Origin of the sequence: Paraburkholderia bengalensis (genome assembly GCF_037126505.1) — a bacterium.
In the GTDB taxonomy this organism is placed as follows: domain Bacteria; phylum Pseudomonadota; class Gammaproteobacteria; order Burkholderiales; family Burkholderiaceae; genus Paraburkholderia; species Paraburkholderia bengalensis.
This window is the reverse complement of record NZ_JACFYJ010000066.1, coordinates 1-47161: the sequence shown is the minus strand read 5'-3', so window position 1 is coordinate 47161 and position 47161 is coordinate 1. Positions and strand designations below refer to the sequence as shown.

General features: G+C 63.1%; 45 protein-coding genes, 1 tRNA gene and 1 pseudogene. 26 read left to right on the top strand and 21 right to left on the bottom strand.

All coding sequences use genetic code 11. The annotated features are described in order from the left end of the window. Positions 1–133 precede the first annotated feature (133 nt). Positions 134–856, bottom strand: a pseudogene (locus tag H3V53_RS29985) (AzlC family ABC transporter permease); the annotation flags it as partial. A 309-nt stretch (positions 857–1165) separates the two neighbouring features. Here H3V53_RS29985 and H3V53_RS29980 point away from each other — a divergent pair. After that, positions 1166–2089, top strand: coding sequence for a branched-chain amino acid transaminase (locus tag H3V53_RS29980; protein WP_336600964.1), 924 nt, complete (start codon positions 1166–1168; stop codon positions 2087–2089). Between the two features lie 71 nt (positions 2090–2160). Beyond that, a complete protein-coding gene (locus tag H3V53_RS29975) occupies positions 2161–2355 on the top strand; it encodes a zinc-finger domain-containing protein (RefSeq protein ID WP_054917107.1) in 195 nt (64 codons plus the stop codon). Here H3V53_RS29975 and H3V53_RS29970 read toward each other — a convergent pair. Next, positions 2349–2561: a hypothetical protein gene (locus tag H3V53_RS29970; protein ID WP_336600963.1), complete on the bottom strand. Its 213-nt coding sequence runs from the start codon at positions 2559–2561 to the stop codon at positions 2349–2351. The two genes, H3V53_RS29975 and H3V53_RS29970, sit on opposite strands and share 7 nt — an antisense overlap. A gap of 36 nt (positions 2562–2597) precedes the next feature. Here H3V53_RS29970 and waaF point away from each other — a divergent pair, with 36 nt between their 5' ends. From waaF to H3V53_RS29950, 4 genes are all read left to right on the top strand, one after another. Further along, positions 2598–3623: a lipopolysaccharide heptosyltransferase II gene (gene waaF, locus H3V53_RS29965; RefSeq protein WP_336600962.1), complete on the top strand. Its 1026-nt coding sequence runs from the start codon at positions 2598–2600 to the stop codon at positions 3621–3623. Between the two features lie 210 nt (positions 3624–3833). Next, positions 3834–4280 carry a nuclear transport factor 2 family protein gene (locus tag H3V53_RS29960; protein ID WP_054917112.1) on the top strand — a complete coding sequence of 149 codons (447 nt, stop codon included), beginning with the start codon at positions 3834–3836 and terminating at the stop codon, positions 4278–4280. Between the two features lie 66 nt (positions 4281–4346). Next, the gene (locus tag H3V53_RS29955; protein ID WP_336600961.1) at positions 4347–5438 is read left to right on the top strand and encodes a hydrolase; all 1092 of its coding nucleotides are present in this window, start codon (positions 4347–4349) and stop codon (positions 5436–5438) included. Next, complete coding sequence (locus tag H3V53_RS29950; RefSeq protein WP_336600960.1) at positions 5431–6018, top strand: DUF2946 family protein; 588 nt, start codon at positions 5431–5433, stop codon at positions 6016–6018. The genes H3V53_RS29955 and H3V53_RS29950 overlap by 8 nt, the downstream gene beginning before the upstream one ends. Before the next feature lie 42 nt (positions 6019–6060). Here H3V53_RS29950 and H3V53_RS29945 read toward each other — a convergent pair whose 3' ends face one another. Next, positions 6061–7749 carry a M48 family metalloprotease gene (locus H3V53_RS29945; RefSeq protein ID WP_336600959.1) on the bottom strand — a complete coding sequence of 563 codons (1689 nt, stop codon included), beginning with the start codon at positions 7747–7749 and terminating at the stop codon, positions 6061–6063. A gap of 262 nt (positions 7750–8011) precedes the next feature. On the opposite strand from H3V53_RS29945, the gene moaC reads away from it, so the two are divergent. Then, a complete protein-coding gene (gene moaC, locus H3V53_RS29940) occupies positions 8012–8488 on the top strand; it encodes a cyclic pyranopterin monophosphate synthase MoaC (protein ID WP_054917121.1) in 477 nt (158 codons plus the stop codon). A 90-nt stretch (positions 8489–8578) separates the two neighbouring features. Here moaC and H3V53_RS29935 read toward each other — a convergent pair whose 3' ends face one another. From H3V53_RS29935 to recA, 8 genes are all read right to left on the bottom strand, one after another. Then, positions 8579–10369 (bottom strand): PglL family O-oligosaccharyltransferase, encoded by a 1791-nt coding sequence (locus H3V53_RS29935; RefSeq protein WP_336600958.1) that lies wholly within the window; start codon positions 10367–10369, stop codon positions 8579–8581. Between the two features lie 194 nt (positions 10370–10563). Continuing rightward, positions 10564–11181: a pilin gene (locus tag H3V53_RS29930; protein ID WP_054917125.1), complete on the bottom strand. Its 618-nt coding sequence runs from the start codon at positions 11179–11181 to the stop codon at positions 10564–10566. 139 nt (positions 11182–11320) lie between these two features. Next, entirely contained in the window at positions 11321–12046 is a 726-nt protein-coding gene (locus H3V53_RS29925; protein WP_054917127.1) for a YjbE family putative metal transport protein, read from the bottom strand. 160 nt (positions 12047–12206) lie between these two features. Continuing rightward, positions 12207–13088, bottom strand: coding sequence for a succinate--CoA ligase subunit alpha (gene sucD, locus H3V53_RS29920; protein ID WP_054917129.1), 882 nt, complete (start codon positions 13086–13088; stop codon positions 12207–12209). Between the two features lie 115 nt (positions 13089–13203). Next, positions 13204–14373 (bottom strand): ADP-forming succinate--CoA ligase subunit beta, encoded by a 1170-nt coding sequence (gene sucC / locus H3V53_RS29915; protein WP_054917130.1) that lies wholly within the window; start codon positions 14371–14373, stop codon positions 13204–13206. A 55-nt stretch (positions 14374–14428) separates the two neighbouring features. Beyond that, entirely contained in the window at positions 14429–15178 is a 750-nt protein-coding gene (locus tag H3V53_RS29910; RefSeq protein WP_336600957.1) for a DUF2889 domain-containing protein, read from the bottom strand. A gap of 182 nt (positions 15179–15360) precedes the next feature. After that, a complete protein-coding gene (recX, locus tag H3V53_RS29905; RefSeq protein ID WP_336600956.1) occupies positions 15361–16134 on the bottom strand; it encodes a recombination regulator RecX in 774 nt (257 codons plus the stop codon). A 7-nt stretch (positions 16135–16141) separates the two neighbouring features. After that, complete coding sequence (gene recA, locus H3V53_RS29900) at positions 16142–17218, bottom strand: recombinase RecA (RefSeq protein ID WP_054917137.1); 1077 nt, start codon at positions 17216–17218, stop codon at positions 16142–16144. Between the two features lie 246 nt (positions 17219–17464). On the opposite strand from recA, the gene H3V53_RS29895 reads away from it, so the two are divergent. From H3V53_RS29895 to H3V53_RS29870, 6 genes are all read left to right on the top strand, one after another. After that, positions 17465–18211, top strand: coding sequence for a response regulator transcription factor (locus H3V53_RS29895; protein ID WP_336600955.1), 747 nt, complete (start codon positions 17465–17467; stop codon positions 18209–18211). Positions 18212–18220: 9 nt separating this feature from the next. Continuing rightward, a complete protein-coding gene (locus H3V53_RS29890; RefSeq protein WP_336600954.1) occupies positions 18221–19768 on the top strand; it encodes a sensor histidine kinase in 1548 nt (515 codons plus the stop codon). 227 nt (positions 19769–19995) lie between these two features. Further along, entirely contained in the window at positions 19996–21654 is a 1659-nt protein-coding gene (locus H3V53_RS29885) for an MFS transporter (protein WP_336600953.1), read from the top strand. Positions 21655–21744: 90 nt separating this feature from the next. Then, a tRNA-Met gene (locus H3V53_RS29880) sits at positions 21745–21821 on the top strand. Between the two features lie 403 nt (positions 21822–22224). After that, positions 22225–22548 carry a DUF4148 domain-containing protein gene (locus H3V53_RS29875; RefSeq protein ID WP_336600952.1) on the top strand — a complete coding sequence of 108 codons (324 nt, stop codon included), beginning with the start codon at positions 22225–22227 and terminating at the stop codon, positions 22546–22548. A gap of 282 nt (positions 22549–22830) precedes the next feature. Continuing rightward, a complete protein-coding gene (locus H3V53_RS29870) occupies positions 22831–23109 on the top strand; it encodes a DinB family protein (protein ID WP_336600951.1) in 279 nt (92 codons plus the stop codon). On the opposite strand, the gene H3V53_RS29865 is transcribed toward H3V53_RS29870, so the two are convergent. Both H3V53_RS29865 and H3V53_RS29860 read right to left on the bottom strand, forming a co-directional pair. Further along, complete coding sequence (locus H3V53_RS29865) at positions 23094–23720, bottom strand: glutathione S-transferase family protein (protein WP_336600950.1); 627 nt, start codon at positions 23718–23720, stop codon at positions 23094–23096. The genes H3V53_RS29870 and H3V53_RS29865 overlap by 16 nt on opposite strands. 501 nt (positions 23721–24221) lie before the next feature. Further along, a complete protein-coding gene (locus tag H3V53_RS29860) occupies positions 24222–25067 on the bottom strand; it encodes an AraC family transcriptional regulator (protein ID WP_336600949.1) in 846 nt (281 codons plus the stop codon). Between the two features lie 214 nt (positions 25068–25281). Between H3V53_RS29860 and H3V53_RS29855 the strand changes: the two genes are divergently transcribed. After that, positions 25282–25785 carry a GNAT family N-acetyltransferase gene (locus H3V53_RS29855; protein ID WP_336600948.1) on the top strand — a complete coding sequence of 168 codons (504 nt, stop codon included), beginning with the start codon at positions 25282–25284 and terminating at the stop codon, positions 25783–25785. A gap of 523 nt (positions 25786–26308) precedes the next feature. Here H3V53_RS29855 and H3V53_RS29850 read toward each other — a convergent pair. After that, positions 26309–27058 (bottom strand): SDR family NAD(P)-dependent oxidoreductase, encoded by a 750-nt coding sequence (locus H3V53_RS29850; protein ID WP_336600967.1) that lies wholly within the window; start codon positions 27056–27058, stop codon positions 26309–26311. A gap of 92 nt (positions 27059–27150) precedes the next feature. Here H3V53_RS29850 and H3V53_RS29845 point away from each other — a divergent pair, with 92 nt between their 5' ends. Next, complete coding sequence (locus H3V53_RS29845) at positions 27151–27504, top strand: winged helix-turn-helix transcriptional regulator (RefSeq protein WP_336600947.1); 354 nt, start codon at positions 27151–27153, stop codon at positions 27502–27504. A gap of 79 nt (positions 27505–27583) precedes the next feature. Here H3V53_RS29845 and H3V53_RS29840 read toward each other — a convergent pair whose 3' ends face one another. Next, on the bottom strand, positions 27584–28027 hold the full coding sequence (locus H3V53_RS29840) for a MarR family winged helix-turn-helix transcriptional regulator (RefSeq protein ID WP_336600946.1): 444 nt from the start codon (positions 28025–28027) through the stop codon (positions 27584–27586). Positions 28028–28162: 135 nt separating this feature from the next. Here H3V53_RS29840 and H3V53_RS29835 point away from each other — a divergent pair, with 135 nt between their 5' ends. Continuing rightward, positions 28163–29704, top strand: coding sequence for a DHA2 family efflux MFS transporter permease subunit (locus tag H3V53_RS29835; protein WP_336600945.1), 1542 nt, complete (start codon positions 28163–28165; stop codon positions 29702–29704). A gap of 13 nt (positions 29705–29717) precedes the next feature. Here the strand turns inward: H3V53_RS29835 and H3V53_RS29830 are convergent, their stop codons facing one another. Continuing rightward, positions 29718–30410 carry a FadR/GntR family transcriptional regulator gene (locus tag H3V53_RS29830; RefSeq protein WP_336600966.1) on the bottom strand — a complete coding sequence of 231 codons (693 nt, stop codon included), beginning with the start codon at positions 30408–30410 and terminating at the stop codon, positions 29718–29720. 219 nt (positions 30411–30629) lie between these two features. Here H3V53_RS29830 and dgoD point away from each other — a divergent pair, with 219 nt between their 5' ends. Then, positions 30630–31778, top strand: coding sequence for a galactonate dehydratase (dgoD, locus tag H3V53_RS29825; RefSeq protein WP_336600944.1), 1149 nt, complete (start codon positions 30630–30632; stop codon positions 31776–31778). A 246-nt stretch (positions 31779–32024) separates the two neighbouring features. Here dgoD and H3V53_RS29820 read toward each other — a convergent pair whose 3' ends face one another. Next, positions 32025–32954, bottom strand: a complete 930-nt coding sequence (locus H3V53_RS29820) for a CopD family protein (protein ID WP_336600943.1) — start codon at positions 32952–32954, stop codon at positions 32025–32027. Next, positions 32951–33328 carry a copper homeostasis periplasmic binding protein CopC gene (gene copC, locus H3V53_RS29815; protein WP_336600942.1) on the bottom strand — a complete coding sequence of 126 codons (378 nt, stop codon included), beginning with the start codon at positions 33326–33328 and terminating at the stop codon, positions 32951–32953. Before copC ends, H3V53_RS29820 begins: the two co-directional genes overlap by 4 nt. 485 nt (positions 33329–33813) lie before the next feature. Between copC and H3V53_RS29810 the strand changes: the two genes are divergently transcribed. The 4 genes from H3V53_RS29810 (at position 33814) to H3V53_RS29795 (ending at position 38381) form a co-directional block, all read left to right on the top strand. Next, a complete protein-coding gene (locus tag H3V53_RS29810; protein WP_054917182.1) occupies positions 33814–34545 on the top strand; it encodes a c-type cytochrome in 732 nt (243 codons plus the stop codon). Positions 34546–34565: 20 nt separating this feature from the next. Then, positions 34566–35864, top strand: coding sequence for a cytochrome c (locus H3V53_RS29805; RefSeq protein ID WP_336600941.1), 1299 nt, complete (start codon positions 34566–34568; stop codon positions 35862–35864). 173 nt (positions 35865–36037) lie between these two features. After that, on the top strand, positions 36038–36658 hold the full coding sequence (trhA, locus tag H3V53_RS29800; protein ID WP_336600940.1) for a PAQR family membrane homeostasis protein TrhA: 621 nt from the start codon (positions 36038–36040) through the stop codon (positions 36656–36658). A gap of 196 nt (positions 36659–36854) precedes the next feature. Continuing rightward, entirely contained in the window at positions 36855–38381 is a 1527-nt protein-coding gene (locus H3V53_RS29795) for a DEAD/DEAH box helicase (RefSeq protein ID WP_336600939.1), read from the top strand. A gap of 58 nt (positions 38382–38439) precedes the next feature. Here H3V53_RS29795 and H3V53_RS29790 read toward each other — a convergent pair whose 3' ends face one another. Both H3V53_RS29790 and H3V53_RS29785 read right to left on the bottom strand, forming a co-directional pair. Next, entirely contained in the window at positions 38440–38964 is a 525-nt protein-coding gene (locus H3V53_RS29790; RefSeq protein ID WP_336600938.1) for a hypothetical protein, read from the bottom strand. A 104-nt stretch (positions 38965–39068) separates the two neighbouring features. Next, a complete protein-coding gene (locus H3V53_RS29785; protein ID WP_054917195.1) occupies positions 39069–39896 on the bottom strand; it encodes an acyl-ACP desaturase in 828 nt (275 codons plus the stop codon). A gap of 403 nt (positions 39897–40299) precedes the next feature. Here H3V53_RS29785 and H3V53_RS29780 point away from each other — a divergent pair, with 403 nt between their 5' ends. Continuing rightward, positions 40300–41079, top strand: coding sequence for a DeoR family transcriptional regulator (locus tag H3V53_RS29780; RefSeq protein ID WP_054917201.1), 780 nt, complete (start codon positions 40300–40302; stop codon positions 41077–41079). A gap of 367 nt (positions 41080–41446) precedes the next feature. Next, a complete protein-coding gene (locus H3V53_RS29775) occupies positions 41447–41644 on the top strand; it encodes a hypothetical protein (protein ID WP_054917204.1) in 198 nt (65 codons plus the stop codon). Between the two features lie 171 nt (positions 41645–41815). Here the strand turns inward: H3V53_RS29775 and H3V53_RS29770 are convergent, their stop codons facing one another. Continuing rightward, entirely contained in the window at positions 41816–42205 is a 390-nt protein-coding gene (locus H3V53_RS29770) for a hypothetical protein (protein WP_336600937.1), read from the bottom strand. A 258-nt stretch (positions 42206–42463) separates the two neighbouring features. On the opposite strand from H3V53_RS29770, the gene glpD reads away from it, so the two are divergent. The 3 genes from glpD to H3V53_RS29755 all read left to right on the top strand — a co-directional run bounded on the left by glpD (position 42464) and on the right by H3V53_RS29755 (position 46478). Next, positions 42464–43999, top strand: a complete 1536-nt coding sequence (gene glpD, locus H3V53_RS29765) for a glycerol-3-phosphate dehydrogenase (protein ID WP_336600936.1) — start codon at positions 42464–42466, stop codon at positions 43997–43999. 153 nt (positions 44000–44152) lie between these two features. Continuing rightward, entirely contained in the window at positions 44153–45652 is a 1500-nt protein-coding gene (gene glpK, locus H3V53_RS29760) for a glycerol kinase GlpK (RefSeq protein ID WP_336600935.1), read from the top strand. A gap of 139 nt (positions 45653–45791) precedes the next feature. Next, on the top strand, positions 45792–46478 hold the full coding sequence (locus tag H3V53_RS29755; RefSeq protein WP_336600934.1) for an HAD family hydrolase: 687 nt from the start codon (positions 45792–45794) through the stop codon (positions 46476–46478). The last annotated feature ends 683 nt before the right edge of the window (positions 46479–47161 follow it).

Sequence of the window (47161 nt, the reverse complement as noted above, 5' to 3'; positions counted from 1 at the left end):
TGCTTTGCGTGCTTTGCGTGCTTTGCGTGCTTTGCGTGCTTTGCGTGCTTTGCGTGCTTTGCGTGCTTTGCGTGCTTTGCGTGCTTTGCGTGCTTTGCGTGCTTTGCGCGCTTTGCATGCCTTGCGTGCTGTTGCGGATGCGGCGCAGGTCGGCGCGCTCGACGAGCGCGTCGGCCGCACTGCCCGCGATGATCGCCGCGACGACCGCGACTGGCAGCGCGAGGCGATACGGCAGATCGAATGCGATCAGCGCCACGATGCCCGCGACGCTCACGGCGGCCAGCGTGGAGCGCGACGAGATCGCCGACACCATCACGGGAATCAGCGCGAGCGTGCCCGCGAGCGACAAGCCCCAGTTATCGGGGAAAAGGCTGGCGAGCAGAATGCCGACAATCGACGACACCTGCCACGACAGCCAGCTCGAGACGGCCATGCCCCAGAAATACGCTTCCTTGCCGGGCACATAGCCGGGCTGGAAGCCTTTTTTCTGAAACAGCAGATAGATCACGTCGCCGTTGAAGTAGCCGACGAGCAGCCGCCGGTGCAGCGGCAAATACGAAAAGTGTGGCGCGAGACCCGCGCTGAAGATCACGAAGCGCGTGTTGACCATCGCGGCCGTCAGCAGGATCGTCCAGATGGGCAGCTTGGCCAGCATCAGCGGCAGCACGGCGAGTTGCGACGAACCCGCGTAGACCAGCAGCGACATGCCGAGCGACTGCGGCACGGTCATCACCGACTTGCTCATTGCGATGCCCGTCACGAGGCCCCAGGAGAAGATCGCCATCAAGGTGGGCGAATAGGCGCGCGCGCCATCACGGAAGGCACGGCGATCGAGGTCGGACAAGCGAGCAGGCATGAGGCGAATGCGGCGCGGCGCGACAGATGCCGCGATGGCTGGAGGTCAGCGCCAAGATCATGAAGCAGCCGCTGGCGCATCCGGTTTTGTTTTCAGCGACTGCCGGATTATAGCGTCCGGGGTGCCCGCGAATGCCCGTTGCTTGTGCAAATGACGGTAAAATATCGCTTTTCGCCCGCGTGTCCCGGTGTTGTATGTAGTCGCCGCGCCACGCTTGCAGCACCTCGTTGCAGCACCCCGTGCAGCAGACCACAAACGGGCGTCGTCAACCGGCGCCGCAATCCGAACCCGCACTGCCTGGAGAATCGTATGTCAATGGCCGACCGCGACGGCAAGATCTGGATGGATGGCAAGCTCATCGACTGGCGCGACGCCAAGATCCACGTCCTCACCCATACGCTGCACTACGGCATGGGCGTCTTCGAGGGCGTGCGCGCCTACAAGACGGTCGATGGCGGCACGTCGATCTTCCGCCTGAAGGAGCACACCAGGCGTCTGCTGAACTCGGCCAAGATCTTCCAGATGGATGTCCCGTTCGACCACGAGACGCTCGCCGCCGCGCAGCGCGAGGTCGTGCGCGAGAACAAGCTGGAGTCGTGCTATCTGCGCCCGATCATCTGGGTCGGCTCGGAAAAGCTGGGCGTGTCGGCGAAGGGCAACACCATTCACGTCGCGATCGCCGCGTGGCCGTGGGGCGCCTATCTCGGCGAAGACGGCATCAAGAAGGGCATTCGCGTAAAAACGTCGTCGTTCACGCGCCATCACGTGAACGTGTCGATGGTCCGCGCGAAGGCCTCGGGCTGGTACGTGAACTCCATTCTGGCCAACCAGGAAGCCACCGCCGACGGCTACGACGAAGCGCTGCTGCTCGACGTCGACGGCTATGTGTCGGAAGGCTCGGGCGAGAACTTCTTTCTCGTGAACAACGGCAAGCTGTACACGCCTGACCTGTCGTCGTGCCTCGACGGCATCACGCGCGATACCGTCATCACGCTGGCGAAAGACGCGGGCATCGAAGTGATCGAAAAACGCATCACGCGCGACGAGGTCTATACGGCAGACGAAGCCTTCTTCACAGGCACGGCCGCCGAAGTCACGCCCATCCGTGAGCTCGACAACCGTACGATCGGCTCCGGCACGCGCGGCCCGATCACGGAAAAGCTGCAATCGGGCTTCTTCGACATCGTCAATGGCAAGAGCGAGAAGTACGCGCACTGGCTGACGAAGATCTGATTCCAGCGGGCGCGGCATAGGCGAATCCGAGCCAACCGCGCCCGCTTTTTGTACACAACGAGAAAGTCCCTATGAGCGAAATCAAGGAAATGCCGCTGGTCGAACTGACGGCGAAAGATCTTCCCGCGTATTGCCCGAACCCGTCGATGCCGCGCTGGAGCAATCATCCGCGCGTCTTTATCGACGTGACGCATGGCGAGGCGCGTTGCCCGTACTGCAGCACGCGCTACAAGCTGCGCGACGGCGAAGTGATCCGAGGTCACTGACCCGCGCTCTTTTTGCTGGCCATGCGGCGGCGCAACGTGCTGTGCGGCTTGCCGTCCGGCTCGCCGTCCGGCTTGCCGTCCGACCCGACGTCGGGCTGCAAACGCGCTGGAAATCTGGCTGCTCGCTGAATTTCCGGCCGCGCGCCGATATCGCCTGACAGCAGTTCACCTTTTCCTGACAACCCGGCACCGCGCGCCTCGGGCACGCGGCGCCTTATTTTCGACATCGGAAACTCACCCTGATGCGTCGCGCGTTGGTTATCGCACCGAACTGGATCGGTGACGCATTGATGGCGCAGCCTTTGTTTGCGCGCCTCGTGAAATTGCATCCGCGCATCGCAATCGATGCCGTCGCGCCCACCTGGGTTGCGCCCGTGCTCGAACGGATGCCTGAAATCCGCGATGTCTATGCGACGGATCTCGCACACGGCAAGCTGCAGATGCTGCGCCGCTGGCAACTGGCGAGCGATTTGCGCGAAGTCGGCTACGACGCCGCCTACGTGCTGCCCAATTCGCTGAAATCCGCACTGATCCCGTGGATGGCGGGCATCCGGCTGCGCATCGGCTATACGGGCGAGAGCCGCTACGGCCTGCTGAACGTGCGGCACGCCAATCCGCGCAAGGACGAGCGTCCGCCGATGGTCCCGCACTACGCGGCCCTCGCCTACGCGCCGGGCGCAAAAGTCCCCGACGACCTGCCGCCGCCACGCCTCGACGCCGATCTGAACGAGGCCGCGCGCGTGTCGACGCGCTTCAATCTGGACACCCGCGTGCCGCTGCTGGTGTTCTGCCCCGGCGCCGAATACGGCCCCGCCAAGCGCTGGCCGCCCGAACACTTCGCGGCGCTCGCGCAAATGGTCGGCCAGTCGTTTCCGTACACGAAGATCATTGCGCTCGGTTCGCCGAAAGACGCGCCCATTGCCCAGGCGATCGCCGACCGCGCGCCGAACGTGCGCAACCTGTGCGGCCAGACGGCGCTCGGCGAAGCCTGCGCGCTGATTTCGCGGGCAAGCGCCGTGGTCACCAACGACTCCGGGCTGATGCACGTCGCGGCCGCGTTGCGCCGGCCGCTCGTCGCCGTGTACGGATCGACCGATCCGCGCCACACGCCGCCCTTGTCGGACCTCGCAAAGGTACAATGGCTGCATCTTGAGTGCAGTCCGTGCTTCGAGCGCGAATGTCCACTGGGTCATCTGAATTGCCTGCGGCAACTCAGCGCCGAGCAGGTATTCGACGATCTGCGCGGAATGTTGCTCGCGCAACGCTGAACGGGCGCGCTGCCTAAAAATTGTCGTGCGCGCCTTCGGACGAAGGCGCAGCCAGCTTCGTCCGCTGTACAGGCCTGGCCTCGCGTGCGAGCCGTCCACGCTCATGTCGGCGTCATGCTTGCGTCTTGCGGCGCGGGCATGCTCGCGGATGGCCTGCTGAACATCACTGACCCGCAACCGCGCGCCGTGCGCGCAAGAGACTGACGAGCCATGCCACGTTTTGCCCACATCTTCGAAGCCGCCGCGGACACGCTGAACGCCTACTACCAGGCTGTCGCGGAGGTCAATATCGACAGCTTGATGGGCTTGTGGATCGACGAGGAATTCGTCAGCTGTATCTGCGCAGACGGCTCGCATCTGCACGGTCTCGACGCGATCCGCGCGGGGCTGAGCAGCCAGATCGAGGCGCAGCCCGTGTCGATCGAGCCGCTCGACATACGCGTCTACGACAGCCTCGGCACGGTCGTCTACGCGATTGCCGAAGCGCACCGCCCGGCCGACCCTGCCGCCATTCCGTCGATGGTGTTCACAACGTACGTGATGGTCCACGAGCGCGGCGAATGGAAGATCGCGCATATCCACGCGAGTGCGATGCCGAACGAAACCGCCTCGCAATTTGCTGCCAAAATGAGACATGGTCAGGGCGCGCTGCACTGAAGCGCCCCGCGAGAACCGCATGACAGAAGCCTCGGCGCGAGGCTTCACTCGAATACCGGTGTTGGCATGAGCACGACGCACGACAACAAAGCTTCCTCCAGACCGGCCCTTGATGGGACAACGGCGGTGGCGGCTGTCGGGGCCGCCGTGGAAGCGTCGCTCGAGGCGACCGTCGACATGCTCTACCGCGCGCCGCTCTGGCTGCCCAACAGCCATATCCAGACCATCGTTCCCGCGCTGTTCGGCCGCCGTCCCGCCGTCGCCTACCGGCGCGAGCGCTGGGATACGCCCGATGGCGATTTCATCGATCTCGACTGGCTCGCGCCCGATCCCCTGGCCCATCCGCGCGCGGCCGCCGACGCGCCGCTCTTCGTGCTGTTCCACGGGCTCGAAGGCAGTTCGGATTCGCACTACGCCCGCTCGCTGATGGCGGCCGCCCATGCCCGCGGCTGGCTCGGCGTCGTGCCGCACTTTCGCAGCTGCAGCGGTCCGATGAACCTGTTGCCGCGCTTCTATCACCTCGCCGACAGCAACGAGGTCGACTGGGTGCTGCGGCGTCTGCGCAAACGGCACGCGGGACCGATTGTCGCGGCGGGCGTGTCGCTGGGCGGCAACGTGTTGCTGCGCTGGCTGGGCGAGCGTCGCGAGGACGCGTCGATCATCGCGGCGGCCGCCGCGATCTCCGCGCCGCTCGACGTCCACGCAGGCGGCCGGGCACTGTCGCAGGGCTTCGGCATGATCTACACCCGCAGCTTCCTGAAGACCCTCAAGCTGAAGGCGCAGCAAAAACTCGCGCAATACCCCGGCCTCTACGACATGCGCGACGTGCTCGCAAGCCGCACGATGTACGAGTTCGACAACGTGGTGACCGCGCCGCTGCACGGCTTTCGCAACGCCGACGACTATTGGACGCGCTCGACCACCCGCCCGCTGCTGCCCGACATCACCGTCCCCACCCTCGTACTGAACGCGCGCAACGACCCGTTCCTGCCGTGCGCCGTGTTGCCGTCGCGCAGCGAGGTATCATCGATGGTGGAACTCGATCAACCGGAGCACGGCGGACACGTCGGCTTCATGACGGGTCCGTTCCCCGGCCGGATCGACTGGCTTTCGCGCCGGGTCTTCGGCTACTTCGACCCGTTCACGCGACATGGATGACATCGTCAAGCAGGCTCTCGCCAAATGGCCGAATGTGCCGCACTGCACCGGCTGGCTGCTGTTCGACCGGCGCGGCAACTGGCGTATGCGTGATGAGGCCGCGCAAGCCGCGGGTGCGCCCGGCGAGCCTATCCGGCATGCCGCTCTGCTCGGCTTCATCAACCGCAACTACGAAGCCGACGAGACGGGCCAATGGTTCTTCCAGAACGGCCCGCAGCGCGTGTATGTGGAGCTCGGCTACACACCGTTCGTCGTGCGGCTTGCCCGCGACTACGCGACCGGCCTCCTCACACTGACGGATCAGGCGGGCAACGCGTTCGAGCCCGCCGCCGTCTACCTCGACGATGACGGCGGCATCCTCTTTTCGGACAGCGCCCGGCCCGCGCGCGTAGCGCTGCTGCACGACCACGATCTCGACCTGTTCTCCGAGCACGCCGATCTCGCCGCCGACGGTCAAGGCGGCCAGTTCCACTGGCGCGACGATGCCGGCCTGACGCTCGAACCCGTACGCAAGGCCGAGGTTGAGAAGCGCTTCGGATTCGTCGCAAGTCCGGCGGCGCGTGCTGCCGCGTCCTCCTAACTCTTAAGTTTCAGGTTTTAAGTTTTAGGTCAGATTGCGCGGCTAGCTGCTGTTCTTCTCGTCCTCGCGCTCTTCCTTGTAGCGCGCCTCGAACTCGTGCAGGCGCGCGTCGATCGTCGCCAGGTCGTAGTAGCCGACGGATTTGATGTCGCGCGCCTCCTTCAGTTGCCGGATCGCCGACGGCCACGCACCTTCCAGCGCGAACTTCTCCGCCAGCGCGCGATGCTGCGTCAGCGCATCGCCCGTGCCCACGCTCGCCTGCGCCAGATAGCGCCACCACACGGGCTGCTGCGGGTCAGCGCGCGTCTCCCGCTGGGCCTGCGCTTGCGCTTCGGTGAAAAGGCGCGCGGTGAGCAGCGTCTGCAGACGCATGTCGATCGCGGCGTGCGACTGGGGCCAGCGCTTTTGCGCGATTTCCGCGAGACGCACCGCGTCGCCGTTGCGACCGGCACGTCGCGCGATGTCGACCGCGAGCACGTCGAGGCTCGGCGAGCTGCGCGGCGCCTCGCCTTGCGCACGCCCGCTGGCGTCGAACGCAGCGCGCGCGTTGGCGAGCGAGGCGCTCGCGTCGTCGTAGCGGTCGAGCAGCATCTGCGCAAAGGCGATGCCGTACCAGTTGCCCGCGACGTTCAACGCGGTTTTGTCTTCGATCTCCGAGCGCATCCGGGAAATGTCGTCGGCGTATTCGCTGCGCGAGCGGTCCTGCAGCACGCGCGCCCGTGCGCGCACGAATGCATATTCCGACGACTGGCGCGGCTGCCGGTACGGCGAGCGGCGCGCGCGGTCGGACATGTCGGCGATACGCTCGCCCGTCAGCGGGTGCGTGCGCGCGTAGGCGGGCACGCCGGCGTCGCTCATCGACGCGCGGTCGAGCCGCTCGAAAAACGACACCATCCCGTACGGGTCGTAGCCCGCGCCCGCGAGCATCTGAAAGCCGACGCGGTCGGCTTCGTGCTCGGCCGCGCGCGAGAAGCGCAACTGGTTGTCGACGGCATAGGCCTGGCCGCCGACGGCGATCGCGCTGCCCAGATCGCCGCTATGCGCGAGCACGCCCGCCAGCACGCCGAGCAGCATGCCCGCGAGCGCCGCGTAGCCGCTGTGCTCGCCCGCCGTGATCATCCGCGCGATGTGCCGCTGCAGCACGTGCCCCATTTCGTGGCCAACCACCGACGCGAGTTCCGATTCCGTCTGCGTCGCGACGATGAGGCCGGTGTTCACGCCGATGAAGCCGCCCGGCAGCGAAAACGCGTTGACCTGCGCATCGCGCATCGCGAACAGATCGAAGTCCGGCCGGTAGCCGCCGATGAACTGCGCGCTCGCCGCGGCCGCGAGCCGCTCCGAAATCGCGTTCAGGTAGTCGCGTACGAGCCAGTCGTCGAGATAGTCGGGATCTCGGCGCACTTCGCGCATCACGCGCTCGCCGAGCTTGCGCTCGGCCTGAGGCGTCAGCGATCCGCCCGAGCCGTCGCCGAGATCGGGCAGCTGCTGCGTCGACATCGGCGCGCGCAGGCTCGCGTTGCCGCCGGGGTTGCCCGAGAAGCGCGTCTGCGCGCCGCCATACATGCCGAACACGCCCTGCGCGATGTCGGGCGGCACGGCGGCGCCGTCGTACGTGTCGAGCGGCCCCGTAACGAGCGGCAACTCCGACAGGTTCGACGGCTGCGCGACGATCGCGGGCGGGACGGCCAGCGTGACGGACAGCCATGCAGCGATAAACCGTTTCAGACGCATTGCGGACGATGGGCGGAATCGAAAGCGGCGTAAGGTGCCGAAGGGGCGTACCTTTTGCGATTGTACCCAGTGGCGTGCGCGCGTCGACCGGTTAAGCGTGCCTGGCGCCCGGCCCACGGGCCGACAGTCTGACGGATTAGTGTGCGGCCCGGCCGGGCCGCATGCACGCGCGTCGTGGGTCAGGGTGAGCGTTCGACCGCCCGCGCCCTCTGCCCGGCGACGCGCGCACTGCTAAGATAGGCGCCCTCTGATGGAGTCAACCATGCCCGAACTCACTCATTTCGACGCAGCCGGCCAGGCGCATATGGTGGACGTCGGCGGCAAAGAGCAAACGAAGCGCGTCGCTGTCGCGCGCGGCACGATCCGCATGCTGCCTGATACGTTCGCGCTGATTCGCGACGGTCACGCAAAGAAAGGCGACGTGATTGGCGTCGCGCGTATTGCCGCGATCCAGGGCGCGAAGCGCACCGCCGATCTGATCCCGCTGTGCCATCCGCTCGCGCTGACGCGTGTCACGGTGGATTTCGAACTCGACGAGGCGGGCTCGGCCGTGCATTGCCGCGCGCAGGTGGAGACGCTCGGCAGAACGGGCGTCGAAATGGAAGCGTTGACGGCCGTGCAGGTGGGGCTCCTGACCGTCTACGACATGTGCAAGGCGGTCGATCGCGGCATGACCATCACCGACGTGAAGGTGATGGAAAAGCACGGCGGGAAGTCGGGGGATTGGGTGGCGCCGTGATGGGAGCGCGCTCGTGGCGCGCGCTCCCTGACGGCAGAGCGGCGCATTCTTCGCGCCGCTCGCGGTTTTTACGACGCTCGAACGCGCTCGTTAGCTGTCGTCGCCATCATCGTCGTCGCTGTCTTCGCTGCCCTTGGGCGGCGTGCCGTACTTTTTCACCAGCTCAGCCTTGAACGCGCCGAGCGTTTTCTGCTGATCGCACAGGTCGTACAGCGCCGAGAGTTGCGAAGGCCAATCGTGCAATTCCTCGGCGAAGATTTTCAGACGCTCGACGGTATCGAACGCGCCATGGGTGTCGCCGCTCAAGGCCTGTAGCACGGCGTAACGACGCAGCACCGTTTCGCCCGGCAACAGCGCGATCGCCTGACGATGCGCCGCGAGCTTGTGCGGCAGGTCTTGTGCGTTCATCGGCAGCAGCGTCGCCATGCCGTACTCGCCCCACGCGCCGAACAGGAACGAAGGGTCCTCGCGATACTGATCGAACGGACGCGAGCCGTAGTACAACACCTCGGCACGCGCGTAATCGCGATACACGGGATACAGCGCCGCCAGCCCGCCGAACACGATTACGACGAACGCGCCAAACGACACGCCGCCCGGAATGAGACGCAGCGGCTTGGTGTCGAGCAGACCGAACACGAACATCGCCGGCAGCAGGAAGAACATGTACTGCTGCGGATACTCGACGAGCGCGTGCATCACCAGCACGCCGATCAGCGCAAGACCGAACACGCGCGCGGCCGTATGCGGCGCGCGCACCACACGCACGAACCATGCGGCGAGCCCGAGCAGCACGATGCCAAGGCCGATCAGCCCCGTTTTCGCGAGCAGATCGATGAAGATGTCATGCGAATTGTTCGCGATCTCGACACCGCCCAGCGTCCGGACGAGATCGAACTGGAAACGCGGAAACTCGCCCCAGCCGACGCCCAGCAGCGGATGTGTGCGGAACATCGTCCAGCCGTACTTCCAAAGCGCCAGACGCGGCGCGATCTGGCTCGCGTCCTGCATACGTTCGGCCGCCGACTGGGCAAGACCCAGGTCGTAGCGCAAGTTCGCCCAGCGCACGGCCGCGTTCACCGCAAAAAACAGCGCGACCAGCAGAAGGGGAATCAGCCACTCGCGATTGCTGCGTCGGCGCGAATCATTGCGGTGCTGCTCGGCGAACGCCATCCAGAAACCCGCGACGACGATCACGCCCATCTGCAGCCACGGACCGCGCGACACCGTCAGCGCGAGGCCGCCGGAGAAAATCGCCGACACGAGCAGCCAGATGAACACGTTGATGCGCCGCGTCTGCACGAGGTACATCGCGCCCGCTGTCGCGAACGCGATATAGGTTGCGAGGTGATTGGCCTGCGCCATATTGCCGAACGGGCGGCGTTCGGCCGCCACGCTGTAGGCCACCACGAGCGGCGTTACCTTCACTTCGAGGTGGAACAACTGGATCACCTGGCAGAACACCGCAAACAATCCGCCGACGACGAGCGCAAACGCCGCCACCGTCAGCACGTTTTCGGTCAGGTTCGCACGGGTGAAGCCGAAACCCGCGTGCACGGCCATGAATGCCGCCAGCAGGAATCCGGCGCCGAGCCAGTTCATCGACGGCTGCTCGACGGGCAGCACGACGGACTGCGCGATCAGCACGAGTCCGAAGCCGAGCGGCACCAGCGCGACGACGGGTGACGCAAACGGCACCCGCGGCCGTGCCGTCGATACCAGCAGGGCGACGCTCGCCCCGACCAGCAGATAGAGCGACAGCGCCGTAAACTCGGCGTAGAAGGTCGGAATCGGATAGGTGTGGTTGACGACTGCGTACGGCAGGATCAACGCACACGCCAATAAAAACAGCGAAAGATGGCGCGCAAAAGGGTTGGGCATGAGTAACCGGGGACGTCAGCAACCGGCGCACTATACAAAAAAATCCTTACGCTGTGCGCCGGATGGACCGAAATAACCCCAAATCGCGCCCTGGCACGGAAACTTTTGCCACGGCATATGACACAGGTTCATTTCATGCCGGCATCAGGCCGCGCTCACGCTCATGTGAGCTTTCACGCAGCATCGTCCCGGCGTCAGGCGCGGCACTCAGGCGGCGCGAGGTTCGACGGCAGCGTCGGCGCGTCGACGGGCAACGGTCCTGCGCCTGGCGCCGGCAGCGACGAAGCCGCCTTGCCGCCTGCGAAGCATTCCCACGTGATGGCCCCCTTCTGCACCGAGCCCTTCGCGAGCGCCACACGCGCGGTCGGCGTGTCGGCGTTGTCGGGAGCGGACGGCACGTACACGAGCGTATTCGCGCCATCGTCGGCGACGCGGGCCGTGAACGTGACGGTGATCTGGCCCGTGTCGTCGTCGATGTGGATTGACTGCACGTTGCGCGTGGCGGGCGGCGACGCGTAGCCGCTACCGAAGGCATTGCCGCTTCCGGCGTTCTCGCCGACGGTCAATTGCGCGGCCGCTGCGAGCGACATGCCCTCGCCGACGCGGCTGCGCGCGAGATAGTCTTGGTAAGCGGGAATGGCATAGGCGGCGATCACACCGACGATCGCCAGTACGATCATCAGTTCGATCAACGTGAAGCCACAGATACGCCCGAGACGGGCCAACACGGTGGGCCAGCGGCGCGGGACGCCTGCGCGCCGCCTTTTGGCAGCACGCGTGGACAACATGGCAACGGCAACAGTAGCGATCATCAGCAAACTCCTCGAAAACGAAAACGCCTGCCCCGGGAATCAGGACAGGCGCTTCGATCGTAGCGAGCCGCGAATGTCGCCGGCAGTCGGCCGAACGGCTAATGGTGCAGGCGCAGAGGCGTCGGTAAAGTAGGTGCGGTCAATGCGTTTCCGGCGGCGTGGAGCCCGCGAGGCGGCTTGCATTGCGCCTCTTCAGCGCGTAGCCGAGGATCACGACCAGCAGCGCGCAGCCAATGCTCATGCCGTACTCGGCAACAGGCGTATCGAGCACTGGCCAGCGGTCGCCGGCAGGATCGTTGACGATGAGGCCGCCCGCTATCCAGCCGAGGAGCGCGCCGCCGAACGTGACGACGATCGGGTAACGGTCCAGCAGCCTCAGCACGATCTGGCTGCCCCAGACAATCAGCGGAATGCTGACAATCAGCCCGAACACGACGAGCGCAATGCGGTGATGCGGCTCGGCGGCCTCGGCGGCGCCAGCAATGGCGATCACGTTGTCGAGGCTCATCACGGCGTCGGCGACGATGATTGTCTTGATGGCCGTGACCAGCTTGTCGGCGGGCTTCACGTTGGCGTGCACGTCCGGCGCTGGCGCGAGCAGGCGCACCCCGATCCACAGCAGCAGCAGGCCGCCCGCGAACTTGAGCAGTGGCACGTCGAGCAGCGCGACAGCGAACGCAATCAGCGCGACGCGCAGCACGATTGCGCCCAGCGTTCCCCACAGCACGCCCTTGGTGCGCTGCTCGGGCGGCAGGTTGCGGCAGGCAAGCGCGATCACGACAGCGTTATCGCCACCCAACAGGATGTCGATGACGATGATCTGAAAGACGGCGCCCCAATGGAGCGTAGTGAGGAATTCGAGCATGGAAAGCAGAATAGAAGGTAGCGAAAGCGACCGGCAACAAAAAAGCGAGGAAGCAATTGCTCGCTCCCTCGCTTCAAGTCGCGTCTTACGAAAGGCGTTCGTAAGAGTATCAAAAAACGCCGGCATGAACCGGCGTTTCTTGCAGTTATCGCAACACGTCTTACAGCACCGACTTCAGCAGGCGGGCCATTTCCGACGGGTTCTTCGTGACCTTGATACCGCAGGCATCCATGATTTCCAGCTTGGCGTCGGCGGTATCCGCACCGCCCGAGATCAGCGCGCCGGCGTGGCCCATGCGCTTGCCCGGAGGCGCCGTGACGCCCGCGATGAAGCCAACCACCGGCTTCTTCATGTTGTCCTTGATCCAGTACGCAGCGTTTGCTTCGTCCGGACCACCGATTTCACCGATCATGATCACGGCGTCCGTATCGGGATCGTCGTTGAACATCTTCATCACGTCGATGTGCTTCAGACCGTTGATCGGGTCGCCTCCGATACCGACTGCCGACGACTGGCCCAGGCCCAGCGCCGTCAATTGACCGACTGCTTCATACGTCAGCGTGCCCGAACGCGACACGACGCCGATACGGCCCTTGCGGTGGATGTGACCCGGCATGATGCCGATCTTCAGTTCGTCCGGCGTGATCGTGCCCGGGCAGTTCGGTCCGAGCAGGAGCGTCTTGCGGCCTTCGCGGCGCATGCGGTCCTTGACTTCGATCATGTCGCGAACGGGGATGCCTTCCGTGATGCAGATCGCGAGATCGAGATCGGCTTCGACGGCTTCCCAGATTGCAGCAGCAGCGCCTGCGGGCGGCACATAGATGACCGAGACGGTCGCGCCCGTTTCTTCCTTCGCTTCCTTGACGCTCGCGTAGATAGGAATGCCTTCGAAGTCTTCGCCGGCCTTCTTCGGGTTCACGCCCGCGACGAAAGCTTCACGGCCGTTTGCGTATTCGCGGCATGCGCGCGTGTGGAACTGACCGGTCTTGCCGGTGATGCCCTGCGTGATGACCTTGGTGTCTTTGTTGATCAGAATCGACATGTATTGACCTCTGTTCGTTTGGTGGCGCGCTCAACGCGTCTCGCGCGGCAAATAGCGCTTTGCCCGCGACGCTCGCGCGCCGCCATTCGTAATCCGGTGATAAGCGCCGGGGCGATCAGGCCTTGCCTGCGGCAGCCGCGACGACCTTCTGCGCAGCTTCTTCCATGCTGTCTGCCGAGATGATCGGCAGGCCGGAGTCGGCCAGCATCTTCTTGCCGAGGTCTTCGTTCGTGCCCTTCATGCGCACGACGAGCGGCACTTGCAGATCGACCGCCTTCGAAGCCGCGATCACGCCTTCCGCAATCACGTCGCAACGCATGATGCCGCCGAAGATGTTGACGAGAATCGCCGTCAGGTTCGGGTTCTTCAGCATCAGCTTGAACGCTTCCGTGACCTTCTCGGTCGTCGCACCGCCGCCGACGTCGAGGAAGTTCGCCGGTTCGCCGCCGAACAGCTTGATCGTGTCCATCGTCGCCATGGCCAGACCGGCGCCGTTCACGAGGCAGCCGATGTTGCCGTCGAGCGAGATGTACGCGAGGTCGAACTTCGATGCTTCGACTTCAGCGGGATCTTCTTCGTCCAGATCGCGGTACGCGACGATTTCCGGATGACGGAACAGTGCGTTCGAGTCGAAGTTGAACTTGGCGTCCAGCGCGATCACCTTGCCTTCGCCCGTCAGGATCAGCGGGTTGATTTCGGCCAGCGATGCGTCCGTTTCCCAGAATGCCTTGTACAGGCCTTGCAGGATCGCGCGCGCTTGCGGGATCGATGCGTCGGGCACGCCGATCTTCTTCGCGAGATCGTCGGCTTCGGAATCGAGCAGACCCTTCGACGGATCGACCGCGACCTTGTGGATCGCTTCCGGCGTCTTTTCAGCGACTTCTTCGATGTCCATGCCGCCTTCGCTCGAGGCCATCACGACGACCTTTTGCGTCACGCGATCGATTACCAGACCGACATACAGTTCCTTCTTGATGTCCGCGCCTTCTTCGATCAGCAGACGATTCACCTTCTGGCCTTCCGGGCCCGTCTGGTGCGTCACCAGCTGCATGCCGAGGATCTGGTTCGAGAATTCGCGGACCTGGTCCAGCGATTTCGCGACCTTCACGCCGCCACCCTTGCCACGGCCACCCGCGTGGATCTGAGCCTTAACGACCCACACCGGGCCGCCCAGCTCTTCAGCGGCCTTGACCGCATCGTCCACCGAGAAGACCGGCTTGCCGCGCGGTACCGCGACTCCGAATTTCCGCAGGATTTCCTTACCCTGGTACTCGTGAATCTTCATGCGTGATTCCCTTCAGTCTGAGAGTTGGATTGAACTTCGCTTCCGGCTGGACCGCTTACTCGGAACGCGCCGTCTTCACGGCCTGTCCATTGAGTTCGGTATCCGCGCGATCCGCTGAACGCGGCGCGCGGCCGTACCAGCGCGGATAAAACTGTCGCACCGCCTCGCCGTCGAACCGCAGCGTATGGCAACGGCCCAGCTGGAATGGCGGTTTGTCGTTTGATTGCTCGCTTGCGTGTTGGCTTGCTTGCTCGCTCGAAGCGTTGTTTTGGGTGTCTTGTCCGTTGCTGCCAGGTGTGCCCGGGGTCGAACCGTCCACTCGTCCATTGGATGATCCCGCGGACTCCTCGCTTCCTGGCCCGCCTTTCTCCGTGTTCCACACGTCGCCGGCAAACGCCTGGATGGCGGCAGTCGGCAGGATTGCGCACAGCTCGGTGAGATGCGTGCAGCCTGCCGTGCCGGCCAGCAAACGGGCGGCGTCGCGACGGAAGTTCTGGAAGAGATTGAGCCCGATGAGGGCGCGATAGGCGGGATTGGAGGCTTCACATAGACCGGGATACGGAACCCAGTCGGACGACGCTTCAGCGTCGACGACATTGAGCTTGCGATCGATCGTGATGCGGAGCCAGAGTTCATGGATCGGCAGGCCGTTCGGCCGGACACCCGACGCAAGCTTTACGTCACGTGGCTTTTCGTCGGTGAGGCACGCCTCGATATCCCACAAGCCATCTTCACGCTCGTATGCGTCCGCGCGGATTGCGCGGCGGTGGCGCAATTGTCTGGACACTGGCGGAGAGAGCGGCATGCGAGAACAAAGGCCGGATTGAAGAACCGTTGAATTTTAGCATACTGGGTATTTGAGACAGGCCGAAGGCCGCACCGCCTCATCTGGCGGGCCTAGGGGCTGTTCACGGCGGATTTGCGCAGCGCATTTGAGCGAGACGCGTCCGGTCGACGCCAGCGTCTTTGCGCCGCTTGCGTCCTGCGCTATTCCGGCGGGAAGTCTTCGTCGATGCCCTTGAGAATTTTCCCAATGACGGCCTGTGAAAAACCACGCGTCACGAGAAAACGCGCCTGTTTCGCTCGGTCGCCAGGCGTTTGCGGCAATTGACCAAATTTCTTGCGCCAGACAGCCTGAGCGCGCGCCAGTTCGGTTTCGCGCAGCTGTGCGCTCACTTCTTCGACTAGCTCCTGCCCGACCGAATGGCGCTTGAGTTCGCTGACGATACGGCCCGCGCCCATTCGCGACGCACGACGGTGAACCAGGCTTTCTGCGAATCGGGAGTCGGACAGCCAGCCTTCGCTTTCGAGCGCGTCGAGCAATGAGTCGATTGAATCGCCCTCTTCCGCGTAAGGTCCGAGTTTGCGCGCCAACTCCGCGCGACTGTACTCGCGACGGGAAAGATAGCCGAGCGCACGGCCTTTCAGAGAACGTTTGGGACGCTGTGCTTCCTGGCTCGCTTTTTCTGCCGGATTGCGTTCGCCAGGCTGGCGACGCAAGCGCGTGTAAGTGACTTCGCCGCTATCGGCGCCGGATTGACCGCCCGAAGATGGACCGAGGCCCACGGCACGATCATGGGCGTCGAAGGATTCGAATGGATCGAAGTCGTCCGACGATGTTGTTGCGTGCGAGAACGGTGCTGCCGACGAGCTGGAAGACGAGGAACGTGACGACGATTCGAACGCATCGTCGTCACGCGGGCCGTCCGCGTCATGTCCCGCGCCCGTCGGCGAGGATACAGAGCGGCCCTTGCGCATCACGCGACGATCACTCCTCTTCGCCCACTTCCTCGTCAGCGCTCACGGCGGCGCCGGCGGGCATCGCGTTCACGCCAAGCGATTCGCGGATACGGTTCTCGATCTCGAGCGCGATCTCGGGATTCTCGCGCAGGAATTCACGCGCATTGTCTTTGCCCTGACCGATGCGTTCGCCGTTGTAGCTGTACCAGGCGCCCGCCTTGTCGACGATCTTTGCCTGCACGCCGAGGTCGATGACTTCACCCTGACGCGAAATGCCTTCCCCGTACAGGATGTCGAAGATCGCTTCGCGGAACGGAGGCGACACCTTGTTCTTCACGACCTTGACGCGCGTTTCGTTGCCGATCACTTCGTCGTTCTTCTTGATCGAACCGATACGACGAATGTCCAGACGCACCGACGCGTAGAACTTCAGCGCGTTACCGCCCGTGGTGGTTTCCGGGTTGCCGAACATCACGCCGATCTTCATACGGATCTGGTTGATGAAGATGACGAGGCAGTTCGTGCGCTTGATCGTGCCCGTCAGCTTGCGCAGTGCCTGCGACATCAGACGCGCCTGCAGACCCGGCAGCGAATCGCCCATTTCGCCTTCGATTTCAGCCTTCGGCACGAGCGCCGCGACCGAGTCGATCACGATCATGTCGATCGAACCCGAACGCACCAGCGCGTCCGCGATTTCAAGCGCCTGTTCACCCGTGTCCGGCTGCGAGACCAGCAGATCGCTGACGTTCACGCCGAGCTTTTGCGCATATTGGATGTCGAGTGCGTGTTCCGCGTCGATAAACGCCGCCGTGCCGCCGAGTTTCTGCATTTCCGCGACGACCTGCAGCGTCAGCGTGGTTTTACCCGAGGACTCCGGGCCGTAGATTTCGACCACGCGGCCACGGGGCAGACCGCCGACGCCCAGCGCGATGTCGAGGCCCAGCGAACCGGTGGACACCACCTGAATATCTTCGACTGCCTCACCCTGGCCGAGCCGCATGACCGACCCCTTGCCGAACTGCTTTTCGATCTGCGCAAGCGCGGCAGCAAGTGCCTTGCTCTTTTCCGCAGTCAGTCCAGCCGAGCCTTTCTTGCTTTCTTCCATGAATCGTCCTTTGCTATGATGAACGGCGTCTGAGGCAGGTATGCTGGTAGTTGCGAACGCGTTTCGAACGCGATCCGAACGACCAGCACGCTAAACGCAGACACTGTATAAAAAAACAGTAGTTTTGGCAAGCCTGTTTGCATATGCGGACGTCCACATGTGCAAACGGACAACACCGCTACCGACAAAATTTTTCGGAGACGCTGTGCGCCGGAGCGCCCCGGTGCCGGCCGGGCAGGGCGCATCATGCGAATTCTCATTGCCGAAGACGACAGCATACTCGCGGACGGTCTGGTCCGATCACTCCGCCAATCGGCATACGCCGTCGACCATGTGAAGACGGGCGCAGAAGCCGATACCGCGCTGTCGATGCAGACTTTCGACCTTCTCATTCTGGATCTCGGCCTGCCGAAAATGTCGGGCCTCGAAGTGTTGCGCCGTCTGCGCGCGCGCAATTCGAACCTGCCTGTGCTGATCCTGACGGCCGCCGACAGCGTCGACGAACGCGTCAAAGGTCTCGACCTCGGCGCCGACGACTACATGGCCAAGCCCTTCGCGCTCAACGAACTCGAAGCGCGCGTGCGCGCGCTGACACGGCGCGGCGCGGGCGGCGGGCCGACCGTCGTCAAGCACGGCTCGCTCTCGTTTGATCAAGTCGGTCGAATTGCCTATGCCAACGAGCAGGTTATCGACCTGTCCGCGCGTGAGCTAGGATTGCTCGAAGTCCTGTTGCAGCGGATCGGGCGGCTGGTATCGAAAGAACAGCTCGTCGATCACCTCTGCGAATGGGGCGAAGAGGTCAGCAACAACGCGATCGAGGTCTACGTGCATCGGCTGCGCAAGAAGATCGAGCCGAGCGGCGTGCGCATCATCACCGTGCGCGGGCTGGGCTACTGTCTCGAGAAGGCGGCCGTGCCATCGCAAACGGCGCCCCAGCAACCGGAGCCGTCCGACGCGTCCGCTGCCATGCCCTCAAGTCATTACTTCAAGTAAAGGCGCTTTATGTCCGTCCGCGCACCGCGCGCCACGGCGCACGCGGCGGATATCGACGAAGTCCGCGACGCGCGCTACGCGAATCCGTTCGCGCCGCCCGACGAAACCGAGGCGGCGGCGGAGACGCGTCCACGCTCGCTGTTCGGGGAAATCCTCGACTGGATGCTCGCGCCCCTGCTGTTGCTGTGGCCCATGAGTCTCGCCGTTACTTATCTGGTCGCGAAATCGATTGCGAACGGACCGTTCGACCGCGCGCTGGAAACCGACGCATACGTGCTCGCGCGGCAAATTCACCCTGTGAACGGGGCGGCTGAACTGACGCTGCCCGACTCCACGCGCGACTTCCTGCGCGCCGACAATATAGATAGCGTGTTCTATCAGGTGCTCGGCTCGCGCGGCGAACTGGTGGCGGGCGAGCGCGACATGCCGCTGCCCCGTGAGGAAGACCGGCCGCAGCCGGGCATCGTCGAGTTTCGCGACGACATGCTGCGCGGCAACGACATCCGCGTCGCGTACACCACGGTCGAGTTTCCTCAGACGCCCAGCGCGCAGCCCGTGCTGGTGCAGGTGGCCGAGACGCTCGACAAGCGCAGCGCGCTCGCCAACGACATCATCAAGGGCGTGATCCTGCCGCAGTTCGTGATTCTGCCTCTGGCGATCCTGCTCGTCTGGTTCGGCCTGTCGCGCGGACTCGCGCCGCTGCATGCGCTGCAGGCGCACATCCGCGCACGGCGCCCCGACGACCTGTCGCCGCTCGAAGCACGCCGCGCGCCGCCCGAAATCGAGCCGCTCGTCACGTCGTTCAACGATCTGCTGACGCGCCTCGAACAGAACATGGAACTGCAAAAGCGCTTCATCGCCGATGCCGCGCATCAGATGAAGACGCCGCTCGCCGGCTTGCGCACCCAGGCGGAACTGGCGCTACGTCAGGATGCGTCGGCGGAAGTGCACCGTTCGCTCGAGCAGATCGCCACGAGTTCCGAGCATGCCGCGCGGCTCGTCACACAACTGCTTGCGCTGGCACGGGCGGAAAACCGTATGTCCGGCCAGATCTTCACGCCCGTCGAGATCGGCGATGTCGCGCGTAGCGCCGTGCGCGACTGGATTCAGCCCGCCCTCGCCAAACAGATGGACCTTGGCTACGAAGGGCCGGGCAGTTCCGACGAGCCGCTCGAAGTCGAAGGCAATCCCGTCATGCTGCGCGAAATGTTGTCGAACCTGATCGACAACGCGATCCGCTATACGCCGCCGGGCGGGCGGATCACCGTGCGCGTGCGCCGCAACCATGCCGCGCGCATGGCGCATCTCGAAGTCGAGGACACGGGCATGGGCATTCCCGCCGCCGAGCGTGAGCGCGTGGTCGAGCGCTTTTACCGGATTCTGGGCCGCGAGGGCGACGGCAGCGGACTGGGCCTCGCGATCGTCCGCGAAATCGCGACGATGCACGGCGGCACGCTGACCATCGAGGACAACGTCTATCAGAACTCGCCGCGTCTGGCGGGAACCTTGGTGCGTGTCAGCTTGCGCATGCTCGATCGTGCACGGGACTTACCCTAATCCGTCAGTTTCAGCCATTTCAGCAGCAATCGAAGAAGCCACTGATTGCTGGTGTAGACCTCACATTGGAAGAAGTTGGGCGCAAATTGGACGACGTTCGCCCACAAACAACATTCTTAACCGCGCACCTTCCGAGTCAGAACGCCGTAAGTTTCCGCTCCAATAATCGCTACACGGCAACGCCTGACCAGGCGTACCGCGACTGATATCAATACTGGAGACGACATATGGCTACCGTAAGCGGGCAAATCTCGCACGCGCCGATGACGAGAGAAGAGAAACGGGTAATCTTCGCGTCATCGTTGGGCACGGTTTTCGAGTGGTACGACTTTTATCTGGCCGGCTCGCTCGCGGCCTTCATCAGCAAAAGCTTCTTCTCTGGCGTCAATCCGACGGCCGCCTTCATCTTCACCCTGCTCGGCTTCGCGGCCGGCTTCGCGGTGCGCCCGTTCGGCGCGCTGGTGTTCGGGCGACTCGGCGACATGGTCGGCCGCAAGTACACGTTCCTCATCACGATCGTCATCATGGGTCTGTCGACCTGCGTGGTCGGCTTCCTGCCTGGCTACGCGGCGATCGGCATGGCTTCGCCTGTGATCTTTATCGCGATGCGTCTGCTGCAGGGTCTCGCGCTCGGCGGCGAGTACGGCGGCGCCGCGACCTACGTCGCCGAACACGCCCCCGCCAATCGCCGCGGCTTCTACACGGCGTGGATTCAGACCACGGCGACGCTCGGCCTGTTCCTGTCGCTGCTCGTGATTCTCGGCGTGCGCACGGCCATGGGCGAAGACGCGTTCGGCGCATGGGGCTGGCGGATTCCGTTCATCGCCTCGCTGGTGCTGCTGGCCATTTCCGTCTGGATTCGCATGCAGCTGCACGAGTCGCCGGCATTCGAGCGGATCAAGGCCGAAGGCAAGACGTCGAAGGCGCCGCTCTCGGAAGCATTCGGCCAATGGAAGAATCTTAAGATCGTCATCCTGGCTCTGATCGGCGTGACGGCTGGCCAGGCAGTTGTCTGGTACACCGGCCAGTTCTATGCGCTGTTCTTCCTGACGCAGACGCTGAAGGTCGACGGAGCGAGCGCGAACATCCTGATCGCGATTGCGCTGTTGATCGGCACGCCATTCTTCCTGTTCTTCGGTTCGCTGTCCGACCGTATCGGACGCAAGCCGATCATCATGGCCGGCTGCCTGATCGCAGCACTGACGTACTTCCCGCTGTTCAAGGCGCTGACGCACTATGCGAACCCCGCGCTCGAGGCCGCGACGGCCAAGGCGCCGATCGTCGTGATCGCGAATCCTGAGGAGTGCTCGTTCCAGTTCAATCCGGTCGGCACGTCGAAGTTCACGTCGTCGTGCGATATCGCGAAGAGCGCGCTGTCGAAGGCCGGCCTGAACTATGACAACGTCGCAGCGCCAGCGGGCGCGATGGCGCAGATCAAGGTCGGCGACATCACTATCGATACGTATGACGGCAAAGCCCCCGACGCGAAGGAAGCGGGCAAGACGTTCGACAAGAACCTGAGCACCTCCCTGAAGGCGGCTGGCTATCCGCCGAAGGCCGACCCCGCGCAGATCAACTGGCCGATGACCGTCGTGATCCTGACCATCCTCGTGATCTACGTAACGATGGTGTACGGCCCGATCGCGGCAATGCTGGTCGAGATGTTCCCGACGCGAATCCGCTACACGTCGATGTCGCTGCCGTATCACATCGGCAATGGCTGGTTCGGCGGCTTCCTGCCGGCGACGGCGTTCGCGATCGTCGCGGCGAAGGGCAACATCTACTCGGGGCTGTGGTATCCGATCATCATCGCACTGGGAACCTTCGTGATCGGCCTGCTTTTCGTGCGGGAGACCAAGGACTCCAATATCTACGCGCAGGATTGAGCGCGCGGTAAGTAACCGGCGTCCTCGCAAAAAAGTTGTCGGACGGGGGTTGACAGCCCCCGCCGACATCGCCATAATTTCGCTTCTTTCGGCGAATTAGCTCAGTCGGTTAGAGCGACGGAATCATAATCCGCAGGTCCGGGGTTCGAGTCCCTGATTCGCCACCAGCATCAAGAAAAAGCCGCTGTCCGCCAGGACAGCGGCTTTTTTGTTGCCTTGCTGTTTGCCTGCTTCATTCCAGGTGGACAGCCCGAGGAGGAGTGGTTCCCGCCAGTTTCGTCGATCCTGCAGTTTCACCATGAGTGCGCGGCACGCCTTGCACTGCTGGCCGGGTGCCGCATCCGACACTGATGGCACGCTATCGCGCGCACGCGCTGGCGAGCGACGACTGACCGCGAAGCAGGATGTCGAATGGCGAGCTGGACGAGCCTCGCCCGTCTCATCGGTACGCGGGCCAACAACGCACTAAATTATTGGTTTCTCCTATTGAAAATATAGGACACGGGTCTTGGACCCTATAGCTGGATTAATGCATTCTTCCTCCATCGCTACTTTTTCACGGAGAGAATCATGAAATCCCGCTTCCTTGCAGCACTCGTTATTGCTGGAGCCGTCGCCAGTCCCGTATTCGCAGGTACCGATGCACCCGCACTGACCCGCGCTCAAGTTCGCGCCGAGCTCACGCAACTCCGGGCAGCCGGCTACGACCAATCTCGCGGCGAAGACGCAAACTACCCTACAGAGATTCAAGCAGCCCAAGCACGAGTCGCGGCCCAGCATGGAGACAACAACTACGGCGGCATCACCGCAGCAGGTTCGTCTTCCGCCGGTACTCGCAAGATTGCGCGTCATCTCGACAACGACGGTATGCAACCGATCTATTTCGGCCAGTAATGGTTGGAACCACCTCGCCAAAGAGCGTCGCAGCGCCAACGGTTCCTTGAATTGATGCACGCGGCGGTATGTCCAGAAGCCGGGCAGCGTGTCACAGAGAAAGCACCGCATCAGCATCGAAGGAAAAATGCGGTCGCCTCTCTGTGCAATAGAACCGTGCGGAAGCGCTATATCCCCCTGAGCCGTGTCGAGTAACGCTGTAAAGGGGTCCGTTGCCTTTCGGGGTGGCTCACGTCTCAAGCCAGGTACTGCGAATGATTAACTTGCAAACCGCCCGTCTCTTTGCCCGATACGTTTGAAGCGTGGGCAGCGAAGCAGACTGACTTGTCGCTGGCCGAAGTGATTCCGTTCAAGTATGTATCCGGACAGGAATTCGCGATGTCACGAGGTGCGATGTTGATGCATCTCGTGAATCACGCTTCGTGTCACTGCGGGTCGGTCTGCGAAATGTTCTTCGACATTCCTGCAAAGCCACCCATCACAGATCTACCGGCATTTCTCGAGTCATATCCCGCCTTTGACGGTTCACCCAACGCCGATAGTCATCATGCCAAGGCGTAGGGTCCACCCGTCTCAACCGCGGCGCGATAGGCAGGGCGCGAGTGGATGCGACGCAGAAATGCGTTGAGATTGACATATCTCTCATCGAGTCCACCACGTTGACGAGCGGCTTCCAACGGGAAGCTCATCATGATGTCGACAGCAGTGAACGTTTCGCCCGCGAACCATGGGCGTGTCGCCAGCTCGGCGTCCATCCAGGCGAGATGTCCGGCGAAAGATCTCCTCAAATCCGCCGCTGCAGACTGTCCTGCTTCGCCCATTCGCCGCAACACCAATAGCGCGAAAAGCGGGGGCATGAGAGAGCCTTCCGCATAGTGCATGAAATGCTGATACCGACGACTACTTTCCGAATCGGTGGGTCGCCCAATCTTCATATCAGATTGATTCAACAGATGCTCGAAAATCAGTCCAGACTCTGCGATTGTCAAACTACCGTCCTGAATCACCGGTAGCTTTCCAAGCGGATGGATGTCACGCACAGCGTCGGGAGCGAGACCTGAAATCGGGTCACGCGCATAGCGAACCACGCGATACGGCAGTCGCAATTCCTCCAGGAGCCACAGGATGCGTTGCGAACGCGAGTTCTCGAGGTGATGCACAGTGATGTTCATAGTACTGTTCGATGTAGAGGTTGATAGCCCGTCTCGACGGATTTTCCATTCCGGTTGCGTCCGGATTCATATGCCTCAGTCTATCGGCGAGAGCAAATATGAGAAGCGGCTCTAGCGCGAATTGAATGTTCTTGAAACGAGAATGGAGTCAGGGCGGTGGAGCGTCGCCTGAATGGCTCGAACCGCATCCGCGATAAGCATTTCGGGCCGTAGATCGCATCGATGGTGAGCAGATAACGGATGATCGGTCGAATGCCTTGGCTTCACTTACGCGAGAAATCATTGCGTCGCGAGGTGCGGTTTCGGATTTTGCTCTTACGGCCTTCAAACAGGCGGGCTTCAACGACTAGAATGGCCTTGATGTCGTGCAGGGCGTCAGCCTTGCGACGCTATGTAGCTTTGCGAACAACCTCGCAGAGAGACGGAGTTGAACCCGCAGATGAACAGTTACCGGTGGGAACCCAAGAGATCCTGATTTCGCGTTGCTCGATGGGGCACGGCCTACTGACGAGCCCTCGCGACAGCTCCCGGGGTCACACCAAAGATTGACTTGAAGTGACGCCCGAAATGGCTCTGGTCAGCAAAGCCAGTCTCCGCGGCTACATCGGCAATATCGCTACCTGCGAGCAGGCGCGATTTCCCCTTTGTGACGCGAAGCACCAACTGATATCTGTGCGGCGTCAAACCATAGGCTGACGCGAAGCGACGACATACGTCCGATGCCGACATCGAAGACACGCGTGACAGGTCGTCAAGCGATACGTTTCGATTCCAGAACTCGTGCATGAATTCGTACGCACGGTGAAGACCTGGGTCTGTATGGCCAGGCGACGTCAATGGAGCTTTCGAGCGAGGTGTAGCGCGATACTTACTCAGCAGTGACTCACAGAAGAGGGTCCACTCTCCCGACCACACATCGACCGTCTCCGGTGACACGATTATCTGGTCCACGAACGCCTGTGTCATTCGCACCTGTTGCGCGTCGTCCGGCAAGTCTCGCGTAAGTTGATGAATGTCCACGTCGAAGGCTTCACACTGCTGCCGCCACGCTTCGTCTGGAACATAGAGCATCACGTATTCGCACATTTCACCGACTGCCTTCCCGGCATGCGGACTGTCCGGAGGCATGCAGTAGACCTGGTTCTCTGCGAAGACGCGTTGGCTTCCCTTTTTAGCCGAGATATCTTTCGCTCCCGCGACAACGGCTCCTATCAACCAGGTGTCGTGCGCGTGGACCGCGAACCGATGGTCTTCAAATCTCGCATGCAATGCTTCAATCGCCCCGATTCTATCGACACGTCCATATTGCGCGAATTCGGTCGCACTTCGCCGTTTGTTGCCTGCCATTGTCGAGCGCATTCGAGGAATCGGAGCCTAAGAAAAAGCGGTGGCGTTGCCACTGGATTGCCACTACACGGCTTCGGCGAAGCCGCAAGCAACTTGCAATTGCAACGCAAGGACGTTCTATAGACGCGGCGGCCGTTTCTATAGACTGCGCCCACGCCCGAGGTAGATGAACGACATACATACCTCGCAACAGCGACAACCATGGAGCCACACTGTGCCAGCTTTCAAGCAAGACAATAAGTGGAACATCGTCGATTACCGCCCCGAATTCAAGGATGGGGTCATCGACCTGATTCTGACCATACAAAACATCGAAGCGGGTCTCGACATATCGATCGAGCAGCAACCCGACCTTCTCGCTATCGAATCAAATTACCTGAAGACTGGCGGCGGATTTTGGGTCGCAGTCGACGAGTCGGCCGACGTTATTGGCTCCATTGGGCTTCAACGCGAGACTGAGGCCGTCGCTGTCCTTAAGAAATTCTTTGTCAAGGATGGCTATCGCGGGGCCGGCGTCGCGGCCGGCTTATTTGACAAGCTGCTCGCATTCGCAGACCAGAAAGGCGTGAAGACCATCATCCTGGATACGCCATCCGTTGCTAGCCGGTCACACGCGTTCTATCGCAAGAAGGGCTTCCGCCAGATAGATAAGTCCGAAGCACCTATCGTGTATGACTACCCTGACCGCGACTCCCTATTGTTCTGTCTGGACCTCTAAAGCAAAACAGGAGGCGACGAACCTATCGCCGCCTGTATTTTTGGTTGCCCGACGAACCCGGTTTCAAATCGTCGAGCGATGCTCCCATCGCTGTTAAGCGCCTCAGCGCGTTCGTGGTGGACAGAAATCCGACAGCCGGAATCGCACGGAAATGGGCGCGATTCAGCGAGTATCGACGCAGTTGCAGAGTGACTCGCACCGAACGCATATATGCAATTTCGGAGACAAGCGCGCCAAATGTTGCAGACGACTTGCATGATGCCCGCACCCGCCACAGCGAGAGCCGGCAGACCCAATTTTCCTGATATGAGTGCGGGCGAAATCACGACGCGGCAAACGGCAAACGGCAAACACCGTCGACGCGAATTCATCCAAAAAAGATGAAGCCAGCTTCACGCCGTTTTGTTTCGTGAGTCTGGGGATACTCCATCGGCCCTTGCTCGAAAGCGTCAGGAACCGATGGCTTTTTGCATTGACGTCTGACACGCGCGTCCAAAGATTCGGACGGCAACCCCGCTGCAAGCTAAATCTGCGCCGAACCGCCGTCGACAAACAGTTCGCTTCCGTTGACGAAACTGCTTTCATCGGAGGCGAGGAATAGTGCAGCACTGGCGGTCTCGTCAGGATCACCCAGACGCCCGAGCGGTGTGGTCGCTTGTACCGCGCTCACCATCCCATCGTGCACGTCATTCGACGGTGCCAGGTTATGCCAACCCGGCGTCGACGTCGACCCAGGCGCCAGTACGTTCACGCGAATCTTGCGCGGCGCAAGGTCCAGAATCCAGCCGCGTGCGAAGTTACGGATGGCCGCCTTGCTTGCGCTGTAGACGCTAAATGCGGGGATGCCGGTGACGGCTGCCGTCGAGCCCGTGAGCACGATCGATGCGCCATCCTTGAGCAGCGGCAGGGCCTTCTGTACGGTGAAGAGCGTCCCTTTTACGTTAATCGCGAACGTCTTGTCGAAATGCTCTTCGGTGATATTGCCGAGCGCGGCAAACTCGCCACCGCCAGCGTTCGCAACCAGGACATCGATGACACCCGCTTCTTCGCGGATAGTGGCATAGAGGCGGTCGAGGTCTGCGAGATTCGATATGTCCCCCTGGACGCCTCGCGCGTTACCGCCGACCTCAGCCACTGCCGTGTCCAGTTCTTCCTGACGACGGCCAGTCATGAAAACACGCGCGCCCTCCGCGGCGAAGCGCTTTGCGATCGCGAGACCGATACCGCTGTTCGCGCCAGTGACCAGTACAACCTTCCCTGTAAGCCTACCCATCTCGACACTCCAATTACGTTTCGTGGTCGCATTATGGAACGGCACATTCTGATAAGATAGTACCTACCTAAAGGTAAGTATGAGGTGTTTGGATGGAACTGCGTTCGGACAGCTGCGGGTTAGAGGTCGCGTTGACGGTTATCGGCGGAAAGTGGAAACCGCTCGTTTTGTTTCACCTGAACCATGGCCCCCGTCGATTTGGCGAACTGAAGCGGCTCGTGACGGGCATCAGCGAGAAAGTCCTGATTCAGCAGTTACGCGAGCTTGCGGACGACGGCGTGATCACTCGCCGCGACTACCAGACGGTTCCGCCCAAGGTGGATTACGAAATGACCCCATTTGGTCATTCTTTGGCGCGAGCGTTGAAGCCGCTTTGCGCATGGGGCGATGAAAACCGGTTGCGGATTGCCGAGTTGCAAAAGGAAGCGCCGTCGGCAGTCGTCTGACATAGGGTGACAGGCACGCTGGGGCGGTGGGCGACCCAACACGAACGCCGACCAGCCCGCAGGCGGCGCAGCCGCAAACTCACCGCTCCACGATCCGCGTCAGATTCGCCCGCACCTTCTGCAGCAGCGCGATCAGCTGCTTCGTCTCCTCGTCGCTCAGTCCGTCCAACCCTTCGGCGGCGACGTGGTCGCCAACCTTCTTCGCGGCATCCAGCGACCGCTCGGCCTTCTCCGTCAAACGGATCTGCTTCTCGCGCCTGTCGCGCGGATTGCCGATTCGCTCGATCCAGCCGCCCTCTTCCATCCGGTCCAGCAAGCGGCCCGCCGAAATCGGCGCGACTTCGAGCAGATCCGCGAGCCGCGCCTGGTTGATGTCGCCGTAGAACGACAGATACGCGAGCGCACGACATTGCGCGCGCGTGAGATCGACCGACAGCCGCGCAAGATCGTCGAACCGCTTGCCGACCAGCCTGCCGACGTCCGAAATAAGAAAGCCGAAGCGCTCGTCAAAATGGGTTTTCATCGCACGATTATATGAAGAGGACGCCCGTCATCGGGCCGCAAGGCGCAGCGTAAACCAGTCGGCAAATTCAGCGTATCCCTGAAAGGCGACCGGCTATACAATAAGCATGCTTATTATTTTTCAAGACTTCGCGTCATGGCCTCCGATTTGCCGTTAGCCAAGCCCGCCGCCGTCGAGCTGAACCGTCCGATGATCACGATCGCGATCATGCTCGCGACGCTGATGCAGACGCTCGACAGCACCATCGCGAACGTCGCGCTGCCGCACATGCAGGGCAGCCTGTCAGCGTCGCAGGATGAGATCACGTGGGTGCTGACGTCGTACATCGTGGCCGCCGCGATCGCCACGCCGCTCACGGGCTGGCTGTCCGACCGCCTGAGCGTCAAGCGCCTGCTGATGTTCGCGATCGGCGGCTTCACGCTCGCGTCGGCGCTGTGCGGGCTGTCCGAGACGCTCACGCAGATCGTCGCGTCACGGCTATTGCAGGGCATCTTCGGCGCGTCGCTCGTGCCGCTGTCTCAGTCGATCCTGCTCGACATCAATCCGCGCGAAAAACAGGGTCAGGCGATGGCCGTATGGGGCATGGGCGTGATGGTCGGCCCGATCCTCGGCCCGACGCTCGGCGGCTGGCTCACTGACAGCTACAACTGGCGCTGGGTGTTCTTCATCAACGTGCCGATTGGCGCGTTCGCGTTGTTCGGCGTGCTGACCTTCCTGCCGACGCGCGAGCCGAAGCACGACGCGAAGTTCGACGCGTTCGGCTTCGCGACGCTCGGTCTCGCCATCGGCGCCTTGCAGGCGATGCTCGACCGCGGCGAACAGCTCGACTGGTTCGGCTCGCATGAAATCGTGATCGAGGCGCTGATCGCGTCGATCAGCTTCGCGTTTTTCATCGCGCATACGGCGACGGTCGGCAAGACGTCGTTCTTCAAGTACGAACTGCTGAAGGACCGCAACTTCGCGACGGGCACGTTCTTTATCTTCATCATCGGCGCGGTGATGTACGCGACGCGCGCCTTGCTGCCGCCGATGCTGCAGAACCTGATGAACTATCCCGTCGCGACGACGGGCCTCGTCACGGCGCCGAGCGGCGCGGGCACGATGATCGCGATGCTGTTCGCGGGACGGCTGCTCAAGCACGTCGATGCGCGCCTGATGCTGCTCGCCGGCTTTATCGTGTCGGCGTTCGCGCTGTGGCAGATGATGCAGTACACGATCGTGCTGTCGGCCTCGGACATCGTTTGGCCGGGCGTGATCCAGGGCTTCGGGCTCGGTCTCGTGTTCGTGCCGCTGAGCGCGCTGACGTTCTCGACGCTCGCACCCGCGCTGCGCGCCGACGGCACGGCCACGTACAGCCTGATGCGCAACATCGGCAGCAGTATCGGCATTTCGATCGTGCAGACGCTGCTCACGCGCAACACGCAGGTCTCGCACTCGGATCTCGCCGCGAACGTGACGGCGTTCAATCCGATGGTTCAGCCGATGCTCGCCGCCGGTTCGCGGATGAACATGGCCGTGCTCGATCTGTCGATTACGCAGCAGGCCGCGATGATTGCGTATCTGAACGACTTCAAGCTGATGTTCGTCGCGACCCTGGCCGTGATACCGCTCGTGCTGCTGATTCGCCCGTCACGCAAAGCGCCCGACGAATCGGTCGCGCACGCGGCGATGGACTAGCCCGCCAACGCATTCAGCCTTCGATGCGCCCGCGCGTCACGCCCAGCAGCGTCTCCATCGCGTGGCGCGCGCGGGGCGCGTCGCGATCGCGAATCGCCTCGAACACGGCCGTGTGCTCGCCAAGCGACGCGTTGAACACATCCGCGCGTCTTGCGTTCAGCCGCAACTGCGCTTCCAGCGTCCGCTCGATCAACGTGCCGAGCGGAATCAGCAACTCATTGCTGCAGGCGCTCAGCACGCTGAGGTGAAACTGCAGATCGGCGCGCACCCATTCGTCGACATTGCGGGCCGCTACCATCGCGGCATGCGCGGCGTCGAGCGCGGCGAACGTCGCGTCGCCATGCGAAGCGGCCGCGAGCGCGGCGGCGTAGGGCTCGATCATCTCGCGCATTTCCTGCAGCTTCAGCGCGAAATCCATCGCGGGCGCGACCCGCGAATACCAGTCGAGCAGATCGGCGTCCAGCAGATTCCACGCGGGCTTCGGACGCACGCGCGTGCCCACGCGCGGCCGCGATTCAATCAGCCCTTTCGACGTCAGCGTGCGCAGCGCCTCACGCAGCACGGTGCGGCTGACACCAAAGGTCTCCATCAACTCCGCTTCGCGCGGCAGAACGGATTCGGGCGCGTAATCGCCGCGCAGGATGGCGGTGCCTAGCAGATACGCGACGCGGCCGTGCAGATCTCGCTGAATGTCGATTCTCCTGATGCGTTTGGAACTGGCGATTATCGGCGATCACGTCCTCGAACCCTAATGTCGCCGGCATGAAACCTTCGCTCGAATAATACTATTAATAGTATTTATAGGCGGTTTTGTTGTAGGATGTGGCTCCTCAACGGTGCACCGCCCGCGTCCCGATATCGGGACGAACGCCTCGGCGCGGTGCTCATACCGCAATCGGCTTTTTGCACGCAAAGGAGACGTCCCATGAAGATCACCAAAATCGAGACATTCATCGTTCCGCCGCGCTGGTGTTTCGTGAAGATCGAGACCGACGAAGGCATCGTCGGCTGGGGCGAGCCGGTTGTCGAAGGCCGCGCGCACACGGTCGCCGCCGCCGTCGACGAACTGTCCGACTATCTGCTCGGCAAAGACCCGCGCAACATCGAAGACCACTGGCAGGTCATGTACCGCGCGGGTTTCTATCGCGGCGGCCCGATTTCGATGAGCGCGATTGCGGGCGTCGATCAGGCGCTGTGGGACATCAAGGGCAAATTCCACGGCGTGCCCGTGCACACGCTGCTCGGCGGTCAGGTGCGCGACCGTATCAAGGTCTATTCGTGGATCGGCGGCGACCGTCCGAGCGACGTCGCGAACAATGCGCGCGCGGTGGTCGAGCGCGGGTTCAAGGCGGTGAAGATGAACGGTTCGGAAGAACTGCAGATCATCGACACCTTCGACAAGGTGCAAGGCGTCATCAACAACGTCGCGGCCGTGCGTGAAGCGGTCGGCCCGAACGTCGGCATCGGCGTGGACTTCCACGGCCGCGTGCACAAGCCGATGGCGAAGGTGCTAGCGAAGGAACTCGATCCGTTCAAGCTGATGTTCATCGAAGAGCCCGTGCTGTCGGAAAACGTCGAAGCGCTGCGCGACATCGTCAACCAGACGAGCACGCCTATTGCGCTCGGCGAGCGTCTGTACTCGCGCTGGGACTTCAAGCACATTCTCGCGGGCGGCTACGTCGACATCATCCAGCCGGATGCGTCGCACGCGGGCGGCATCACGGAGTGCCGCAAGATCGCGTCGATGGCGGAAGCCTACGACGTCGCGCTCGCGCTGCACTGCCCGCTCGGCCCGATCGCGCTCGCCACGTGTCTGCAGATCGACGCCGTCAGCTACAACGCGTTCATCCAGGAACAGAGCCTCGGCATCCACTACAACCAGGGCAACGACCTGCTCGACTACATCAGGAATCCGGAGGTCTTCAAGTACGAAGACGGTTTCGTGTCGATTCCGCAACGTCCGGGTCTCGGCATCGACGTGAACGAAGACAAGGTGCGCGAGATGGCGAAGATCGGCCACCGCTGGCGCAACCCGGTCTGGCGTCACGCGGACGGCAGCGTCGCCGAGTGGTAAGCCGCAGCCTGCGTTAGCGCGATTGAGACACAAGCGCCGCCTGCGGGCGGCGCTTGTCATTGGATGATCCGCTGGCGCTCCGTGGTTTCGGCAACGACGTTACGTCAGCGGCGCGTATCGGCCACGCGGCACGTTGTCGAGAAGCGCCGCAAGCCGGCCAAGCCGACGATAGCGCGCCACGCACCCGGCCGTATGCGGCACTTTGTTGCGTGCTCGCCGAGCGCGTCGCCACAGAGCCTCGCGCGTCTAGCCGAGCGCCGCATACCCCGGCACGCTATGCGACAGGACGGCCGCGGCAGCGAAGATACCGAGCATCGCGAGTGCCTCGAGATACAGCAGGTTCGCGAACGTGTGCGCATCCATCGTCGATGCCGTGCGGCGCAATCTGGGAAGCGCCGCGAAACGGTTCAGCCCCCCAAGCACGAGCGCGAGTGCGACAAGCGCAAGCTTGAGCAGCAGCACATGCCCCCAGGTGCTCGTTTCGATCGTCGCGAATGAATTGCCCGAGCCTCGCGCCGCGTTGAACACGCCCGTGAGCATGACGAGCGCGACGGCAACGAGCGATACGTTTGACAACTGCGTCGCCGTGCGGATCAGCACGCCGCGCGCGACGGACGCACCCAGCGCGGGCAGCACCGACAACCCGCCCGCGAGCACGAGCCCGCCCCAGACGGCCGTCGTGAGCACGTGCAGCGTATGCATGCCGATGGCCGCCGATGCCACGCCCGCGTCGGCCGCGTGCCCGAGCGACGCCTTGCCGCCCGCAATCGCGATCACGGCGAGCCACAGCAGCGCGTTGCGCAATACATTGGTCTGTCCTGCGAACGAAACGATCAGCAACATCAGCGCGCCCGCGAAAGCGATGCTCCAGCCAAAGCCGACGTGCGTCTGCGACAACATCGTCGGCACGACGCCGAATGCTGCGGGCAAACGCACGCCCGCCATTTCGGCCGCCTGATAAAGCAGCCAGCCCAGATCGGCCACCACCAGCACGAGCGCGGAAACCTGCATCGACCGCTGCGCGCGCAACCACGCGGGACGCGCGGGCGCGATGCTCGACTGGGCGTCGTTGGCGAGCCACGCGCCGAGCAGCGCCGCGCCGACGGCAAACGCAAACGCAACGTTCATGAGCGCGGCCATCGAGACCTGCCCGATCCACAATCCGTCGATGCTCATTTGACGGTAAAGGCGTAGCTGCCTTTCGTCCGATGTCCATCTTCGGCGACGGCCGCCCATTGCACGGTGTAGCGCCCCGGCGCGAGCGTCGACAGCGCGAGATGCATGGTGTTGTGGTCCGCGGCATCGACGGTGGAAGCCGTGGACGCGGCCTGCTTGCCATCGGCACCGACGAGCGCGATCTTGCTGAACGCCGGTTCGAGCGGCTCGCTGAACCGGATCGTCACGCTGGCAGGCGCGGCGACTTCGGCGTTGGGCGCGGGCTCGCGCAAGGTGGGATTGGCATGGGCCAAGGCGTTCGACGCGACGGCGAGCGACACGCCAGATGCCGCGAGCCAGCGAAGCGGCAAACGGGAAAGCAGGGAGAAAGTCATAGGCTGGCTGAAAGTGAAACGATCAAACGTACAGGGACGGTCGGGATAGTACGCTTCGATATGCCTGCGCCCGCTCAGTTCAATCACTGAGTTCAATGGCTCGGTTCAACGACCGCAAAGCATGGGGTCGGGCATGGCGGGTGCGAAGCCCTACACGAACCGGCTCAAAACAGGAACAGGGGCGATGCAACGAAGCGACAGTCGACGTCCGCGCAAAATGCGCAATCTTAAAATAGTTGGAAGCGCTATCGCCAGGCCGACCCTCGGTTGCAGCCCTGAGCCGTTGCCGGCAAGATGACCGACGATTGCGTCAACTTGTCGCATCTGCGGTGTCGCCGAGGCGCGTCAGGAGGGATTTTCGTCGCGTGTGGCAAATAGTCACCATTAGCCAGCGATGATAGAATGCTGCGTCGCCGCGCAGCGTCTGCAGCTTTATCGCGCTGCACACACCGATCCGTTCGAAGTTCGGCCAGTCCCCGATAATGATGGAGTCACGCGTGTCTTCAAGACGCATTTTCCGCCCGTTGCTCGCCCTGGTGTTGATCGGGTGCGCAGGCGTATTGAGCGCTGCGAAAGCGCAAACCCAGCCCCAGGCTCCGGACACGATGGAAGCGCGCGTGCAAGGCTGCACGGCGTGCCACGGATCGAAAGGCCAGGGCACCGACAACGACTACTTTCCGCGTCTCGCGGGCAAGCCGGCCGAGTATCTCTTCAACCAGTTGAAGAACTTCCGTGAAGGCCGCCGCCGTTATCCGCCGATGAACTACCTCGTCACGTATCTCTCGGACGACTACCTTCACGACATCGCGACTTACTTCTCGCAGCAGCGTCCGCCGTATCCGACGCCGTCGAAGCCCACGGTGTCCGACGCAACGCTCGCGCGCGGCAAGGAAATCGTGCTGAACGGCGACGCGTCGCGGCAGATCCCTGCTTGCGCGGCATGCCACGGCAAGCTGCTGACGGGCATGGAGCCGGCCATCCCCGGTCTGGTCGGCCTGCATATGGACTACATCAGCGCGCAGCTGGGCGCGTGGCGTTCGGGTTCGCGCCATGCCATCGAGCCTGACTGCATGCACACGATCGCCACGCGTCTGACGGACGCCGACGTGAACGCAGTCGCCGCGTGGCTCTCCACGCAGCAAGCGCCGCAGAACCCTGTGCCGGCGCCCGCCAAATCGTTGAAGACTCCGCTTGCCTGCGGCAGCGAACCGCAATAAGGCACCGGGAGAGACAAACAATGAAACGCAAGTCTTTGTTCGCGCTTTCGGCTGTCGTCCTGGTTGCGGCCGCCGCGCTCGTTCCCGTCCTGTGGTCGGGCAGCGACTACCTGCACAACGGCACGGCCGTCGCCGCCACGCCAGCCGATCAGGCGGATCTGATCAAGAAGGGCGAATACCTAGCCCGCGCCGGCGACTGTATCGCCTGCCATACGGTGCGCGGCGGCAAGGAATTCGCCGGCGGCCTGCCCATGCTGACGCCGTTCGGCACGATGTTCACGCCGAACATCACGCCTGACGACCAGTACGGCATCGGCAAGTGGACGCAGGACGACTTCTATCGCGCGATGCACACGGGCCGCTCGAAAGACGGCAGCCTGCTCTATCCGGGCTTCCCGTTCACGAGCTACACGAAGGTCACGCGCGCCGACGCCGATGCGATCTATGCCTACCTGCGCTCGATTCCGCCCGTCTCCGTACCGAGCCGTCCGCACGAGCTGAAGTTCCCGTTCAACAACCGCAATCTGCTGATCGGCTGGCGTACGCTGTTCTTCCGTGAAGGCGAGTACAAACCCGATCCCACCAAATCGGTAGAATGGAACCGTGGCGCGTATCTGATCGAAGGCCTCGGCCACTGCGGCATGTGCCACACGTCGATCAACGCGATGGGCGGCCCGGTCAACTCGGCGGCATTCGCGGGCGGTCTGATTCCGCTGCAGAACTGGTATGCGCCTTCGTTGACGTCGAACAAGGAAGCCGGCCTCGGCGACTGGGACATCAAGGACATCTCCGATCTGTTGAAGACGGGCGTGTCGCAGCGCGGCGCGGTGTTCGGTCCGATGGCCGAAGTGGTTCACAACAGCCTGCAGTACATGACGGACGAAGACATCCACGCGATGTCCACGTACCTGAAGACGATTCCGCAAAAGGACGAGGCGCCCGAACATCTGCAACTGGAAACGTCGCAACAGTTCGGCAGCGAACTCTTGAAGCAAGGTCAGAAGATCTACGCTGACAACTGCGCGAAGTGCCATGAGGCAAACGGTCTGGGCCGGCCGCCGGCGTATCCGCCGCTGGCGAACAACCCGTCGATCCAGATGCCGTCGGCCGTCAACCCGATTCGCATGGTGCTGAACGGCGGCTATCCGCCGAGCACGGGCGGCAATCCGAAGCCGTTTGGCATGCCGCCGTTCGCGCAGGCGCTGTCGAATCAGGAAGTGGCCGCCGTCGTGACGTACATCCGTCAGTCGTGGGGCAACCACGGTTCGGCTGTATCGCCGCAACAAGTGTCCGATCTGCGTTCGGCGCCGCTCGACTGAGCGTCGTCTGGTCGTTAGGGGCGCGGCCTGCGGTTATCGCGGCCGCGCCCTTCGCTTTTTGCAGAACCGTAGTCGCAAAGTCTCATCGCCGGCGTATCGGACAGTCGACATATCGGACCGTGAGTCCCGTGTCGCATGTCGGATGATGTGGGCATCATGTAGGAGAGAGTAGCGTGCATGTCGGAGAGCGTCTGAACAGCATCACTCACCTCGTCGGCGCCGTACTGTCGGTGGCGGGGCTGGCGACGCTCGTGACGATGGGCGCGCTCGACGGCGATGCGTACAAGGTGGTGAGCTTCAGCGTCTACGGCGCCATGCTCTGTGCGCTGTACGGCATCTCGACGCTGTACCACAGCGTGAGTGGTCCGCGTCTGAAGGCGATCTTGCAGAAGTGCGATCACTCCGCGATTTATCTGCTGATCGCGGGCAGCTACACGCCGTTCACGCTGGTCACGCTGCGTGGTCCGTGGGGTTGGTCGCTGTTCGGCGTGAGCTGGGGTCTGGCCGCGCTCGGTATCATGCAGGAACTGACGCTCGGGCGACGCACCCGCAGCGTATCGATGGTGCTTTATGTGCTGATGGGATGGCTCGCGCTCGTTGCCGTCCGCCCGCTGGTCACTGCGTTGCCGGCCGCGGGCACGGCCTGGCTGCTCGCAGGCGGGCTCATCTATAGCGCGGGCATCTATTTCTTCATCAACGACGAGCGCATCCGGCACGGACACGGCATCTGGCACCTGTTCGTACTCGCCGGCAGTCTGTGTCAGTTCGTCAGCGTCGCGCGTTATGTCGCATGAGGCGCGCGGCGGCGGATGCAACTTAATGCCAGTCGACGTGTCTGCATAGCGCGTCGAGCAATTCGGCACGCACTGCGCGTGCCGCCGATTTCTCCGCGAACGGTGACTGTCGGGCGAGCGATTATGCGAATCGCCCGCGAACGCGCCTGATGGCTGCGTTCAATCCGTTCGCACAATTGCATTGCAAAGAGTTTTTATGTCTTTTGATTCCCTCGGCTTGTCCGAACAGCTGGTCCGCGCAGTCAACGAACTCGGCTACACATCGCCGACACCGATCCAGCAGCAAGCCATTCCCGCCGTGCTCAACGGCGGCGACCTGCTGGCGGGCGCCCAGACGGGCACCGGCAAAACGGCGGGCTTCACGCTGCCCATCCTGCAACGCCTGCTGACGATGCCGCCCGCACCGGGCGGCAAGCGCGTCGTTCGCGCGCTGATCCTCACGCCCACGCGCGAACTCGCCGCGCAGGTCGAAGAAAGCGTGCGCGCGTACGGCAAGTATCTGAAGCTGAAGTCCACGGTGATGTTCGGCGGTGTCGGCATCAATCCGCAGATCGACGCACTGCGGCGCGGCGTCGATATCGTCGTCGCCACGCCTGGGCGTCTGCTCGATCACATGCAGCAGAAGACCATCGACCTGTCGCATCTGGAAATTCTCGTGCTCGACGAGGCCGACCGCATGCTCGACATGGGCTTCATTCACGACATCAAGCGCGTGCTCGCGAAGCTGCCGCCGAAGCGCCAGAACCTGCTGTTCTCGGCCACTTTCTCCGACGAGATCAAGTCGCTCGCCGACAGCCTGCTCGACTCGCCCGCGCTGATCGAAGTCGCGCGTCGCAACACGACGGCGGAGACAGTCGCGCAGAAGATTCACCCTGTCGACCGCGATCGCAAGCGCGAGTTGCTCACGCATCTGATCAAGCGTCACAACTGGTTCCAGGTGCTCGTGTTCACGCGCACGAAGCACGGTGCGAACCGTCTCGCCGAACAGCTGACGAAGGACGGCATCAGCGCGCTCGCCATTCACGGCAACAAGAGCCAGTCGGCACGCACGCGCGCACTGTCGGAGTTCAAGGACGGCACGCTGCAGGTGCTGGTGGCGACCGACATCGCCGCGCGCGGCATCGATATCGACCAGTTGCCCCACGTCGTCAACTTCGATCTGCCCAACGTGCCGGAAGACTACGTGCACCGCATTGGCCGCACGGGCCGCGCGGGCGCGACGGGCGAGGCAATTTCACTGGTGTGCGTCGACGAGCTGCAACTGCTGAAGGACATCGAGAAGCTCATCAAGCGCGCCGTGCCCCAAGAGGTGATCGCAGGTTTCGAGCCGGACCCGAATGCGAAGCCCGAGCCGATCCAGCGTCGCGGGCAAGGCGGCGGCGGACGTCAGCCGCGCCAGGGGCACACTGCCGGACAAGGCCAGCGTCAAGGCCGCGAGCAACCAAAGCGCGAAGGTTCCGCCAACGCGAATCAAGGCGCAGCGCGCGGCCCGCGCACGTCAGGTGACAAGCCGAAGCAGCACGCCAAGCCGCAAGCGCCCAAGCCCGCGCATGCGCGCAACGACAACCCGCGTCATCAGGACAAGCCGCGTGCCGCCGCGCACGACGGCGCTTCGCACACGCCGCATGCGCAGCGCAAGCCGCGCAACGGCAATCCGGGTGCACTACTCGGTGGCGGCCAGCCGCGCCGGGACGCATCGCGCGGTGGTCAACGCGGCAACTGACGCGTAATCCACAGTGCACTGAAATGGGATGCCCGCGCTCCTGAACGGGCATCTACCGTTACCTGCCAGCCGCCGCGCCGCCGGCGGCTTTCTTCAGCCACTCGACCTGCTGCGCCCAGCGCTCGAGCACCGCGTCCTTCCCCGCTCCCAGTTCGAACGTGATCCCCGATGTCAGCCGTGCATAGGGCACACGCTGCGATTCTCCGGATTCGATCGCCCCTGCGAAACAGGCGAGTTCCGCCTCGTCGGCGTTCACGCGCGTGAGCGCGAGTTGTACCTGATAGAAAGCCTCATCGAATACGAACGTCAGCGCCGCCCGGCCGTTGCGCGCAATCGCCTGCGTCGCGCGCGATTGCGGCCATAACGCGATGCACAGCGTGCGCGAGTCAGGCGCATACAGTTCCCCGATGCCGAGCAGCGACGTGCGCAGATGCGTGCCGCTTGCATCCGTCGTCAACAGCGAGGCCGTGAAGCCGACTTTCGATGCAAGCGCTGCGCCGTCGAACAGTGCGCGCAATTCGATGGGCCACTCGTCGAACACCTGTTGATCGAGTGCGCGCTGCGAGCCCGTTGACGATGTCATGTGCGTGTCCTCCATTGTCGTTCGCGCGGGCCCCCTCATGCCGCGCGCGCAATGCAGATGGCCCGCGCGCAGCGGGCCATCCGTCTTTCAGCGATCTGCCGCGTTCAGCGGAAGAACACGTGCTGCGTGATCTTCGCGAGCGGGTAATGGACGCCGGGCTGGATCTTCGCCGGCAGATCGAGCGGCTTGAGCAGCATCTTCACACACATGTCGGCGGACAGGTTGTGACGCACGAGCCGGTTCACGCGCGAGGCCTTGTCGCGGTTGTAGGCGGGATCATTGACGCGCTCCGGATAGCGGATCGCGAACACGTGACGCAGCGCGATCTCCGAATCTTCGTTCTTGATTTCCATCACGCGACGCATCAGCGCGCCGAGCACGGCGAGACGTCCGTTGCCTTCGATCTTGTTGTACTTCTTGAAGTACTTGAAAAAGTGCTTGTAATGACGGACTTCGTCCGTTCGGATGTTGTCGGTGATTTGCTTCAGCACGGGCTCGTCCGAACATTCGCCGATCGCGCGATACAGCGTGGCCGTGCCCGTCTCCACGACGCAGCGCGCGACCATCTCCAGCGCCCGCGTCTTCTCGAAGTCTTCGACATTGCAGGTCTTCGAATACTCTTCGAAGAAGTTGCTGAACGCCGTGTCCCAATCGAATTCCGGCCACACGTGCGCGATATACGCCTTTAGCGCGCGGCCATGCTGCATCTCTTCGGGCTCCCATTCATGGTTGAGCCAGGCGGACACCTCGGGATCGCCATTGAAGAACTTGCTGAGATTGCTCGTGTAGAGGTCGGTGCCGCTCTCGATGAACGACGCCGCGCACAGCAGCAGCAACAGGTCTTCGTTGGCGACCGCGCGTTGACGGTCGATGCGGGTGAGATCGATATCCTCGATGCGCCAGGGCATCACGTGGCCAGCCTCGTTGTGCATAAAAGTTCGCTCCGAAAACCGTAGCGCCGCGAGCGCGGGCTGAACCCAATGCCGTCCGGGTCGACCGCCGCCCATGACATCTACAGTGGCTTGCAACACTGAATTTTTAACTTCATCTTAGCCGCTGCTTTGCAACTTCGCAGATGACTCAGCACAGACCGTGCCGAAACGGCGCAGTTCCGCGCCAACGGTAGAATCACCGTGCGAATGCGCAAGCCGGCGCAAAGCCGGCCGATTCGAGCGCCCGGGCCAGTTCGGGCCGCACGGTCCCGCCTTTCGACAGACGTTCAAACGTGCGAACAATGCCGCCGTCCGCAGCGGCCGACGACGGCGGCGACGAACGTCTTACAATACGGCCAGGCCAACCCTCGACCGCTTCCCGCGCGGCGACCACAACAACACCATGACACGAGACCCCCGCCTCACGCTTAATGCGCGTCAACAGGAACTGCTGGAGTGGGTGCAACGCGACGGCTTCGTCACGGTCGACGACCTCGCCGCGCACTTCGACGTGACGCCGCAGACGATCCGGCGCGACGTCAACTGGCTCGCCGACATGAACTTGCTGCGCCGCTACCACGGCGGCGCCAGTCTGCCGACCAGTTCCGAAAACGTCTCATACAGCGCACGGCAGAGGATGTTCCATGATGAAAAGCGTCGCATTGCGACGCTGGTCGCGACGCACATTCCCGATCAGGCCTCGTTGTTCATCAACCTCGGTACGACAACGGAAGAGGTCGCGCGTGCGCTGAACCGTCATCGCGGGCTGCGTGTGATCACGAACAACCTCAACGTCGCGAGCATGATGAGCGGCTATCCCGACTGCGAGGTGCTGGTGACGGGCGGCATCGTGCGTCCGTGGGACAAGGGCATCGTCGGCGAACTGGCGATCGACTTCATTCGCCAGTTCAAGGTGGATTTCGCGATCATCGGCACGTCGAGCATCGAAACGGACGGCACGCTGCGCGACTTTGACACGCGCGAGGTGCGCGTCGCCGAGGCGATCATGGAGCATTCGCGCACCGTCTTTCTGGCCGCCGATCATTCGAAATTCGGCCGCCCGGCGCTCGTGCGCCAGGGGCATCTGAACCAGATCGACTCCCTCTTCACCGACGCCCCGCCGCCCGCCGACATGACGGAAACGCTGGCCAACTCGGGCACCCAGGTCTATATCGCCGACTGACGCGCGGCATCGGCGCATGGCGGGCGGAAACCCCCGCTTGACGTTTTCCGCCATGCTGCAGCGCACGCAAAACCTCCAGTGAAATCAAGGATCTGGCGTTCTTGCCAGACCGCCGCTCGCGCGCATTGCTGTCAACGGGAAAATTTACTGGGGCCGATTTGGACTTCCGGCTGGCATTGACTACACTCCAGTTCCCCAACGTCCTTAAACGGTTTTCAGACCGGGCGGAATGCGCCGGACACGCGGGGATGAGAGCAAAACTTCAGGCCTGACCCGTGGGGACAACCGCCCGGCGGGTCCTCCGCCAACCGGCAGGGCCGTCGGCTGGCGCCAAGGCAAACCGAGTAGCTTGACACGGAGAGAAACGATGCTGAGTCCGCATGAATTCGCCACGTTGTTGCTCGTCAAAGACGCCCCCAACCAGGTCGACATGGAACGCGAAGAACTCGACGCGCTGCTCGAACGGCAGCTCGTGGAGCTCGAAAAACTCGCGTCGGGCTTGCACCAATGGCGGATCACGGAATCCGGCGACACGGCTCTGCGGGCTATCAAGCGCTTTTCCTGACGGCGAACGATCGAATCTACCCGTTTGCCGGTCGTCTTCCTGCGGCCGTCGGCGTGTTCGCAACGGACACGCCAGTGCACGGGCGCCTGGACGGTCACGCGGCTTCGCCCGCCTGGCCGTCTTTATGTTTCTGGGACTTTCGTGTTCGCCGTCCGCTGAACGGCGCGGCGCTCAGCCGCTTCGGAGCGTCGGGTCGACAGCCGCGCGCCAGCTCAGCGCCTTCACGCGCTGCGCGTTGAAGTACTCGACCCACTGATTGCGCGCCGCCGGATCGCCGCTCGCGCCCAGCGCGGCATAGCGCTGCGCAATCGACGTCTGGAATGCGCAGTAATCCGCCTTCGATAGCCCGCCGCGCCGGTTCGCCACATACGCATCGAACAGCGTCACATAGACAGACTGCGCGTCGCTGCCGTAATCGGCGGGCTGGGCGCCGCACATTGACTGCAGGTCCGCGAACGACGGCGCGCCCAGCGTACCGTTCAGGCTCGGCGTGCTGACGCAGGCCGTGAGCGCCACCGCAATCGACAGCGCTGCCGCGCTCGTCTTCCAGAGTCCACGCATGGGATTCACCTCGTGATGCTGCCTTCCGGCCGGTCGCCGGAAGTTTCGTCTCGCCCCATAAATGATGCCATTCGCCGCCGTCGCGCGTCATCCTGGCGTCGCCATCCGCAACTCGACGGCGAGCGAAAACGCGCGCTCACCGCGCGCGAGTCGAACTTTACTTTTTCGAATATGTTCATTAAAGTTTCGAAAACGAACATTACGATTTCGTATGACTCCGCTTCTCCAACCTGTTTTCTCCGTCAAGGGGCACCCCCGGTGACGCAAGACTCAACATACGACCTGCTCGTCGTCGGCGGCGGGATCAACGGCGCGGGCATCGCGCGCGACGCGGCGGGCCGCGGCCTGTCCGTGCTGCTGTGCGAACAGGACGACCTGGCCGCGCACACGTCGTCGGCCAGCACCAAGCTGATACATGGCGGCCTGCGCTATCTCGAGTACCGCGAGTTCGGACTCGTGCGCAAGGCGCTGCAGGAACGCGAAACACTGCTGCGCGCGGCGCCGCACATCATGTGGCCGCTGCGCTTCGTGATGCCGCACATGCCCGATCTGCGGCCCGCGTGGCTGATCCGCGCGGGGCTCTTTCTCTACGATCACCTCGCGCGCCGCGAACTGCTGCCGGGTTCGCGCGGCATCGACATGCGCAAGCATCCCGCCGGCAAGCCGCTCGTCGATTCGATCACACGCGGCTTCGTCTATTCGGACGGCTGGGTCGACGACGCGCGCCTCGTGGTGTTGAATGCGCTCGACGCGTGCGAGCACGGCGCCGTCATTCTGACGCGCACGAAGCTCATCAGCGCGACGCGCATAAACGGCGAGTGGCACGCGCAGTTGCAACGCGCGGACGGCGCCGCCCTCACCGTGCGCGCCCGGTCGGTCGCGAACGCAGCGGGCCCGTGGGTCGGCGAACTGCTGCGCGGCCCGCTGTCGCGCGGACGCGAAGCGAACTACAGCGTGCGCCTCGTGAAGGGCAGCCACATCGTCACGCGCAAGCTGTTCGAGCACGATCACGCGTACATCTTCCAGAACCCCGACAAGCGCATCATTTTCGCGATCCCGTATGAGCGCGACTTCACGCTGATCGGCACGACCGATCTCGAGTATCAGGGTGATCCGTCGAAAGTCGCGATTGACGCCGCCGAAACGCAGTACCTGTGCGACTCGATCAACCGCTACTTCAAGCATCACATTGCACCGCGCGACGTGGTCTGGACTTACTCCGGAGTGCGTCCGCTGCTGGAGGACGAGAACGCCGACAACCCGTCCGCCGTGACGCGCGACTATCGGCTCGAACTCGACGCGCCCGCAGGCGATGCGCCGTTGCTGTCGGTGTTCGGCGGCAAGATCACGACGTTTCGCAAGCTCGCGGAAGAAGCCGTCGATGAACTCGCGCGCGCGTTGCAGCACGGCAAGCCGGCGTGGACAGCAGGCGCGCCGTTGCCGGGCGGCGATATCGAGCATGCGAATTTCGAGCGCTTCGCGTCGCAGTTCGCGCAGCAGCACGGCTGGCTTCCCGCCGGTCTCGCGCGCCGCTATGCGCGCGCGTATGGCACGCGCGCGTCGCGTGTGATCGGTGCCGCGCGTTCGCTCGACGAACTCGGCCAGCCGTTCGCGCCCGGCCTGTACGAAGCCGAATTGCGCTATCTGCGCGAAACCGAATGGGCGACAACGGCACACGACGTGTTATGGCGGCGCTCGAAGCTCGGCCTGCACGTCGAGCCCGGCACGCTCGAGCGCGTCACGCACGACATCGACGCGTGGTTCACGCGCGCCACGGCGAAGCAGCACGCCTGAGCCGTTTCCGCGCACGCACGCCGACATGCGCCGGCGCGCGCGATTGCCCCGCGCCGCCGCGGCGCATGCAACAATCGGCGACAGCACATTCTTTTCGCCTGAACCGGGCGCGCCGCCGCGCCGGTCCGATAAAAAACGCATGGAGATGAGACGATGCAGGATCAGTACATCCTGGCGCTAGACCAGGGCACCACGAGTTCGCGCGCGATGCTGTTCGATCGCGACGGCAATGTCGTCTCGGTTGCGCAGAAGGAATTTCAGCAGATCTATCCGCATCCGGGCTGGGTCGAGCATGATCCGCAGGAAATCTGGGCGACGCAGGCAGGCGTCGCCGCCGAAGCCGTCACGCACGCCGGATTGAACGGCACGTCGATCGCGGCGATCGGCATCACGAACCAGCGCGAGACGACCATCGTCTGGGACCGCGAAACGGGTCATCCCGTCTACAACGCGATCGTCTGGCAGGACCGGCGCACGGCCGACTTCTGCGACCAGCTGAAAGCGCAAGGCCTCGAAGAAAAGGTTCGCGCCAGGACCGGCTTGCCGATCGACTCATATTTCTCCGCGACCAAGATCCGCTGGATTCTGGATAACGTCGAAGGCGCGCGCGAGAAGGCGAAGCAAGGCAAGCTCGCGTTCGGTACCGTCGATAGCTGGCTCGTGTGGAATTTCACGAAGCACGGGCTGCACATCACCGACGTGACGAACGCGTCGCGCACGATGCTCTTCAACATCCACACGCTGCAGTGGGACGACGAACTGCTCGACGCGCTCGACATTCCGCGCAGCATGCTGCCCGAAGTGCGGCCGTCGTCCGAAGTGTATGGGCCGACCAAAACAACCGTATTCGCGTCGAAGATTCCGCTTGCGGGCATCGCGGGCGATCAGCACGCCGCGCTATTCGGCCAGATGTGCACGCGCTCCGGCATGGTGAAGAACACTTATGGAACCGGCTGCTTTCTCGTGATGAACACGGGCACGAAGCCGATCGAATCGAAGAACAATCTCGTCACGACGATCGCCTGGCAGATCGGCGATCAGGTCAACTATGCGCTCGAAGGCAGCATCTTCATCGCGGGAGCCGTCGTGCAATGGCTGCGCGACGGGCTCGGCATCATTCGCAGCGCGGCGGAGATCGAGACACTCGCGCGCAGCGTCGAGCATTGCGACGGCGTGTATCTGGTGCCCGCCTTCGCGGGCCTCGGCGCGCCGCACTGGAACGCACGGGCGCGCGGCACGCTGTTCGGCGTGACGCGCGGCACGACGTCGGCGCACATCGCGCGCGCGGCGCTCGATTCGATTGCGTATCAATCCGTCGACGTGCTGAAGGCGATGGAAGCCGACTCGGGCATCCACATCGACGAACTGCGCGTGGACGGCGGCGCGTGCGCGAACAATCTGCTGATGCAATTCCAGGCCGACATTCTCGGCGTCGATGCCGTGCGACCCAAAGTCAGCGAGACGACGGCGCTCGGCGCCGCGTATCTCGCGGGTCTGGCGACGGGCTACTGGAAAGACATCGACGCATTGCAAAGCCAATGGAAGCTCGAGCATCGCTTCTCGCCTTCGATGCCCGCGGACCAGGCGTCCGCCTGTCTCGCCGGCTGGCAGCGCGCAGTGCGCGCGGCGAAGGCATGGGCGGACACGCCGTGATCGTGTGATGTGATTCCGTGCACTAACCGCGCCGCGCAACGCCCGACCGGTCTCCCGCGCCGGGCGTCAAAGCACGTATCATGTCGTTTTCAGCCCGCGTTCGAGTGGCTTGCGGGCGCGCCCTTCCTTCGTTTTCCGCATGATCGACCATCTCATTTGCGACTGCGACGGCGTGCTCGTCGACAGCGAAGTCATCGCCGACCGCGTGATGCACGACACGCTTGCGGCCACCTTCCCCACGCTCGATTTCCACGAGATCTGCAAGACCGCGTTTGGTCAGCAGACGTCACGTTTTCTGGAGAGCGTCGAAGCGGCGTTCGACATTCGTCTTCCCGCTGACTTTCTGCAGACCGTCGAGGCCAACGTCGAAGCGGAGCTTGCGTCGTCACTGTCGGCGATCAGCGGCGTGCGCGACGCCTTGCAGCGCGTGCCGTTGCCGGCGGCCGTGGTGTCGAACAGCCGGATGGCGCGCGTCAGTGCATCCGTGCGACGCGCGGGACTCGCCGGGATTTTCGGCACGCGGGTGTTCAGCGCGGAACAGGTGGCGCGTCCGAAGCCTTACCCCGACGTGTATCTGTTTGCCGCACAGCAGTTGAATGTCGAACCCGCGCGGTGCGTGGTCGTGGAAGACAGCGTTGCCGGTTTGAACGCGGCGCGCGCGGCTGGGATGATGACGATTGCGTTTGTCGGCGCGAGTCATATTCCTGATGGCTATGCCGACGTGCTGCGCAATATGGGCATCACGCGGATCATGCAGCATATGGATGAGCTGCCCGCGCTCGTCGAGGCGGGTTTGCGTGGGGCGTTTGGGGATGTGCAGTCTTGATGGTTTTGTGTTTTGTCTGCGACGCCGTGGGGTTTGCATCGCTGGCATCCGCTTTTTGTCTCTGGTTTATTGGCGTTGCCCCTGTGCGGGGCGGCACCTACTTTTCTTTGCAGCGGCAAAGAAAAGTAGGCAAAAGAAAGCGGCGCATACCGAGCCGCTTGACCCGTTACCCACGGGCTCTCAACGCCCCCGTCATTCGCTCATTTCCGCTTCGGCTCGCGTGAGTGGCCAGCGCGCTGAACAGCGCCTCACCCGTTCGTACACCCGTACAGCAAACAGCCGCGCTGATTGGTATAGGCCGTCATGCGGCAAACTCTGTGTCGGCCGTCGCGCCACGCGGGAAACCCTCGGTGCGCGATGGTTTTCGTCCGTGCGCGGCCCTCAACGGCGGGACAACCTACACATAGTTTGCCGCATGTGGACATCGATCCACTGACGCGGTTAGCTCTTTTACGGGTGCGTGAAGCGGGTGAGGCGCATGGAGAGAACGGTGGCAACGAACGTGGATGACTACGTTGCCGCGTGAAGGGTGGGGAGGTTGAGAGCCCGTGGGCGAATGTCAAAGGCTGGCGGTGTGAGCGGCCTTCTTTTGCCTACTTTTCTTTGCCGCGGCAAAGAAAAGTAGGTGCCGCCCCGCACAGGGGCAACGCCAATAAACCAGAGGCAAAGAGCGGATGCCCGCA

Coding starts and splice junctions, on each gene's coding strand:
- H3V53_RS29980 (WP_336600964.1), top strand. CDS start 1,166: ATGTCAATGGCCGACCGCGACGGCAAGATCTGGATGGATGGCAAGCTC.
- H3V53_RS29975 (WP_054917107.1), top strand. CDS start 2,161: ATGAGCGAAATCAAGGAAATGCCGCTGGTCGAACTGACGGCGAAAGAT.
- waaF (WP_336600962.1), top strand. CDS start 2,598: ATGCGTCGCGCGTTGGTTATCGCACCGAACTGGATCGGTGACGCATTG.
- H3V53_RS29960 (WP_054917112.1), top strand. CDS start 3,834: ATGCCACGTTTTGCCCACATCTTCGAAGCCGCCGCGGACACGCTGAAC.
- H3V53_RS29955 (WP_336600961.1), top strand. CDS start 4,347: ATGAGCACGACGCACGACAACAAAGCTTCCTCCAGACCGGCCCTTGAT.
- H3V53_RS29950 (WP_336600960.1), top strand. CDS start 5,431: ATGGATGACATCGTCAAGCAGGCTCTCGCCAAATGGCCGAATGTGCCG.
- H3V53_RS29945 (WP_336600959.1), bottom strand. CDS start 7,749: ATGCGTCTGAAACGGTTTATCGCTGCATGGCTGTCCGTCACGCTGGCC.
- moaC (WP_054917121.1), top strand. CDS start 8,012: ATGCCCGAACTCACTCATTTCGACGCAGCCGGCCAGGCGCATATGGTG.
- H3V53_RS29935 (WP_336600958.1), bottom strand. CDS start 10,369: ATGCCCAACCCTTTTGCGCGCCATCTTTCGCTGTTTTTATTGGCGTGT.
- H3V53_RS29930 (WP_054917125.1), bottom strand. CDS start 11,181: ATGATCGCTACTGTTGCCGTTGCCATGTTGTCCACGCGTGCTGCCAAA.
- H3V53_RS29925 (WP_054917127.1), bottom strand. CDS start 12,046: ATGCTCGAATTCCTCACTACGCTCCATTGGGGCGCCGTCTTTCAGATC.
- sucD (WP_054917129.1), bottom strand. CDS start 13,088: ATGTCGATTCTGATCAACAAAGACACCAAGGTCATCACGCAGGGCATC.
- sucC (WP_054917130.1), bottom strand. CDS start 14,373: ATGAAGATTCACGAGTACCAGGGTAAGGAAATCCTGCGGAAATTCGGA.
- H3V53_RS29910 (WP_336600957.1), bottom strand. CDS start 15,178: ATGCCGCTCTCTCCGCCAGTGTCCAGACAATTGCGCCACCGCCGCGCA.
- recA (WP_054917137.1), bottom strand. CDS start 17,218: ATGGAAGAAAGCAAGAAAGGCTCGGCTGGACTGACTGCGGAAAAGAGC.
- H3V53_RS29895 (WP_336600955.1), top strand. CDS start 17,465: ATGCGAATTCTCATTGCCGAAGACGACAGCATACTCGCGGACGGTCTG.
- H3V53_RS29890 (WP_336600954.1), top strand. CDS start 18,221: ATGTCCGTCCGCGCACCGCGCGCCACGGCGCACGCGGCGGATATCGAC.
- H3V53_RS29885 (WP_336600953.1), top strand. CDS start 19,996: ATGGCTACCGTAAGCGGGCAAATCTCGCACGCGCCGATGACGAGAGAA.
- H3V53_RS29875 (WP_336600952.1), top strand. CDS start 22,225: ATGAAATCCCGCTTCCTTGCAGCACTCGTTATTGCTGGAGCCGTCGCC.
- H3V53_RS29865 (WP_336600950.1), bottom strand. CDS start 23,720: ATGAACATCACTGTGCATCACCTCGAGAACTCGCGTTCGCAACGCATC.
- H3V53_RS29860 (WP_336600949.1), bottom strand. CDS start 25,067: ATGGCAGGCAACAAACGGCGAAGTGCGACCGAATTCGCGCAATATGGA.
- H3V53_RS29850 (WP_336600967.1), bottom strand. CDS start 27,058: ATGGGTAGGCTTACAGGGAAGGTTGTACTGGTCACTGGCGCGAACAGC.
- H3V53_RS29845 (WP_336600947.1), top strand. CDS start 27,151: ATGGAACTGCGTTCGGACAGCTGCGGGTTAGAGGTCGCGTTGACGGTT.
- H3V53_RS29840 (WP_336600946.1), bottom strand. CDS start 28,027: ATGAAAACCCATTTTGACGAGCGCTTCGGCTTTCTTATTTCGGACGTC.
- H3V53_RS29835 (WP_336600945.1), top strand. CDS start 28,163: ATGGCCTCCGATTTGCCGTTAGCCAAGCCCGCCGCCGTCGAGCTGAAC.
- dgoD (WP_336600944.1), top strand. CDS start 30,630: ATGAAGATCACCAAAATCGAGACATTCATCGTTCCGCCGCGCTGGTGT.
- H3V53_RS29820 (WP_336600943.1), bottom strand. CDS start 32,954: ATGAGCATCGACGGATTGTGGATCGGGCAGGTCTCGATGGCCGCGCTC.
- copC (WP_336600942.1), bottom strand. CDS start 33,328: ATGACTTTCTCCCTGCTTTCCCGTTTGCCGCTTCGCTGGCTCGCGGCA.
- H3V53_RS29810 (WP_054917182.1), top strand. CDS start 33,814: ATGGAGTCACGCGTGTCTTCAAGACGCATTTTCCGCCCGTTGCTCGCC.
- H3V53_RS29805 (WP_336600941.1), top strand. CDS start 34,566: ATGAAACGCAAGTCTTTGTTCGCGCTTTCGGCTGTCGTCCTGGTTGCG.
- H3V53_RS29795 (WP_336600939.1), top strand. CDS start 36,855: ATGTCTTTTGATTCCCTCGGCTTGTCCGAACAGCTGGTCCGCGCAGTC.
- H3V53_RS29790 (WP_336600938.1), bottom strand. CDS start 38,964: ATGACATCGTCAACGGGCTCGCAGCGCGCACTCGATCAACAGGTGTTC.
- H3V53_RS29785 (WP_054917195.1), bottom strand. CDS start 39,896: ATGCACAACGAGGCTGGCCACGTGATGCCCTGGCGCATCGAGGATATC.
- H3V53_RS29780 (WP_054917201.1), top strand. CDS start 40,300: ATGACACGAGACCCCCGCCTCACGCTTAATGCGCGTCAACAGGAACTG.
- H3V53_RS29775 (WP_054917204.1), top strand. CDS start 41,447: ATGCTGAGTCCGCATGAATTCGCCACGTTGTTGCTCGTCAAAGACGCC.
- H3V53_RS29770 (WP_336600937.1), bottom strand. CDS start 42,205: ATGCGTGGACTCTGGAAGACGAGCGCGGCAGCGCTGTCGATTGCGGTG.
- glpK (WP_336600935.1), top strand. CDS start 44,153: ATGCAGGATCAGTACATCCTGGCGCTAGACCAGGGCACCACGAGTTCG.
- H3V53_RS29755 (WP_336600934.1), top strand. CDS start 45,792: ATGATCGACCATCTCATTTGCGACTGCGACGGCGTGCTCGTCGACAGC.